49 protein-coding genes and 2 pseudogenes (2 of these 51 only partly in view) are annotated in these 57,006 nt (G+C 75.6%); 27 read left to right on the forward strand and 24 right to left on the reverse strand.

From position 1 onward, the window contains the following. A protein-coding gene (locus tag H7K62_RS16320) for an FdhF/YdeP family oxidoreductase (RefSeq protein WP_222437733.1) crosses the window boundary here: on the forward strand, positions 1–75 show its 3' portion. It extends 2,265 nt beyond the left edge of the window; only the last 75 of its 2,340 coding nucleotides appear in the window; its start codon lies beyond the left edge, outside the window; its stop codon occupies positions 73–75. Positions 76–283: 208 nt separating this feature from the next. Continuing rightward, positions 284–1,957, forward strand: a complete 1,674-nt coding sequence (locus H7K62_RS16325; RefSeq protein ID WP_186720277.1) for a protein kinase domain-containing protein — start codon at positions 284–286, stop codon at positions 1,955–1,957. A gap of 14 nt (positions 1,958–1,971) precedes the next feature. Here the strand turns inward: H7K62_RS16325 and cydC are convergent, their stop codons facing one another. From cydC to H7K62_RS16340, 3 genes are read right to left on the reverse strand one after another with little or no spacing between them, the layout of a single operon-like run. Then, positions 1,972–5,640: a thiol reductant ABC exporter subunit CydC gene (gene cydC / locus H7K62_RS16330; RefSeq protein ID WP_186720279.1), complete on the reverse strand. Its 3,669-nt coding sequence runs from the start codon at positions 5,638–5,640 to the stop codon at positions 1,972–1,974. Positions 5,641–5,667: 27 nt separating this feature from the next. Beyond that, a complete protein-coding gene (gene cydB, locus H7K62_RS16335; RefSeq protein ID WP_186720281.1) occupies positions 5,668–6,702 on the reverse strand; it encodes a cytochrome d ubiquinol oxidase subunit II in 1,035 nt (344 codons plus the stop codon). A gap of 33 nt (positions 6,703–6,735) precedes the next feature. Next, positions 6,736–8,295, reverse strand: a complete 1,560-nt coding sequence (locus tag H7K62_RS16340) for a cytochrome ubiquinol oxidase subunit I (protein WP_186720283.1) — start codon at positions 8,293–8,295, stop codon at positions 6,736–6,738. Positions 8,296–8,451: 156 nt separating this feature from the next. On the opposite strand from H7K62_RS16340, the gene H7K62_RS16345 reads away from it, so the two are divergent. Next, the gene (locus H7K62_RS16345; RefSeq protein WP_186720453.1) at positions 8,452–8,784 is read left to right on the forward strand and encodes a BlaI/MecI/CopY family transcriptional regulator; all 333 of its coding nucleotides are present in this window, start codon (positions 8,452–8,454) and stop codon (positions 8,782–8,784) included. Positions 8,785–8,842: 58 nt separating this feature from the next. Continuing rightward, the gene (locus tag H7K62_RS16350) at positions 8,843–9,808 is read left to right on the forward strand and encodes a M48 family metalloprotease (RefSeq protein WP_186720289.1); all 966 of its coding nucleotides are present in this window, start codon (positions 8,843–8,845) and stop codon (positions 9,806–9,808) included. 853 nt (positions 9,809–10,661) lie between these two features. On the opposite strand, the gene H7K62_RS16355 is transcribed toward H7K62_RS16350, so the two are convergent. From H7K62_RS16355 to H7K62_RS16375, 5 genes are all read right to left on the reverse strand, one after another. Further along, the gene (locus H7K62_RS16355; RefSeq protein ID WP_186720291.1) at positions 10,662–11,357 is read right to left on the reverse strand and encodes a FadR/GntR family transcriptional regulator; all 696 of its coding nucleotides are present in this window, start codon (positions 11,355–11,357) and stop codon (positions 10,662–10,664) included. Between the two features lie 66 nt (positions 11,358–11,423). After that, entirely contained in the window at positions 11,424–12,332 is a 909-nt protein-coding gene (locus H7K62_RS16360) for an NAD(P)-dependent oxidoreductase (protein WP_186720298.1), read from the reverse strand. A gap of 64 nt (positions 12,333–12,396) precedes the next feature. Continuing rightward, entirely contained in the window at positions 12,397–13,827 is a 1,431-nt protein-coding gene (locus H7K62_RS16365) for a four-carbon acid sugar kinase family protein (protein WP_186720300.1), read from the reverse strand. A gap of 92 nt (positions 13,828–13,919) precedes the next feature. Further along, positions 13,920–15,095 (reverse strand): N-acetylglucosamine-6-phosphate deacetylase, encoded by a 1,176-nt coding sequence (locus H7K62_RS16370; protein ID WP_186720307.1) that lies wholly within the window; start codon positions 15,093–15,095, stop codon positions 13,920–13,922. A 17-nt stretch (positions 15,096–15,112) separates the two neighbouring features. Further along, positions 15,113–16,177 (reverse strand): SIS domain-containing protein, encoded by a 1,065-nt coding sequence (locus H7K62_RS16375; protein ID WP_370591817.1) that lies wholly within the window; start codon positions 16,175–16,177, stop codon positions 15,113–15,115. A gap of 100 nt (positions 16,178–16,277) precedes the next feature. Between H7K62_RS16375 and H7K62_RS16380 the strand changes: the two genes are divergently transcribed. Next, complete coding sequence (locus H7K62_RS16380) at positions 16,278–17,024, forward strand: GntR family transcriptional regulator (protein WP_186720311.1); 747 nt, start codon at positions 16,278–16,280, stop codon at positions 17,022–17,024. 10 nt (positions 17,025–17,034) lie between these two features. On the opposite strand, the gene H7K62_RS16385 is transcribed toward H7K62_RS16380, so the two are convergent. Further along, positions 17,035–17,580 carry a GNAT family N-acetyltransferase gene (locus H7K62_RS16385; protein WP_186720313.1) on the reverse strand — a complete coding sequence of 182 codons (546 nt, stop codon included), beginning with the start codon at positions 17,578–17,580 and terminating at the stop codon, positions 17,035–17,037. A gap of 508 nt (positions 17,581–18,088) precedes the next feature. Here H7K62_RS16385 and H7K62_RS16390 point away from each other — a divergent pair. Beyond that, positions 18,089–18,421, forward strand: coding sequence for a hypothetical protein (locus tag H7K62_RS16390; RefSeq protein WP_186720315.1), 333 nt, complete (start codon positions 18,089–18,091; stop codon positions 18,419–18,421). A 58-nt stretch (positions 18,422–18,479) separates the two neighbouring features. Here the strand turns inward: H7K62_RS16390 and H7K62_RS16395 are convergent, their stop codons facing one another. Further along, entirely contained in the window at positions 18,480–20,540 is a 2,061-nt protein-coding gene (locus H7K62_RS16395) for an HNH endonuclease signature motif containing protein (RefSeq protein ID WP_186720317.1), read from the reverse strand. 200 nt (positions 20,541–20,740) lie between these two features. Beyond that, positions 20,741–21,736, reverse strand: coding sequence for a phosphotransferase enzyme family protein (locus tag H7K62_RS16400; protein ID WP_370591818.1), 996 nt, complete (start codon positions 21,734–21,736; stop codon positions 20,741–20,743). Positions 21,737–21,798: 62 nt separating this feature from the next. Between H7K62_RS16400 and H7K62_RS16405 the strand changes: the two genes are divergently transcribed. The 5 genes from H7K62_RS16405 (at position 21,799) to H7K62_RS16425 (ending at position 24,594) form a co-directional block, all read left to right on the forward strand. Continuing rightward, on the forward strand, positions 21,799–22,377 hold the full coding sequence (locus tag H7K62_RS16405) for a hypothetical protein (RefSeq protein WP_186720319.1): 579 nt from the start codon (positions 21,799–21,801) through the stop codon (positions 22,375–22,377). A 10-nt stretch (positions 22,378–22,387) separates the two neighbouring features. Then, positions 22,388–22,828 carry a PH domain-containing protein gene (locus tag H7K62_RS24155; RefSeq protein ID WP_186720321.1) on the forward strand — a complete coding sequence of 147 codons (441 nt, stop codon included), beginning with the start codon at positions 22,388–22,390 and terminating at the stop codon, positions 22,826–22,828. After that, positions 22,825–23,394 (forward strand): hypothetical protein, encoded by a 570-nt coding sequence (locus H7K62_RS16415; protein ID WP_186720323.1) that lies wholly within the window; start codon positions 22,825–22,827, stop codon positions 23,392–23,394. Before H7K62_RS24155 ends, H7K62_RS16415 begins: the two co-directional genes overlap by 4 nt. Positions 23,395–23,488: 94 nt before the next feature. Then, a complete protein-coding gene (locus tag H7K62_RS16420; RefSeq protein WP_186720325.1) occupies positions 23,489–24,013 on the forward strand; it encodes a GNAT family N-acetyltransferase in 525 nt (174 codons plus the stop codon). Between the two features lie 35 nt (positions 24,014–24,048). Then, positions 24,049–24,594: a GNAT family N-acetyltransferase gene (locus H7K62_RS16425; RefSeq protein ID WP_222437734.1), complete on the forward strand. Its 546-nt coding sequence runs from the start codon at positions 24,049–24,051 to the stop codon at positions 24,592–24,594. Between the two features lie 15 nt (positions 24,595–24,609). On the opposite strand, the gene H7K62_RS16430 is transcribed toward H7K62_RS16425, so the two are convergent. Next, positions 24,610–25,038, reverse strand: a complete 429-nt coding sequence (locus tag H7K62_RS16430; RefSeq protein WP_222437735.1) for a VOC family protein — start codon at positions 25,036–25,038, stop codon at positions 24,610–24,612. A gap of 330 nt (positions 25,039–25,368) precedes the next feature. On the opposite strand from H7K62_RS16430, the gene H7K62_RS16435 reads away from it, so the two are divergent. Then, on the forward strand, positions 25,369–25,872 hold the full coding sequence (locus tag H7K62_RS16435; RefSeq protein WP_186720327.1) for an FBP domain-containing protein: 504 nt from the start codon (positions 25,369–25,371) through the stop codon (positions 25,870–25,872). Between the two features lie 168 nt (positions 25,873–26,040). Beyond that, positions 26,041–27,072 carry a spore photoproduct lyase family protein gene (locus H7K62_RS16440; RefSeq protein ID WP_370591824.1) on the forward strand — a complete coding sequence of 344 codons (1,032 nt, stop codon included), beginning with the start codon at positions 26,041–26,043 and terminating at the stop codon, positions 27,070–27,072. Positions 27,073–27,097: 25 nt separating this feature from the next. Here H7K62_RS16440 and H7K62_RS16445 read toward each other — a convergent pair whose 3' ends face one another. Then, positions 27,098–28,798, reverse strand: coding sequence for an NAD-dependent malic enzyme (locus H7K62_RS16445; protein ID WP_222437736.1), 1,701 nt, complete (start codon positions 28,796–28,798; stop codon positions 27,098–27,100). Positions 28,799–28,970: 172 nt separating this feature from the next. Here H7K62_RS16445 and H7K62_RS16450 point away from each other — a divergent pair, with 172 nt between their 5' ends. Next, a complete protein-coding gene (locus H7K62_RS16450; RefSeq protein WP_370591825.1) occupies positions 28,971–30,419 on the forward strand; it encodes an MFS transporter in 1,449 nt (482 codons plus the stop codon). Further along, complete coding sequence (locus H7K62_RS16455) at positions 30,416–30,868, forward strand: MarR family winged helix-turn-helix transcriptional regulator (protein WP_186720332.1); 453 nt, start codon at positions 30,416–30,418, stop codon at positions 30,866–30,868. The genes H7K62_RS16450 and H7K62_RS16455 overlap by 4 nt, the downstream gene beginning before the upstream one ends. Before the next feature lie 63 nt (positions 30,869–30,931). Here H7K62_RS16455 and H7K62_RS16460 read toward each other — a convergent pair whose 3' ends face one another. Both H7K62_RS16460 and H7K62_RS16465 read right to left on the reverse strand, forming a co-directional pair. Further along, on the reverse strand, positions 30,932–32,308 hold the full coding sequence (locus H7K62_RS16460) for a purine-cytosine permease family protein (protein ID WP_186720340.1): 1,377 nt from the start codon (positions 32,306–32,308) through the stop codon (positions 30,932–30,934). Then, positions 32,305–32,805 carry a nucleoside deaminase gene (locus H7K62_RS16465; RefSeq protein WP_186720342.1) on the reverse strand — a complete coding sequence of 167 codons (501 nt, stop codon included), beginning with the start codon at positions 32,803–32,805 and terminating at the stop codon, positions 32,305–32,307. Before H7K62_RS16465 ends, H7K62_RS16460 begins: the two co-directional genes overlap by 4 nt. A gap of 99 nt (positions 32,806–32,904) precedes the next feature. Between H7K62_RS16465 and H7K62_RS24160 the strand changes: the two are divergent. Together H7K62_RS24160 and H7K62_RS24165 are read left to right on the forward strand one after the other, a co-directional pair. Beyond that, positions 32,905–33,273: pseudogene (locus H7K62_RS24160) on the forward strand (PucR family transcriptional regulator ligand-binding domain-containing protein); the annotation flags it as partial. A 203-nt stretch (positions 33,274–33,476) separates the two neighbouring features. Next, positions 33,477–34,451, forward strand: a complete 975-nt coding sequence (locus tag H7K62_RS24165; protein WP_370591819.1) for a PucR family transcriptional regulator — start codon at positions 33,477–33,479, stop codon at positions 34,449–34,451. A gap of 82 nt (positions 34,452–34,533) precedes the next feature. On the opposite strand, the gene H7K62_RS16480 is transcribed toward H7K62_RS24165, so the two are convergent. Together H7K62_RS16480 and add are read right to left on the reverse strand one after the other, a co-directional pair. Next, entirely contained in the window at positions 34,534–35,904 is a 1,371-nt protein-coding gene (locus H7K62_RS16480; protein ID WP_186720353.1) for an NtaA/DmoA family FMN-dependent monooxygenase, read from the reverse strand. Between the two features lie 11 nt (positions 35,905–35,915). Next, on the reverse strand, positions 35,916–36,995 hold the full coding sequence (add, locus tag H7K62_RS16485) for an adenosine deaminase (protein ID WP_370591820.1): 1,080 nt from the start codon (positions 36,993–36,995) through the stop codon (positions 35,916–35,918). Positions 36,996–37,309: 314 nt separating this feature from the next. Between add and H7K62_RS16490 the strand changes: the two genes are divergently transcribed. Continuing rightward, positions 37,310–40,321: an FAD-binding and (Fe-S)-binding domain-containing protein gene (locus H7K62_RS16490; RefSeq protein WP_370591821.1), complete on the forward strand. Its 3,012-nt coding sequence runs from the start codon at positions 37,310–37,312 to the stop codon at positions 40,319–40,321. 212 nt (positions 40,322–40,533) lie between these two features. Here H7K62_RS16490 and H7K62_RS16495 read toward each other — a convergent pair whose 3' ends face one another. From H7K62_RS16495 to H7K62_RS16510, 4 genes are read right to left on the reverse strand one after another with little or no spacing between them, the layout of a single operon-like run. Then, positions 40,534–41,490: an anti-sigma factor gene (locus tag H7K62_RS16495; RefSeq protein WP_186720354.1), complete on the reverse strand. Its 957-nt coding sequence runs from the start codon at positions 41,488–41,490 to the stop codon at positions 40,534–40,536. Then, positions 41,477–42,082, reverse strand: a complete 606-nt coding sequence (locus H7K62_RS16500; protein WP_186720356.1) for an RNA polymerase sigma factor — start codon at positions 42,080–42,082, stop codon at positions 41,477–41,479. Before H7K62_RS16500 ends, H7K62_RS16495 begins: the two co-directional genes overlap by 14 nt. 50 nt (positions 42,083–42,132) lie before the next feature. Next, positions 42,133–42,906 (reverse strand): class F sortase, encoded by a 774-nt coding sequence (locus H7K62_RS24170; RefSeq protein WP_222437739.1) that lies wholly within the window; start codon positions 42,904–42,906, stop codon positions 42,133–42,135. Further along, positions 42,903–43,754 carry a DUF4397 domain-containing protein gene (locus H7K62_RS16510; protein WP_186720358.1) on the reverse strand — a complete coding sequence of 284 codons (852 nt, stop codon included), beginning with the start codon at positions 43,752–43,754 and terminating at the stop codon, positions 42,903–42,905. The genes H7K62_RS24170 and H7K62_RS16510 overlap by 4 nt, the downstream gene beginning before the upstream one ends. A gap of 141 nt (positions 43,755–43,895) precedes the next feature. Here H7K62_RS16510 and H7K62_RS16515 point away from each other — a divergent pair. The 8 genes and pseudogenes from H7K62_RS16515 to H7K62_RS16550 form a co-directional block, all read left to right on the forward strand. Further along, a pseudogene (locus H7K62_RS16515) lies at positions 43,896–44,399 on the forward strand (GNAT family N-acetyltransferase); the annotation flags it as partial. A 103-nt stretch (positions 44,400–44,502) separates the two neighbouring features. Then, positions 44,503–45,396, forward strand: a complete 894-nt coding sequence (locus H7K62_RS16520; protein ID WP_186720362.1) for an alpha/beta fold hydrolase — start codon at positions 44,503–44,505, stop codon at positions 45,394–45,396. Between the two features lie 133 nt (positions 45,397–45,529). Further along, a complete protein-coding gene (locus tag H7K62_RS16525) occupies positions 45,530–46,540 on the forward strand; it encodes a diacylglycerol/lipid kinase family protein (protein WP_186720364.1) in 1,011 nt (336 codons plus the stop codon). Positions 46,541–46,641: 101 nt separating this feature from the next. Continuing rightward, a complete protein-coding gene (locus H7K62_RS16530) occupies positions 46,642–47,523 on the forward strand; it encodes an NAD-dependent epimerase/dehydratase family protein (RefSeq protein WP_186720365.1) in 882 nt (293 codons plus the stop codon). A 209-nt stretch (positions 47,524–47,732) separates the two neighbouring features. Continuing rightward, on the forward strand, positions 47,733–49,259 hold the full coding sequence (locus H7K62_RS16535; protein WP_186720367.1) for a protein adenylyltransferase SelO: 1,527 nt from the start codon (positions 47,733–47,735) through the stop codon (positions 49,257–49,259). Between the two features lie 164 nt (positions 49,260–49,423). Next, positions 49,424–50,110 carry an LON peptidase substrate-binding domain-containing protein gene (locus H7K62_RS16540; RefSeq protein WP_186720369.1) on the forward strand — a complete coding sequence of 229 codons (687 nt, stop codon included), beginning with the start codon at positions 49,424–49,426 and terminating at the stop codon, positions 50,108–50,110. A 10-nt stretch (positions 50,111–50,120) separates the two neighbouring features. Further along, the gene (ybaK, locus tag H7K62_RS16545; RefSeq protein WP_186720379.1) at positions 50,121–50,621 is read left to right on the forward strand and encodes a Cys-tRNA(Pro) deacylase; all 501 of its coding nucleotides are present in this window, start codon (positions 50,121–50,123) and stop codon (positions 50,619–50,621) included. A 15-nt stretch (positions 50,622–50,636) separates the two neighbouring features. After that, positions 50,637–51,818 carry a methyltransferase domain-containing protein gene (locus H7K62_RS16550; RefSeq protein WP_186720381.1) on the forward strand — a complete coding sequence of 394 codons (1,182 nt, stop codon included), beginning with the start codon at positions 50,637–50,639 and terminating at the stop codon, positions 51,816–51,818. A gap of 48 nt (positions 51,819–51,866) precedes the next feature. Here the strand turns inward: H7K62_RS16550 and H7K62_RS16555 are convergent, their stop codons facing one another. The 3 genes from H7K62_RS16555 to H7K62_RS16565 form a co-directional block, all read right to left on the reverse strand. After that, complete coding sequence (locus tag H7K62_RS16555; protein WP_186720383.1) at positions 51,867–52,412, reverse strand: hypothetical protein; 546 nt, start codon at positions 52,410–52,412, stop codon at positions 51,867–51,869. Further along, on the reverse strand, positions 52,409–55,954 hold the full coding sequence (gene dnaE, locus H7K62_RS16560) for a DNA polymerase III subunit alpha (RefSeq protein ID WP_186720385.1): 3,546 nt from the start codon (positions 55,952–55,954) through the stop codon (positions 52,409–52,411). The genes H7K62_RS16555 and dnaE overlap by 4 nt, the downstream gene beginning before the upstream one ends. 240 nt (positions 55,955–56,194) lie before the next feature. Beyond that, on the reverse strand, positions 56,195–56,791 hold the full coding sequence (locus tag H7K62_RS16565) for a hypothetical protein (RefSeq protein ID WP_186720387.1): 597 nt from the start codon (positions 56,789–56,791) through the stop codon (positions 56,195–56,197). An 86-nt stretch (positions 56,792–56,877) separates the two neighbouring features. Here H7K62_RS16565 and H7K62_RS16570 point away from each other — a divergent pair, with 86 nt between their 5' ends. After that, positions 56,878–57,006, forward strand: the start of a protein-coding gene (locus H7K62_RS16570) for a hypothetical protein (protein ID WP_186720389.1). It continues 351 nt past the right edge of the window; the window shows 129 of its 480 coding nt (coding positions 1–129); it begins with the start codon at positions 56,878–56,880; the stop codon falls past the right edge of the window.

Genomic DNA, 57,006 nt, shown 5'->3' on the forward strand with positions numbered 1-57,006 from the left:
GACTCGCAGGCGGACCAGAGCGGCACCCCGACGTCGAAGGGCGTGGTCATCACCCTGCGCAGGGCCACCTCCTGACCGGCTGCTCGACCAGCTGCTCGACCGGCTGCTGACCGGCGCCGGGTCGGCCGGGGGTCCGGCCGGGGTCCTTCGAGTGGGCACTGCGGCCCGCGGTGCGAGACGCTCGCCACCGGCACCAGGTGACGGTGGCGGGTGCTCCCGCCACCGGTGACGGCTGGGGAGCCCCAGGGACCGTCGAGGTGCGAGGGAGTCGGACGTGGTGGCCGTGAGCCAGTCCCCGCGCGTGCTCGCAGACCGGTACGAGCTGGCCGAGCTGCTGGGGCGGGGTGGCATGGCGGAGGTCCACGCCGCCCTCGACCGGCGCCTCGGCCGCCGGGTCGCCGTGAAGCTGCTCCGCTCGGAGCTGGGGCGCGACCCCTCGTTCCAGGCGCGCTTCCGCCGCGAGGCGCAGTCCACGGCGCTGGTGGACCACCCCGCGGTCGTCACCGTGTACGACAGCGGCGAGGACGTGCGGACCGAGTCCGGCGGTGCGCAGGTCCGCACGCCCTACATCGTCATGGAGCTCGTGGCGGGCCGCACGGTGCGCGAGCTGCTCGACGAGGCCGCCGCCTCCGGGGAGTCCGGGCTGGGCGCCGAGCGCGCCGTGGAGATCACCGCCGGGGTGCTCACCGCGCTGCAGGCCGCCCACGACGCCGGGATCGTCCACCGGGACGTCAAGCCCGCCAACGTCATGGTCACGCCCACCGGCGGCATCAAGGTCATGGACTTCGGCATCGCCCGGGCCGTGGCCGACTCCTCGCTGACCCTCACGCACGGCAGCGCCGTCGTCGGCACCGCGCAGTACCTCTCCCCCGAGCAGGCGCGCGGCGAGGCGGTCGACGCCCGCACCGACCTGTACTCCGTCGGCTGCCTGCTGCACGAGCTGCTCACCGGGCGGCCGCCGTTCACCGGGGAGTCCGCCCTCGCGGTGGTCTACCAGCACGTCGGGGAGCTGCCGGCGCCGCCCAGCCGGTACGACAGCACCATCAGCGACCAGCTGGACCGGGTGGTGCTCACGGCGCTGTCCAAGCAGCGCGACGACCGGCAGCCCGACGCCCTGGCGTTCCGCGACGACCTGCTCGCGGCGCTGGCAGGCACGGCTCCCAGCAGACGGGCCGCCCGTGCCCCCCTCGCCGGCGGCCGCGCCGGTGGCGTTCCGGCGCTACCACCCGGACCGCGGCGCGGCCGGCGCCGGGCGGCGGCGCTCGCCGGGGCGGTGCTCGTCGTCGGCCTGGCCCTGGGCGGCTGGTCTCCCGACCGGGCGGCTCCCGGGGCGACGACCACCGGCCGGGGCGTCGAGCCCCGCACGCCCGTGCTGCTGACCACCGCCGGCGGGTCGTCGGACGCAGTGGAGACCACCTCCAGCACCGTCGCCCCGGCTGCGCCGTCGGCGAGCGCCGCGCAGACCTCCCGCGGCGCGGGCAGCAGCGCGGTGCCGGCCGTCACCACGGGTCGCACGGCGGCGGCCGACGACGACGGCGGGACCCCCGCCGGCGACGACGGGACCGTTGCCGGCTCCGCCGCCTCCCCCGCGTCGGTGGCGACCGGGGCCGCAGCGGGCGCGGGGTCGTCCGCGCCGACGGACCCGGGGGTGGGATCGGACCAGGACAGCACCCCGTCAGATCCGTCCCCGACGGGCAGTGGTGGGGGCGGCGACGCGGGGCGCGGCGGGCCCGGCTCCGGGCAGAGCCAGTCACCGGCGCCGGCGCAGCAGCCGGCACCCAGCGCGGCACCGGCGCAGGGTGCTGGACAGGGCGCAGGTCAGGGCTCAGACCAGGGTGCGGGTCAGGGTCCCTCCGCGGGGCGGGCCACCGGTCCCGGCCGCAGCGGCGAGGCGCCCGGACAGGCCACGAGCCAGGGGAAGGGCCCGAGCCAGGGGCAGGGCCGGCAGCACGGCTGACCGCGGAGGGGCCCTCAGGTCGTGCCGACGGCTCGGCCACCCCGCGCCGGCGTCGCCGGCGCGGTGAGCGCGGCACCGAGGTCGAGGACGGCGTCGCAGCGGTCCACGCCCTCGGGCCGGTGCGTGAGCAGCAGCACGCTCGGCCGCTGACCGCCCTCGTCGTCGTCGTGCTCGTCTCCGAGCAGGTCGGCGACCAGCGCCTGGGCGGTGGGCTCGTCGAGGCCCTCGGTGGGCTCGTCGAGGACGAGGACGTCGGGCCGGGGCAGCAGCGCCCGGGCGGCCGCGAGCCGGCGCCGCTCGCCGCCGCTGACGGTGGAGCCGCCGTCACCGAGCCAGGTGTCCAGGCCGTCGGGCAGCCGGGCGAACCAGTCGCCGAGGCGCACGCGCCGCAGGACGGCCACGAGCTCGGCGTCGTCGGCGTCAGGGGCCGCGAGCGCGAGGTTGGCGCGCAGCGTGGTGGCGAACAGGTGCTCGGTGGCCTCGCTCACCAGCCCGATGCGGCGGCGGACAGCGGCCGGGTCGAGCGCGCGCACGTCCACGCCGCCCAGGGTCACCGTGCCGGCGCGCGGGTCGAGCAGTCGGACCACCACCGCGCCCAGCGTCGACTTGCCCGACCCGGACGGCCCGAGCACCGCGACGCGCTGCCCGGGCGGGAGGTCGAGGTCGAGCCCGGTGAGGGCGGGCGGGCGCTGCGGGTCCCAGCCCGCGACGAGCCCGCGGACGACGAGCGCGGACCGGGCGGGCACGTCGGCGCTGCGCCCGGTCCGCTCGTCCACCGACGGCGCCTGCTCGGCCACGGCCGCCAGCCGCCGCTCGGCCGCCCGGGAGCGCTCGCGTGCGACCGCGGCGTCGACCAGGCCCAGCACCGGCTCGCCGAGCGCCAGCACCACGAGGACGACGACGGCCGCGCCCTCCGCGCCCAGCGCCCCGGCCGTCACCGACGCCAGCGCGCCGGCGGCTGCCGCGACCACCGCGAGACCGGAGCCCAGGTGCGCGAGCGCCGTGGCGGTGCCGGCGCCGCCCGCTGCGCGGACCTCGGCGGCGGCCAGGTCGCGGCCGCGGGCGCGGGGCACGGCCAGCGCGGTCCGCGCTCCTCCGGCGGTGGCTCGGGCGGCCAGCTCGTCGACGGCGTCGACGGTCTCCACGGCGGCGTCGGCGAGGGCCGCCCGCTCCGCGGCGAGGGCGGCGTCGGTGCGCCGGGCGGCGCGGGCGCCCAGCGCGGGAGCGGCCAGGGCGGCGACGGCGAACCCCGCGGCGGCGCCCAGCGAGGCCAGCGGGTCGAGCACGGCCAGCACGCCGAGGACGACGACGACCGCCGCCAGCGCCGCGGCCGCGGGGAGCCGGCCGCGCAGGAGCCCGTCGAGTCGGGCGTCGACGTCCCCCACGAGGCGGGTGAGCAGGTCGCCGCGGCGCAGCGGCCCCGGTCCGGGGACGCGCGGGACGAGGTCGGCCAGCACCTGCGAGCGCCAGCGGGCCAGGCGGCGCAGGGCGACCTCGTGGGAGGCGAGGCGCTCAAGGTAGCGCAGCAGCGGGCGGGCGACGGCGCTGCCGCGCACGGTGACGACGGCGGCGGACAGGGTGAGCACGGGCGGCAGGGTCGAGGCGCGCACGAGCAGCCAGGTGGCGGCGGCGGTGAGGGCCGCGCCCGCGAGCCAGGAGGCGGAGCCCAGCGCGACGGCGGTACCGGGCCGGCGCCCGGCCGCCCGGAGCGTCCGCCCCCACCAGCCCGGCCTCTCCGCCTCCCCACCGTGATCATGGGCGTTCTGCGCAGACCCCCCGTGATCATGGGCGTTCTGCACATCCGTGTGCACGACGCCCATGATCACGGACGGGGTGGTGGACGGGGTGGTGGACGGGGTGGTCGTGGACGCGGTGGTGGGGGCGGGCGGCACCACGGCGACGGTCCTGTGCACCGCGGCCAGCAGCGCCGGGCGGTGCGCGGCCACGAGCACGGCGCTGCCGGCGTCCGCGGCGGCGCGCAGCGCGGTCACCACGCGGGCCTCCGCGGCGGTGTCGAGGTGGGCGGTCGGCTCGTCGAGCAGGAGCACCGCCGGACGGCGCCCCGCCGCGCGCAGCACCCGCGCCAGGGCCAGGCGCTGCCGCTGCCCGGTGGACAGGCCCGCCGCGCGCTCGCCGACCGGCGTGCCCAGGCCGGCGGGCAGCGCCTCCACCTCGGCGCGCAGCCCGACCAGCTCGAGGGCGTCCAGCAGCTCGGCGTCGGCGGGGAGGCCCGAGCCTCGCCCGGGCCCGTCGTCGTCCTCGTCCTCGTCGTCGTCGGCCAGCTGCGCGGCCAGCTCCTCGTCGAGCAGGAGGGCGTCGCGGACGGTGCGGGCGTGGGGCAGCAGCGGGTCCTGCGTGAGCAGCAGCACCCGGCCGGTCACGCTGACCGACCCCGCGGCGAGCGGCTGCACGCCGGCGAGCGCCCGCAGGAGGGTGGTCTTGCCGGCGCCGGAGGGACCCCGCAGCGCGACCAGCTCGCCACCGCGCACGGACACCGCGTCGAGGGAGAGCGCGTCGACGGACCGGCCGGCATGCCGCACGCGCAGGTCGGAGCCACTCACGGAGGGTGCCTGCTCGCTGACTCCACGGACGGGAGTCCCATGATCACGGTCGGGGTCCGGGGCGGTGAGGACGGCGTCCACCTCGGCGATGACGGCGGCGGCGTCGGCGGAGGCGTGGAAGCGGGCCCCCACCTCGCGCAGCGGCCGGTACGCCTCGGGCGCGAGCAGGATCGCCAGCAGGGCGGGCGCCAGCGCCATCGACCCGTCGGCCACGCGCAGGCCGGCCTCCACCGCCACCAGCCCCACCGAGAGGGTGCCGACCAGGTCGAGCGCGGTGGAGGACAAGAACGCCACCCGCAGCACCCGCAGCGTCGCCTCGCGGTGGCGCTCGGTGGTCGCGGCGACCTCCCCGACCTGCCGCTGCGCCCGGCCGTGCACCCGCAGCAGGGCCAGACCGCGCACCACGTCGAGGAAGTGCCCCGCCAGCCGGGCGCCCTCCTCCACGCGCTCCGCAGCGCGCCGCTGCGTGGCCCAGCCGATGAGGATCGCGAAGACCGGCACCAGCGGCAGCGTCACCAGCACGAGCAGCGCCGAGCGCCAGTCGACGGCCAGCAGCACGAGCACCACCACGGGCGGCAGCAGCGCGCCGACCACCAGCGAGGGCAGGTACCCGGAGAACCACGGCCGGAGCGCGTCGAGCCCGGCCGCTCCCCCGCCGCCGCTGCCGCCGGGACCGCTGGTCGCGGCGACCAGGGCGCGCAGGCGCCCGGCGCCGTGGGACGCCACCCAGGCGGGGCCGCGGCGCAGCGCCGCCTCGAGCACCGCCGTGCGCAGCTCGTCCACGGCGGCGGAGCCGGCCCGGGCGGACAGCACCGACTCCGCGCGGGCCAGCAGCGCCCGGGCGAGGAACGCCCCGGCGAGCACTGCCAGCTGCACGCCCGTCCCGGGCAGCCAGGCGGGCAGGCCGTACCCGGCCGGTGACGGCGGGGCCCCGTCGCGCGCGGCCACCGCGAGGCTGACGACGACGCCGGCGGCCGTGGCCGCCACCAGCAGCGTGACCAGCACCTGCGCCGCCCCGACGAGCACGAGGCCGGCGACGGGGCGGCGGGCGGCGCGCGCGTGGCGCAGCAGCCGCGGGTCGACGGGGCCGCGGCTGGCGCGCGCGGGGTGACTAGCGCCCATGATCACGGAGGGTGGCGGCGGCCAGGGTCAGGCGGTGGCGACCCGCTCGCTGGCGACGCGGCGGCGGAACACCCAGTACGACCACACCTGGTAGACCACCACACCCGGCACCGCCACCGCACCGAAGGCCGTGACCAGCCCCAGCGCCGCGGGCGTCGCCGCGGCGGACTCCCTGGTCAGGGACCAGGCCGGGTCGAGCGTGCTCGGCAGCACCACGTCACCGTTCGCCAGCAGGACCGCGACGACGACACCGGCCACGAGCAGCGACGCCAGCGCGAACGCCACGCCCTCGCGGCGCAGCCGCACCGCAGCGGCCACCACCACGGCGCCGGCCGCCACCGCCGCACCGGTCACCACGAGCCCGACGTCGAGCGGCTCGGTGCCGGCCAGGCCGGCGACGGCCACGACGGCGCCCAGCGCCGCCACGGCCGTCGCGGCGAGCGCGGCGACGCGGTGCGCGCGGACCCGCACCGGACCGGTGGTCCGCAGGGCGAGGAAGCAGGCGCCCAGGAGCAGCGAGAAGACGAGGGCGGCCACCGCTCCCAGGGCCGCCTCGGCGGTGAGCAGGGGGGCGACGGTGCGCGACAGGCCGGCGACCAGCCCCGGCCGGGCCAGGACCGACCCGTCGGCGCCGAGGGCCAGGCCGCGCACGAACACCGACAGCAGCGCGCCCCACAGCGCCACCACGCCGGCCGAGCAGAGCGCCAGCACCACCTCGCAGCGGCGCCGCCAGCGCGGGTCGGCGTGCTTGCCGCGGAACTCCAGGGCCACGCCGCGCCCGGCCAGGAGCAGCAGCACCCCGACCATCGGCAGGTACGTGCCGGACAGCAGGGCGGTGTACCAGGCGGGGAACGCGGCGTAGGTGACGCCGACCGCCGCGACCAGCCACACCTCGTTGCCGTCCCAGAACGGGCCGATGGTCTTCAGGGCGGCGCCGCGCTCGTGCTCGTCGCGGCCCACGAGGGGCGCGAGCACGCCGACGCCGAAGTCGAACCCCTCGAGGGTGAAGAACAGCACCCAGCACAGCACGACGACGGCGAACCAGACGGTCACGAGGTCCACGGCTCAGCAGCTCCTGTCCGGCAGGTGGTCGGGTCAGTACGTGGGGACGGCTGCGCGCTGCGCCGCCGCAGGGGCGGGCTGGGGCGCGCGCTCGTCGTCGTCGTCGCCAGCGGAGGGGGCGGCGGCGACGGGCCGGGACGGCGGCTCGGCCAGGTCCCGGGAGACGAGGTGCCTGACCAGCCGCAGCCAGACGACGGCGAGGACGCCGTAGACGGCGGTGAAGGCGGCCAGGCTGAGCCACGCCTCACCGGCGGTCAGCCCCGGGGAGACCCCGTCCTTGGTGAGCGTGAGGCCGAACGCGAGCCAGGGCTGGCGGGCGGTCTCGGTGAAGACCCACCCGGCGGTGCCGGCGGCGGCGGGCAGCAGCGGCAGCGTGGGCAGCATGCGCAGCGAGATCTGCACGAGCGGGCGGGGGAAGAGGCGCTGGCTCATGAACGGCAGGGCGCTGGCCTTCGGCTCGCGGGGGTCGAGGCCCTTGCGGGTGAGCCAGAGGTAGACGCCGGCGACGAGCGCCGCCAGCAGCCCGATGGTGATCATGGCGCGGAAGGACCAGTAGGCCACGGGGATGACGGGGGCGTAGTCGCCCGGGCCGTAGGTCTGGGAGTACTGGGCCTGCAGGTCGTTGATGCCCCGGACGGTGGAGTGGAAGTCTCCCGTGGCCAGGAACGACAGCAGGTAGGGCAGGTCGAGGCTGAAGACCGGGCGCGATCCGTCGAGGCTGCCGATGGTGAGCAGGCTGAACGGCGCGCCGGTGGTGGTGGTGTAGAGCGCCTCGGCGGCGGCCATCTTCATGGGCTGCACCGACGTCATGACCTTGCCGAGGGTGTCGCCGGTGAGGGCGGTGGCCAGGCCGCCGGCCACGGTGGTCCAGGCGCCGAGGCGGGCGATGCCGGCGAAGGCGCGCTGGTCGGGGTCCGCCGAGCGCACGCGCGCACCCGGCCGGGGCGTCCAGGAGGCGGTCCAGCGGCGGTACGAGCCGACCGAGAGCAGCAGCGCGCCGCCGAGCATGGCCGCGCCCGCGATGGTGTGCGGGAACGTCGCAAGCAGCACGGGGTTGGTCATGAGCTCGGCGAAGCTGCTCAGGTGCGCGCGGCCCGTGGCCGGGTCGAGCGCGTAGGCCACGGGGTGCTGCATGAAGGAGTTGGCGCCGAGGATGACGTAGGCGCTGACCAGGGTGCCGACGGCGACCACCCAGATGGTCGCGAGGTGCACCGGGCGCGGCAGGCGGTCCCAGCCGAAGAACCACAGGCCCAGGAAGGTGGCCTCGAGGAAGAAGGCGAGCATGCCCTCGATGGCCAGGGTGGGACCGAAGACGTCGCCGTAGAAGCGCGCGAAGGCGGACCATCCCATCCCGAACTGGAACTCCTGCACCAGGCCGGTGACGACGCCGACGGCGAAGGTGACCAGCAGCAGCTTGCCCGTGAAGAGCGTGGAGCGGCGCAGCCGCTGGGCGCGCTCGGGGTCCCTGGTGAGCACCGAGGCGGTCTGCAGGCCGGCGGTGAGGCCGGCCAGGCTGATCGACAGCGGCACGAAGAGGTAGTGGTAGATCGTCACGACGGCGAACTGGAGGCGGGTGATGTCCACGACGTCCACGGATCAATACTACGGCGCGTAGTACTCACTTCCGTAGTACGTCAGCTGTCGTACTCGTCACACGGTGCGGTTACCATCGACGGCGTGGCAGCAGCAGGGACGGCGGGAGCCGGCAAGGTCGGCGGACCCGTGGGCGGCGCGCTCGAGCGCGACGTCATGGCCAGGCTGTGGGCCTCGGACGCGCCGCTGACGGTCCGCCAGGTCCACGAGGAGCTGCGCACCAGCGGTGACGACCTCGCCTACACGACCGTCATGACCGTGCTCGACCGGCTGGCCAAGAAGGGCGTGGTCCGCCAGGAGCGCGACGGCCGCGCCTTCCGCTACTCCCCCGTGCAGACCCGCGAGGAGCTCACCGCCGCCCTCATGCTCGAGGCGCTCGGCTCCGCCCCGGACCCGTCCGCGCGCGACGCGGCGCTGGTGCACTTCGTGGGCCGAGTGGGCCCGCAGGGCGTCGCGGCGCTCCGGGCCGCCCTCGACGCCGCCGGCTGACCGAGCGCCGACGGCCGCGCGGCCCCCGGCCGAGCCCGGCACTGGCAGGCTCGCAGCCATGACCGCCTTCGCACTGGGCCTGCTGGGCCTAGTGCTGTCCCTCGTGGTGCCCGCGCCGCTGGCGCGCGCCCGCTGGGCGGCGGCCACCCCCCGGGCGTCGGTGGTGCTGTGGCAGGCGGTGGTGGCGGCCTCGGTGCTGAGCGCCGTCGCCGTCGTCCTCATCGCGCCCGAGGAGATCAGCGGGGCGCTCAGCGCCGGCCCGACCGCCGCCGCGTGGGGGCTGTCCGCCGCGCTGGCGGTGGCGCTGCTCATCGTCACGCGCCTGGTGGTGAGCCTGGTCGGGGTGATGCGGCGGTCGGCGGCGCGGCGCGCCCGGCACCGCGCGCTGCTGGACCTCCTCGACGACGCCGAGCGCAGCGCCGCCCTGGCCAGCGACCTCACCGCTGACCAGCGCCAGCTGCGCGTGCTCGGCGCTCCCCTGCCCCTGGCCTACGGGCTGCCGGGCCGCAGCCCCCGCGTGGTGGTGACCGACGGTGCGCTGCGGCTGCTGGACACCGAGCAGCTGCGCGCGGTGCTGGCGCACGAGCAGGCCCACCTGGACGCCCGGCACGACGTGGTGCTGGAGTCGTTCGCGGCGTTCCACCGGGCCGTGCCGCGACCGCTGCGCAACGACCGCGCGCTCGGCGCGGTGGAGCTGCTGCTGGAGGCCGCCGCGGACGACGCCGCCCGCCGCCGCTGCGGGGGCGCGGGACCGCTGCGCTCGGCGCTGGAGCTGCTGGGCGGCGCCGTCGACCCGGGCGTCGGCGCGCTGGCTGCCGCGGACACCGAGGCCCACCGCGCCCCCGACGACGACGCGCTCGCCGCCCAGCGCGCCCTCCGGCTGGCCCGGCTCGCCGCGGCGCCCACCGCGCGGTGGCGCTCCGTCGGCGTCTGCGCGCTCGCCGCCGGGGTGCTCGTGCTGCCGCCGGTGGTGCTCGTGGCCCCCTGGCTCACCGACGCCCTGTCGAGGCTCCCGCTCCCCTGACCGTGATCATGGGCGTTGCGCGCACACCCCACCGTGATCATGGGCGTTCTGCGCACAGCGAGAGGTGGCTCCCGGGATGCGCACGTCTGCACCGTGCCAGGACGAGGCCGCAGGGTCTGGACCTGTCTGGGCGGATCCGGACTCGAGGTCCTGACGGTGCGCGGAGTCCTGGCGATGGGCCGGCGGGGCGGTGAGGCGGTGGGGCCGTGGGGCGGTGGGGCCGCGGGGCCGTGGGGCGGTGGGGCCGTCGGGCTTCGCCGCCCCGCGGCGCTCCCCACCACCGCGCCTGCCCACCGCAACTGACCGCGGTCAGCTCCGGGGGTGACCGCGGTCAGTTGCGGCGGGCTGTTCCTGGGCCGGGACGTCCGCAGGTGACCGCGGTCAGTCGCGGGAGCGCCCGGGGCGCTGACGCCGTCGCTCGAAGGGCGGGACGGCCAGCCGGGACAGCGATGGCCGGCCGGCCGGGGCGGTCCGGGCTGGTGGGGCGGTCCGGCTCTGCCGCCCCGCGGCGCTCCCCAACACTGCGACTCACCACCGCGACTGACCGCGGTCAGTTTCGGAGGGCTGTTCCTGGGCCGGAACGTCCGCAGGTGACCGCGGTCAGTCGCCGCTGTGCCCTCGTCCTGGGCCGCGACATCCGCAGGTGACCGCGGTCAGTCGCGGGAGCGCCCGGGGCGCTGACGCCGTCGCTCAGAGGGCGGAGGCGGCCAGCTCAACCGGCCAGCTCAACCGGCCAGCGACGACCGCCAGCCGACGCTGCCAGCGGCGACAGCCAGCCGACCCTGCCAGCGGCGACAGCCAGCCGGGACATCGACGGCCGGCCGGCCGGGGCGATCAGGGCCGGGTGCGGCGGTCAGCGGAGCACGTAGCGCTGCAGGTCGCGCAGCGTCTGGTCCATGTGCGACTCCATGGCGGCCCGCGACGCTGCGGCGTCGCCGTCGCGCAGCGCGTCGAGCACGCCGGCGTGCTCGGCGATGGCGTGGACCTGCACCGGCTCGTGCTGCGAGGTCTCGTGGCGGCGCGCGCGCAGCACGGCGGACAGCGGCCCGAGCAGCACCGCCACGAACGGGTTGCCGGAGGCGTGGAGCACCACGTCGTGGAAGGCGATGTCCGCCGCCACGAACGCCTCGACGTCGCCCCCGTCGTGGGCGGTGCGCATGGCGGCGAGGTGCCGCTCCAGCTCGGCGAGGTCGTGGTCGGTGCGGTGGGCGGCCGCGAGCTCGGCGGCCCCCGTCTCCACCATCCGCCGCAGCTGCAGCAGGTGCAGCGGGGCGTCGGCGCCGCCGGAGCGGTCGTGCACGTGGGCGACGGCGCGGATCGAGCTCCACTGGGCCGTCGGCCGCACGCGCGTGCCGCGCCCGCGCTCGACCTCGACCACGCCCTGCGCCTGGAGCACCTTCAGCGCCTCGCGCAGCGTGAGGCGGCTGACCTCGTTCTCCTCGGCCAGCTCCGCCTCGGGCGGCAGCAGCTCACCCGGCGGCGTGCGCCCGTCAGCGACGCGCTCCAGGAGCGCGGCCACCACGACGTCGACCAGGGACTCGCGCGCCAACCGGGACCTCCGTGCGTGGTGGGTGAGCCCGCCACAGTAACGACGACGACGAGCGCCCCACGGCCGTCAGGAGCGGCGGCGCGGGGAGAGCACGCGGATGACGGAGGAGTCGTCGGCCTCGCCGAGGCCCGCGGCCTCCCCCAGCAGGAACAGCTGCTCAGCAGCCGCCGCCACGGGCGCGGCCAGGTGCGCCCGGCGGGCGGCGTCCCCGACGATGCCGAGGTCCTTGACGAAGATGTCGAGGCGGCTGCGCACCTCGGCGCCGTCGGGGTCGTGCGCCAGCAGCATCCGCGGTCCGCGGTCGCCCAGCATGAACGAGGCCGCCGCCCCCGCGCCGAGCGCCTCGAGCGCGCGCTCACGGTCCAGCCCGAGCGCCTCGGCGAGGGCCAGGGCCTCCGCCGCGGCGGCGATGTGCACGCCGCAGAGCAGCTGGTTGACGGTCTTGAGGGCCTGGCCGTCGCCGGCGGCGTCCCCCACCACGGTGAGCGTGGAGGCCAGCAGGTCCAGCACGGGTGCCGCCGTGGCGCGGGCCCGCGGGGTGCCGCCGACCACCACGAGCAGGTCACCGGCGCCCGCGCGGGCGGGCCCGCCGGACAGGGGCGCGTCGACCAGGTCGGCGCCGCGCTCGGCCAGGCGCGCGGCCAGCTCCGCGATGCCGTCGGTGCCCACCGTGCTGGTCAGGACGACGGCGCAGCCGGGCTCGAGGTGGCCGGCGATGCCGTCGTCGTCGGCCGTGCCGAAGAGGAGGGCGTCGAGCTGGGCGGCGTCGCGCACGGCCACGAGCACCACGGCGGCCCCGCGGACCGCGTCGGCGGCGGAGCCGGCCGTCCGGACGCCGGCCTGCGCGGCCAGCTCGAGCCGCGCGGGTGCGGGGTCGTAGCCGCGCACGGGCAGGGCCGTGGCCAGGCGGGTGGCCATGGGCAGCCCCATGGCGCCCAGGCCGAGCACCGCTGTGGTGGGGGTGCTGCTGCTCATCGTCGGGTCCTCCGGAGTGGTCAGCGGCCGTGGTCGCAGGCGGGGGCGAACGGGTGGGGGTCGGTCAGGGCGCGGCGGACAGGGTGCGGACCACGGCGAGCAGCGACCCGTCGTCACCGACGTTCCCCGCGAAGACCACGTACGGGACGCCGGCGGCGGGCCCCTCCACGGGCTCCCACAGCGAGACGATGCCCGGCAGCAGCGGCCCGCGGACCACGGCGCGGCGGATGCCGAGCCCGTACCGGGCGACGTCGCTGGAGGTGATGCCGCCCTTGGCCACCACGAAGCGCGGCGCGGTCCGCGCGACCACACCCCGCACCACCTCGACCACGGCGCGCGAGACCGCGACGGCGATGTCGAGGCTGGCGGCCGCGTCGGCGCCGGTGGTGAGGACCCGCGAGGTGCTGAACACGGCGTCGCCCTCGCGCAGCGCCGCCACCAGCCGCTCCACCACCGCGCCGAGGTGGGCGTCGCGGCGGCCGTCGTCGAGCACGGCGGCCACGTCCACCTCGACGGTGTCGGCGAGCGGGTGGCCCTCGCGCAGCCGCTGCAGCTGGCGGGTGGTCAGCCCCACGTGGGACCCGACGACGACGAGCCCGCCGCGGGCGTCCCCGAGCGGGACCTCCGCGCGGCTCAGGGGCTCGCGGGGCTCCATGCCCACGCGGGCCCGCACGAACGGCGGTCCCACGCGGTGGAGGAACCGGCGTCCCTCCCCCGCGAGGAGCTCCTCGGCGAGGGCCAGGACGCGCAGGTCGTCCTCGCAGGCGGCGTCGACCACCACGACGCGCCCGTCCCGGGCCTCGCGCAGGACGGCCGCGGCGGCCTCGGGGCCCCGGCGCAGGTCGGCGAGGGTGAGCGCGAGCACGTCGGCGGCCACGACGGGCGTGGCGCTCCCGACGGCAGCGCTCTTCTCCGCCACCCAGTCGCGCAGGTCCGAGGAGCGGTACCCGAAGGTGGCGTCACGGGCGAACTCCGTCTCGCCCACCGGGGTGCAGGTGCCGCCGGTGCACCAGTAGTGGACGGCGTCGACGGTGATGCGGCCGGCGTCGGGGAACGCGGGGACGACGAGCACCGCGTCGGGCACGGGCTCCCCGAGCTCGCGCAGGGTCGCGGTGATGACGTCGGTCTCGAGGGGGAAGTGGCCGCGCAGCGTGCTGTCGCTGCGGGAGACGAAGCCGACGTCCACCCCGAGCGCGCGGGCGGCGGCCACCCCGGCGGTGACGACCTCGCGGTCGGTGCGGGCGGCGTCGTCGGGGCCGAGGGCCCGGGTGTTGGTGAGGACGTACACGCAGGGCGCGCCCTGCCGCAGGCCCCAGGCGAGGTCGTCCTCGGTCCAGCGGGTGAGCACGGGGACCCCGTGGACGGACTGGGTGCCCGTGGGGTCGTCGTCGAGGACCACGAGCACGCGACCCGAGGCCGCGACCCGCTCGGCGACGTCAGCGGCCGCGACCGGGTGGACCGGGTGCTCAGCGGTGAGCTCGTCGGCGGTGACCATCCTGGAGCGACCCCCTCGTCATCAGATGTCAGACATCCAACGCCAGGACTCGCCGTCGCGCAACCCCCGAGGCCCCACCCCCGTGGCGGGCGTCAGGGGTGGACGGACTCCACGTGCAGGTCGGCGTCCAGCAGCACGGCCCCGCCGGTGGCCCCGGGCTCGAGGTGGCCGCGGTCGGCGCGCCCCAGCAGCGCCGCCGGCGTGGACGTGACCGCGGCCAGCGCGTCCTCGAACGGCAGGCCGGCGTCCACCGCGCACCGCAGCGCCGCGTCGAGGGTGAGCGTGCTGCCGGCGATCGCTCCCGCCCCAGCAGCGCCGGTCCCGTCGTCGTCGGTGACCAGCCGGGCCACCCCGTCCACCACGGACACGGCCAGCCCGCCCAGCTCGTAGCGCCCGTCGGCGCAGCCGGCGGCAGCCATGGCGTCGGTGACCAGCACCCAGCGCCCGCGTCCGGCGGACCGCGCGGCGTGGGCCAGCACGAGCGGGTGCAGGTGCACGCCGTCGGCGATGAGCTCCACCACCACGCGCTGGTCCTCCAGCAGCGCGACCACGGGGCCGGGGTCGCGGTGGTGCACCGCAGGCATGGCGTTGAACAGGTGGGTGGCCACGCGCGCACCCTCGTCGACGGCGGCCCGCGCCCCCGCCGCGTCCGCGTCGGTGTGACCGACCGCCACCAGCACCCCGGCTGCGCTCAGCCGCCGCACGGCGTCCAGCCCTCCCGGCAGCTCGGGGGCCACCGTGGCCATGACCACCGCGCCGGTCGCGACCAGCGCCTCGACGTCGTCGTCGACCGGAGCCCGCAGCAGCGCCGGCGCGTGCGCACCGGCGCGGGCCGGGCTCAGCCACGGCCCCTCGAGGTGCACGCCGGCCAGCTCCCCGCTGCGCACGAGGGGTCCCAGCGCTGTCGCCACCGCCACCAGCTCGGCCACCGGCCGGGTGACCAGCGACGCCACGAGCGTGGTGGTGCCGTGCTCGCGGTGGGTGCGCGCGACGGTCCGCGCGGCCGCCGCCTCGCGCTCGGGGTCGCCGTGCCCGTCGCCGAAGGCCGCCCCTCCCCCGCCGTGGCAGTGCACGTCCACGAACCCGGGCACCACCCGGTGACCGCGCTCCTCGTGCTCGGCGGGCGGCGCCGGCTGGAACCCGGCTCCCACGGCCGTGACCCGGCCGCCCGCCAGGTGGACCCAGCCGTCGGTGATGACGCGCCGCCCGGTGTGGACCTCGCCGCGCAGCAGCACGGACGCCGCAGCCGCCGTCGTCGCCGTCGTCATCGGTCGCCCCGGGAGGGTCAGCGGGTCTCGGTGACCTTGCGCAGGCCGCGCGGGGAGTCGGGGTCCAGGCCGCGGGCGAGCGCCATGTGCGCGGCCAAGCGCTGCAGGGGCACGATCTGCACCACCGGCGCGAGGTCCTCGGGCATGCCCGACGGCAGGGCGAGCCGCACGGTCGCGTGCGGCGCGAGACCGCTCGGCGCGACGGCGCACACGTCGGCGCCGCGCTCGTGCAGGGCGTCGAGCACCGGGCTCAGCGCCTCGCCCCCCGGTCCCTCGGGGACGACGACGACGACGGGGCGGTCGGCGTCGACCATGGCCAGGGGCCCGTGCATGAGGTCGGCGGCGGAGAACGCCATCGCCGACAGGTAGGAGGTCTCCATGAGCTTCAGCGCCGCCTCGCGGGCGGTGGGGTAGCTGAAGCCGCGGCCGGTGAGGACGAGCCGGTCCACGAAGCGGTAGCGCGCGGCCACGGCGTCGACGTCGCTCGAGTCCACCGCCTGCGACAGCAGGGCCGGCAGCGCCGCCGCCGGCTCCAGCGACGCGCCCCGCCAGGCCTGCACGAGCAGCCAGAGGGTGAGCAGCTGCGCGGTGTAGCTCTTGGTGGCGGCGACGGCCAGCTCCGGGCCAGCGAGCACGTCGAGGTGGAGCTCGGCGGCCTGGGCCAGCGGGGAGGCGGCGTTGTTGGTGACCGCCAGCGTCATTGCACCGGCGCGGCGGGCGGCGGCGGTCGACTCCACGAGGTCGGGCGAGCCGCCGGACTGGCTGACGGAGATCCACAGCACGCCGCGCAGGTCCGGCTGGGCGCCGTAGACGGTGAGCGTGGAGGTGGAGGTCAGCCCCGCGGGCAGGCCGAGCTGCACCTCCACGAGGTACTTGGCGTACAGCGCGGCGTGGTCGCTGGTGCCGCGGGCGGTGAGCAGCACCATCCGGGGGGCGGCCTCGCGCACGGCCCGGGCGACCCGCTGCAGCTCCCCACCGGCAGCGCTCGCACCGGTCACCAGGCGCTCCGCGACGGCGGGCTGCTCGGCGATCTCGGCGAGGACCAGGCGTCCGCGCTCGCTCGTCGGGGGGTGCTGCGTCACAGGGGGCCTCCGGGGTGCGCTTGACGCGGGGCGTCGCTCCCGCCATCGTCGGGTCAACTGGACCGTACCAGTGCAGACCAGTGGCGTGGAGGGGCAGAGCATGGCTGACCGCGTGGTCGAGGGGCCCGTGCCCAAGCGCGAGCAGCTCATCGCCATCCTGCGCCGCACCGCCGTGGAGGACCTGGCGCCCGACCAGCCCGTCCCCTCCGAGCGCGAGCTGGTGGACCGCCACGGCGTGAGCCGGCAGACCGTGCGTGAGGCGATCGGCCAGCTCGTCCACGAGGGCGTGCTCCACCGGGTGCACGGCAAGGGCACCTTCGTGGCGGCGCGCCAGGTGCAGACGCACCTGCACCTGGCGTCCTTCACGCAGGACATGCGCCGTCGCGGCCTGGCGCCGTCCACCCGGGTGCTGCACGCGGAGGCCGCCGACCCGCCGGCCGGGGTGGCCACCGCGCTGCGCCTCGCGACCTCCCGCAGCGAGGCCGCCGCGAGCGTCTGGCGCGTGGAGCGGCTGCGGCTGGCCGACGGCGTGCCCATGGCGCTGGAGGAGAGCTGGTTCCCCGTGCGCCTGGTGCCCGGCCTGCTCGACCACGACCTCGCCGGCTCGCTCTACACCCTCCTGGGCCGGGAGTACGGCCTGGTGCCGTCCACCGGAGACCAGGTGCTCACCGCCGAGGCCGCCACGCGCGCGCAGGCGGAGCTGCTCCGCACCGCCCCGGGGGCGCCGCTGCTCGTCTTCACCAGGACGACGAGCGCCGGCGACGTGGTCGTGGAGCACACCACCTCGCGCTACCGGGCCGACAGGTACAGCGTCCGGACGACCCTGGACCGCGCGACCGAGCGCTGACCAGCGGCGCTCACGCCGTCGGGGAGGTCGGCCGCGTCCACCGGCGCAGGACCACCGGCCGGCCGTGCTGCTCCCCCGCCACCTCCTCGCCGCGGATGAAGCCGGCGCGCTGCGCCACCCGCTCGCTGGCGACGTTCCCGTCGATGGTCATGAGCGCGACCGACGGGTGCCCCAGCTCCCCGGCGCAGCCCACCAGGGCGAGCACCGACGCGGTCGCTGCTCCCCGCCCGCGCCCGCGGGGAAGCAGCGCGTAGAAGACCTCCGGTTCCGGCTCGCGGAGCGCTCCCAGGCCGCACCAGCCGAGCACCGCACCGTCAGCGTCGCGGACCACGTAGCGCTGGACGGACCCTCCGGCGGTCCGCGCCAGCTGGCGGTGGAGCCGCGCGCGCGCCGCCGCCTCGTCGAGACCGGCGGGGACGTAGGTCCACGCCACCACGTCCGGCACGGCGGACAGCGCCAGCTCGACGGACCAGTCGTCCTCGGTCAGCGCCGCCAGGAGGAACGGGGCCGCTGCCAGCTGAGCAGGAGGACGACGACGAGGGGCAGCACCGGCCATCCCCGCACTGTGCCGACCCGGCCCACCCGCGAGGAAGACCACCGCCGCGAGGCACAGCCCGTTCCCAGCGGTCTCGCCGTCGTCGTCGAGGACCGGGCCGCCGGTGTTGGGGACCGGTGACGGACTGGTCGTGGGCGCGAAGGTCCGATCGACTGTCGCACCGCGCGCTGCGACTCCGTTTCCTCCCGCGCACGTGACTTCCCGAGCGCCAGGGGCAGCCGGACCGCGCCCACGGCCCTCAGACCGCGCTGGCGTCGCCGCGTGCTGGTGGTCCCGTCACCCGTGGCCGCTCCCGGTGGTCGTGGTGCCCTCGACGGAGAAGACGCTCGAGGCGCCGATGCCGTGGCACCCGCCGCTGCCCGAGCGGCCCTGTCTGCGGTCCCCACGGCGGTCAGCGGTGGCGGAGAGCGCCTCGGCTCGGCGCGGGAGGTGGCGTCGGCCAGGGGCGCGCTGCGCCTCGGCTGCGGCGCCGCTCGCGCTGCGCGACCGCTGGTCCCACGCTCGTCGGATGGACGACGACGAGCGGGTGGCGACCACCGCGTTCCTCCCCGGCGGTCACGTCGGCACCTGCCCGTCGTGCGGGGGCACGGCCGTGCAGGCCGCTCGCTACCCGCGAGCCCTCTGCGCGGTCTGCACGCGGTCCGCCACGTGCGAGGCCCACGGGCTGCCGGCCGCGCTCGGCGGGGACAGCGGCTCGCCGCTCGGCGGCTGGGTGCCGGGTCACCTCGCGCCCGGAGGCTGGGACCCGTGCACCGGGGACGGCGCCGTGGTGGTGCGGGGCCAGCGCTGCCTGCTGGTCGAGGCGCGGTTCGGGGGCGCGGTGGTGCAGCCCGCGGAGTGAGGCGGGCAGCGCACAGCTGAGCGCGGCCGGGCACGCAGGCGCGCTCAGCCCCGCGGGGTCAGCAGTCGCAGGTGCTGCGGGCTGAGGGGATGTCCGGGGGTGGCCCCGCATCGTGCTCACCCGGCTCGCCCGACTCATCCGGCTGGGGTGCCCCAGCTCCAGGTCGGGGTCCTGGTCCGGGTTCAGGTGGCGGTCCAGGTGGTGGTCCCTGATGGCCGAAGGCGCCGGGGTCGGTGAGCAGCAGCAGCTGCTCGGTGCGCCGCGCGGTGGTGTGCTCCAACACCCGACGGGGGTTGAGCAGCCACCGCTGCAACGGGTCGACACTGACCGGCGGACGCACCTGCGGGGCACCGCCCACCATCCGCACCTGCCACACACCGAGGGTCACCAGCACGTGGTGACGCCCGCACAACAACACCCCCTGGTCCACATCAGTAGGACCCCCGTGCCCCCAGGCGTGGGTGTGGTGGGCCTCCCACCACCCCGGCGGGGAGGTGCACCCCGGGATCACACACCCGCCATCACGAGCCAGCATCGCCCGGCGCTGGGCCGGGGAGAACAACCGCACGCTGCGTCCCAGCGCCAGCACCGCAGCACTGCCGCCCTGACAGGACAGGGTCACCGTGTGCAGCAGCGCCGTGCACGCCAGGTGCTGCAGCGCGGTGGTGCCCAGTCCCCGCCGGGTGGTCTCACAGCTGGCTTGCCCGGCCCCGGGCACACCGGTGAGCTGGTCGGTGGTGGCGGTGACGATGAGGCGCGCCGCCTCCCCACCGCGGGCCTGGTCCCCGGCCCGGGCCAAGCGGGCCAGCAGTCCCAGGGCGTCGGCGCGGCGCTGGGGCGCGGTGCGCTGATCACGCACCGCCACCCCCGCCCGGCCGCCGGCCGGTTGCCCGGCCGGCTGGGCATCGCCTCCGGTGGCGCCCTCACGGTCGCCGAACCCCGGCAGGGGCTGGCCGGCGGGCTGGCCGGCGGGCTGATCGGCCAGGGGGGCGTGCACGGTGGGGTCGGGCTTGGCGTAGTGGTCGATGGCGGCTTTGAGCTCAGCGCCGGTGAGCGCGTCCAGGCGGGCGCGCACGTCCACCACCCCATCGGCGTGCACGGTGAAGTGCAGGTAGCGCTTGTCCACGGCGTCGGGGTCGAAGCCCCGCTCGGGCCGGTCGGGGTCGATCGTGCGGGCCACCACCTCACACGCGATGACGGCCTGGGGGTGGCTCAGCCCGGGCAGGGCGCTGGCCAGCAGCGCATCGGCCAGCGCGCCGTGGGCGCGGCGCAGCCGCGCGGGCAGGGCGGCCAGGGTGCGCCGGGCCAGGGCGGCGATGTCGGTGGAGACCTGCCCGGCGGCGTGGGCTGCCCCGAGGCGTCCCAGTCCCTCCCCGGAGTGGGTGTGCGCTGGGCTCATCGCGGCTGCAGCGGCCACCTCCGCGTCCAGGTCCACCCCCAGCCCCACACCCTCATCCACACCCTCATCCACACCGCCATCGACACCCTCGTCCACAGCGTCAGCACTGCCGTCGCCGTCGTCGGTGGTGCTGGCCGCGCTGGCGTCGTGGCTGGTGGTGGCCGCGCTGAGGTCGGTGCCGACCGGGATCGGCAGCGGGGCCGGGGGTGTGGTCAGTGCCGTGGCCAGGCCTGCTTCGGTGCTGGCGCGGCGGGGGTCGGCACCGGTGTGGGTCAGCAGCAGGTCCACCACCGAGGTGGCTCCCAGGGTCTGCAGGTCTGCGGGGGTGAAGGAGGCGGTCAGGCGCAGCAGCGCCGCCTCCAGCACGTCGCGGGCGCGGGCGCCTTGGCGCAGTGCCTCCACCCGCTGGTGGGGGCTGAGGGAGGCGAGGTAGCAGGCGGCGGCTGCGGCCTGGTCAGCCCCAGCGCGGGTGGTGGTCAGGGCCTGCGCCAGCGGACCAGCCAGCGGCAGCGGCACTTCACCGGCAGACGTGCCATCGTCGTCCTGGGGAGCGCAGGGGTCGGCGCCGAGGGCGCCGGGGGCCAGTGGCTCGGCGACCCAGTCGGTGCTGCTCCCCTCGGTGCTGCTCACCTCAGGGCTGCTCGCCTCGGGGCTGCTCACCTCCGGACTGCCACCGGTGGAGTCGCCCTCGTGGGGCGTCTCGGCGGCCGTCCAGGTCATGTGGATCACGCTAGGGGTCGGCACCGACAGTCGAACGGGCGTGCATCGAGCCTGCACAGGGGCATGATTCGCGCAAGTCGAGGTTCACTCCCCTGCGCCCGTCTGACGCTCGGTAGTGAGTCGACCACCACCAAGGGGGCCATCCGCGCAGGCTCGTGGAGGTGGTCACGCCCTGCAGCCACCGAGCGTCTCGCCGGGCGTCAGCGGATCGCAGCCGCCCACCCCGCGGGGTCGTCGGGTCCCGGGACGGCGACGACGGCGTGCCAGAGCAGCAGCGCCTCGAACCAGCGGCGCTCCAGGTCCCCGAGAGGCCGCACCGCGGCGTAGCCCTCCACCAGCGCTCGCTGCGCCGTCGGCGCCGTGGGCGCCCAGCCCGTGAAGCGCGTGCCGAGGTAGGTGCAGGCCTGGGCCAGGTCGTCCGCGCGGTGCCGCACGGACGTCTCGTCGAGGTCGAGCACGGCCGCCACCTGCGAGCCCCTCATGAGCACGTTCGCGGCGCGCAGGTCGCCGTGCACCAGCTGCGGGGTGTCGTCGTCCAGGTCGGGCAGGTCGGCCACCAGCCCCGCCAATCGGCGCGACGCCTCAGGGACGAGCCCGCGGTCGTGCTCCGCCAGCCACCGGAGCAGGTGCGGGCGCACCGGGGCCGGGGCGCCCCGGTCGGGACGGTCCGCCAGCGCCGCCACCAGCTCCCGCGGAGCGTGCGCGAGCGCGGCGTGCAGGTGCGCCAGACAGGCGCCCACCGCACGCACGGCGTCCAGGTCGGTGACGTCGAGCCAGTCGCCCTCGACCTGCGGCAGCACGCTCACCGACAGCGGCCCGAGCAGACCGTCGACGACGACGCGGGCCCGTCCGTCCAGCGCCGGGACCGGCTCCGCCACCGGCACGCCCCGCTCGGCGAGCAGGCGGAGCAGCTGCGCGAGGGCGTCGAGCCGACCGAAGCGCGACCGGTCGCAGGAGAGCTTGACCACGAGGTCACCGCGACCGCCGCGACCGCCGTCGGTCGTGGCCCAGGCGATGGCGTTGCGGTCGCTGATGACCACCCGCGGGACGGCCGTCACCGTCAGGTCCCACGTGGCGGCGAGCGTCGTCGTCGTCCAGCGGGTCAGGGCGGTCAGGTCGGCGAAGCCGAACCGCTCCCGCAGCGCCGTCGGCGCGTCGACCGGCTCCCAGAGCATGGACAGGCCAGCGGGCAGCACCCCCCGAACGCTAGACGGCCACCGGGTTGCCCGTGATCGCAGAGTGCCTAGGGTCACCAGTTGTGGATCAGGGGCGCGAGACGGGTGCCGCGGTGCTGTCAGCGCTGGCCGACCAGCTGCACCGCGGCGAGAGGCTGCTGTGGACGGGAGAGCCCGACCCGTCGGTGCTCTTCACCGGGTCGGACGTGTTCCTCGTGCCGTTCAGCCTGCTCTGGTGCGGCTTCACCACCTTCTGGATCCACGGCGTGGTGAGCAGCGGAGCGCCGGCGGCGGTGGTGGCCTTCGGCGGCGTCTTCGCCGTCATCGGCCTCTACGTGCTGGTGGGCAGGTTCGTCGTCAAGCGGTGGACCAAGGAGCGCACCCGGTACGCCGTCACCGACCAGCGGGCCCTGGTCATCACCGGGAGCTCCAGCGTCTCCGACGCCGACCTGCGGCGGGCTTCGGTGTCGGTCCGCTACGGACGCGGGAGGCGGCACGTCACCGTGACCGTCGGCCCAGGAGGCGGCTGGTCGCCCGCGGCGGTGTACGCCAACACCGGCATGGACGTCTTCGGCATGCGGGGGCCCCAGCAGTTCGGGCTGTACGACGTCGCCGACGTCGAGGGTCTGACCCGCGCCCTCAAGACCGCCCGCGAGCGCTGAGGGAGCAGCGGTGGCGGAGGGCAGCACCGCAGCGGCGTGGGACGACGTGCTGCGCGAGCACGCCGCCCGACAGCGCCCCGCCTCCAGGGCGGGGTACGTCGCGTGGCTGGTGCTCGTGGTGCTGCTGGTGGTCTTCTCCGTCCTCCACCAGCGGTGGGTCGGCGCGCTGGGCCTGGGCCTCAGCGCGTTCGGCCTCGTCCTGGACCGCCGGCGACGACTGGTCCAGCGGCCGACCACCACGGCCAGCGGCGATGGCCTCCTGATCTGCGCCGTGGACCGGGACCGCTACATCACCTGGGACCAGGTGCTGGAGGTCTACCCGCGCGCGGCGTGGGCGAGCTGGCCGACGGTCCGCACGCGGGACGGCTCCACGGTCGCCCTGCCGGGGGTGGACGACCGCGCGGCGGCGCGCCTGGAGCAGTTCGCCGCGCACCTCGGGGTGGGCCGGTGAGCCCTGGCCCCGTCCCGGGGGTGGACCTGCGCGACGGCGAGGTGCTCCTGTGGACGGGAAGGCCCGACCCGTCAGTGCTGTTCACGCGAGCCGACGCCTTCCTCGTGCCGTTCAGCGTCTACGCGTTCGTCACCTCGGCGCTGTTCACCACCTGGGCGACGACCGGGGCTCTCCAGACGCCGCAGGCCCCACCCGGCCTCGTCGGCCTCTACGCCCTCTTCACCCTCGGCAGCGCCTACCTCCTGGTGGGGAGGTTCGTCGTGAAGCGGCGGACCAAGCGACGCACGCACTACGCCGTCACCGACCAGCGGGCCATCATCGTGACGGGGACGTCGGGGGTGTCCTTCGCAGACCTGACACGTCCCTCGATCGCGCTGCGCTTCGCGCGGGACCGGCAGCACGTCACCATCGTGGTCGGCACGGTCAGGTCGCCCGTGGTCGCCTCCGCCTACGGGAACACGGGTCTGGAGCTCCTGGGCTGGCGAACCAGCCCGCCCTTCGCGTTCTACGACGTCGCCGACGTCGCCGGCCTCACCAGCGCTCTGCGCACGGCGGCCCAGCGTTAAGCGTGATGCCACCTCCGGCACAGCAGGCTCCGAGGCGAGCCACCTACCGTCTCGTGCAGAGCCTCAGCCGCCCCCCTCGGCTGAGGCTCTTCTCATGCCTGCTGCAGGTGCTCCCGCCCCGCTGACCGTCCGCCGCGCCACCTCCACCGACCGCGTCGTGCTCGAGCACCTGTGGGCGCTGTTCTGCCACGACCTGTCCCCCGTCACCGACGAGCTCCCGGACAGCTCCGGGCGGTTCCGCCACGAGCGGCTCGACAGAGCCCTGGAGGACGACGCGGGGTGGGCCGCCTCTCTCGTGCTGCGCGGCCCCTCACCGGTCGGCCTCGTCGTCGTCCGCAGTCTCGACGCGGACGAGCGCAGGCTGAACAGCTTCTTCGTCGTCGCCGCGGCGCGTCGTCACGGACACGGACTGGCCGCCGCACTGGCGGTGGTGCGGGCGCACCCGGGACCGTGGGCCGTGGCGTTCCAGGACGTGAACGCCGCCGCGCGGGCCTTCTGGCCGCGCGTGGCGTCCGCGTGCTCCGATGACACCTGGACGCTGGAGCACCTGCCGGTCCGCGGGCGACCGGACCTCGCGCCCGACACGTGGATCAGGTTCACCAGCCGATCTGCCGGCTGAGCCGCCAGGACGAGACCGACGAGCAGACTGCAGGGGTGGACCACGAGCTGAGCACGCCCGAGGGGCTGCTCCTGAGGCCCTGGCAGGACGACGACGCAGAGGTCGTCCACGAGGCCTTCAGCAACCCGGACATGAGTCGTCAGGTGGCAGTTCCCATCACCGACCTCGGGACCGCGCGGGCGTGGGTCGCGCGGACCACCACCGGCTGGTCGACCGGTAGGGGGTTCTCGTGGGCGGTCACCCGCGCGGACGGTGCCGTGGTCGGGAGCGTGTCCGTGTCGAGCATCGACCGCCGGCACGAGGAGGGGTGGGTGTCGTACTGGACGCTGCCCGCTGCACGAGGACGCGGCGTGGCTGCGGCGGCGACCCGGGCCGCAGCGTGGTGGGCCTTCACGGAGGGAGGCCTGCACCGCCTGGAGCTCGGGCACCGCGCGAACAACCCCGCGTCGTGCCGGGTGGCCCTGGCTGCGGGGTTCGTCGTCGAGGGCGTGGAGCGGGCCAAGCTCCTCTACGACGGTGTGCGCTTCGACGTGGAGCGCCACGCGCGGCTCGCCACCGACCCCTGGCCGTCGCCGGCGTGAGCCGGTGCCCGTCCGTCAGCGGGGCAGACCGGGCAGGTCGGGGTTGTGGGCGACCTCCCACGCGTGGCCGTCCGGGTCGAGGAAGTACCCGTCGAGCCCGTCGAAGAACGGGCTCCGCTCCGCGGGCTTGCTGATGGTCGCGCCAGCGGCGCGCGCCGCCTCCAGGACGGCGAGGACGTCGTCGTCGGAGTCGCAGTTGATGGCGTACGTGGCGCCGCGGAACACCCCGGGCCGCGGTGCCTCCCCTGGCGCGGCCAGCCGCGCGTCCTCCGCCAGCGAACCCTGGTCGAACAGCGCGAGCATCGACCCCGCGTTGTCGAAGAAGCTGATGCTCGGCTGCGACTCGGGCCGTCGACGCCACCCGAGCGCCTCGTAGAAGGCGGTGGAGCGGGCGAGGTCGGTCACGCCGAGGGTGACGATGGAGATCCGGGACGGCACGGTCATGCCGGCACCGTGGCACGGGGGTCCGACAGCGGGAAGGCCGGCGGAACTCCGTGGCGCCAGGGCCGCCGAGGTGGTTACCGTAGGCACGTGAGCACTGCGACGGTCCGCTCCTGCGGGCGCCCGGAGGTGGTCGGCGGGCTCTCCGCCGGCACGAGGTGACCGCCGCTCCCGGCCCCCTGCGGGTCGCCGGGCAGCGGCGCAGCGACAGCACACCCACCCGTCCGCGGGACGACCCTCGTCGTCGTCCTCCGGGTGCCCTGCCGCCTGCGCCTCCCCCAGGACCACCGCCCGCCGCCGGTACCGCGACGGGCCCTCACGGACAGGCCCCCGATGCTCCCCCTCGACGTGCGCACCCTGCGCTCCTGCCTGGTCAACGCCTCCCGCAAGGAAGCCGCCGACCTCACCCCGCCCGACCTCGCCGCCCTCGACTGGGACCACCTCGACCTGCTGGGGTGGCGCGACCCGAAGCTCCCCCGCCGCGCGTACGTGGTGGTTCCCGGCCACCAGGACGACGACGGCGGCCTCCCGCGCGGCGTGCTGCTGCGCCAGGCCGAGGCCGTCCCGCGGCGGCGGGCGCAGTGCGCGTGGTGCCAGGACGTCACGCTGCCGAACGACGTGGTCTTCTACGCCGCCCGCCTCGCCGGCGCCGAGGGGCGGCAGGGCGCCACGGTGGGCACGCTGCTCTGCCGCGACTTCGAGTGCTCGCGCAACGTGCAGGTGCTGCCACCGCTGGCGTACGAGGGGTTCGACAGGGAGGCGGCTCGCCAGCAGCGGATCGCGGTGCTGGAGGAGAGGTCGCGCGCGTTCCTGGCGGCGGTGCTCAGCGAGGGATGAGGGTCATCGGGCGGGTGTCGGTGGTGGCGCCGATGCTGGGGCGGTGTTCCTCTTCTTCAGCAACCGGGCGGGATGCCTGGGGTCGCTGGTCATCAGCCTCGTGGTGACGCTGCTGCTCGTGGCTGCCTTCACGCTGCTGTGACGCGTCGCCTGCTCGACGTCCGCACGGTGTTCGCCGAGCCGGCCGCCCTCGCCCTGCCGCGTGGCCGCGAGGTGGTGGAGCGGTGGCCGGACGCGGAGGTGGTGGAAGTCGCGTCCGCCCTGCGAATCCCGGCCGTCCACGGTGACGACGCCAGCGTGGACCGGTGGGTGCGCACCAAGACCGAGGTGCTCGCCCTCGGGGTGCGCAAGAGCCTGACCGCCCGCAAGAACGACAGGTCGGCCAACTGGATCGCCCCGTCGCTGTCCAACGGCTGCGCCATGGCGTGCGCCTACTGCTACGTGCCCCGGCACAAGGGGTACGCCAACCCCATCACCGTGTACGCCAACAGCGACGACGTGGTCGGGTACCTGCAGCGCCACGTGGCCCGGCAGGGCGTCAAGCCGGGGCCGGACCAGTGCGACCCGTCCGCGTGGGTCTACGACATCGGCGAGAACTCCGACGCCTCGGTCGACGCGCTGGTGTCGGACAACGTGCGCGACCTCGTCCGCGCCTTCGCCGACCTGCCCACCGCCAAGGCGAGCTTCGCCACCAAGCACGTCAACCGCGACCTGCTCACCTACGACCCCCGCGGCCGCACCCGGGTGCGCTTCTCGGTGATGCCGGAGCGGATGGCGAGGCTCGTGGACGTCCGCACCGACCCGGTCCGCGAGCGCATCGCGGCCGTGGACGACTTCGTGGACGCCGGGTACGAGGTGCACCTCAACCTCTCCCCGGTCATCGTGCACGAGGGCTGGCTGCAGGAGTGGTCGGAGCTGCTGGCGCAGCTGGACGACGCGCTGTCGGCGCGCGCCAAGGCCCAGTGCGCGGCGGAGGTCATCTTCCTCACCCACAACGCCGGGCTGCACGAGGTGAACCTCGGCTGGCACCCGAAGGGCGAGGAGGCGCTGTGGCGCCCCGACGTCCAGGAGGCGAAGCGCTCGCACAACGGCATGGAGAACGTCCGCTACCGGGCGCGGTGGAAGGCGGTGTGGGTGCAGCGCCTGCTGGACCTCATCGCCGAGCGCACGCCCTGGCTGACCGTCAGGTACGCCTTCTGACCGCCCTCCGCAGGGTCAGGTCCGGTCAGCGGTAGGCGGGGGTCCAGCGCGCAGCGCGCACAGCGGCGGCCAGCTGCTCGTCGGTGGCCTGCGGCGCGGCGCCGTCGGCCACGGCCTGGCGGGCGACCGCCTCGGCGATGGCCAGCGCTGCGGTCGGCATGTCGGCGACCTCCGGCAGCAGGGCGCCGTCCGGGTCGTGCTTGACCGGTGCCTGCTCCCCCAGCGCCAGCGCCGCCTGCAGGAGCATCGCGTCGGTGACGCGGGTGGCGCGGCTCGCGACCACGCCCAGGCCCACCGCCGGGAAGACGTAGACGTTGTTGCACTGCGCCACGCGCCGCCTGGCGCCGTCCTGCTCGACCGGCGGGAACGGCGAGCCGGTGGCCACCAGGGCGCGGCCGTCGGTCCAGTCGGACAGGTCCTGCGGCTCGGCCTCGGCGTGGGAGGTGGGGTTGGAGAGCGGGAAGACGATGGGGCGCTCCACGTGGGAGGCCATCTCGGTGACCACCTCGCGCGTGAAGATCCCGTGCGCCGAGGACAGGCCGACGAGCGCTGTCGGCCTGGCGTTGCGCACCACGGTGAGCAGGTCGAGCTCGCTGCGGTGCCCGGCGTCGACGCCCCAGCCGGACAGCTGGTCACGGCTCTTGGCGTAGCGGGCCTGCGCGTCGGTGAGCCCGGCCTGCCCCTCCACCAGCAGCCCGCCGACGTCGAGCACGTGCACGGCGGCGACGGCGTCGGCCTCCTCCGCCCCGTCGGCCACCATCGCCTGCACGAGGCGGTCGCAGACGCCGATGCCGGCCGACCCGGCGCCCACCACGACGATGCGCTGGTCGCGCAGCGGGGTGCCGCTCACCGAGGCGGCGCCCGTCATCGCGCCGGCCACCACGGCCGCGGTCCCCTGGATGTCGTCGTTGAAGGTGAGCAGCTGGTCGCGGTAGCGGTCGAGGATCGGCAGCGCGTTCTTGCTGGCGAAGTCCTCCCACTGCAGCAGGACGCCGGGCAGCTCCTCGCGCACCGCGGTGACGAAGGCGTCGACGAACCCCTCGTACTCCGCTCCGGTCACGCGGGGGTGGCGCCAGCCGAGGTAGTACGGGTCGTCGCGGAGCTCGTCGTCGTCGCAGCCGACGTCCAGGACGATCGGCAGCGTCCGTGCCGGGTCGATGCCGCCGATGGCCGTGTAGAGCGACAGCTTGCCGATGGGGATGCCCATCCCGCCGACGCCCTGGTCACCCAGCCCGAGGATGCGCTGGCCGTCGGTGACGACGATGACGTCGACCTCGGCCCGCGGGCGGTTGCGCAGCACCTCGCGCAGGCGGTGGCGGTCGGGGTAGGAGACGAACAGCCCGCGCGGACGGCGGTAGATCTGGCTGAAGCGCTGGCACGCCGCACCGACCGTGGGCGTGTAGACCAGCGGCAGCGCCTCCTCGACGTGGCGCGAGAGCACTTCGTAGAAGAGGACCTCGTTGGTGTCCTGCAGCTGGCGCAGGGTGATGTGCTGCGCCAGCTGGCGGGAGGTGGCCGAGGTGCCCTCGACGGCCTCCACGGACCGCCAGGCGCGGGCCGCCTGCTGCTCGAGCGTCTCCACCTGCGGTGGCAGCAGGCCGCGCAGGCCGTGGGCGTCGCGCTCGGCCTCGGTGAAGGCGGTTCCGCGGTTGAGCAGCGGGTCCTGCAGCAGCTGCAGGCCGTCCACCGCCGGCGCCGTCGTCCCGGTGCTGGCTCCATCTCCCACGGGTGTCTCCCAGATCGCCGATCGGTCGCCGGTCGCGATCATCCCCGACTGGCCCGCGAGCGCACCCCGAGACGTGGACACGAGGAACTCGAGTCCGGCCGCGCCGGGCGGCGCGACGACGGGAGCTTTGTTGTAGTGACACAATTATCGTGTGACCACAACGAATTCCCGTGTGCTCGACACCGGCGGACGACGACGGTGGGGCGTGCTCGCGATCTGCTGCTCCAGCCTGCTCCTGGTCTCGATGGACAACACGATCGTCAACGTCGCGCTCCCAGCGATCCGCACCAGCTTCGACGCCTCGCTGGCCGGGCTGCAGTGGACCGTCGACGCCTACGTGCTGGTGCTGGCCAGCCTGCTCATGCTCGCCGGGTCGACCGGTGACCGGATCGGGCGCAAGCGCACCTTCCTCATCGGCCTGACGGTGTTCACGCTGGCCTCGGCGGGGTGCAGCCTGGCTCCCTCCCTGGGCTGGCTGATCGCCGCCCGGATGCTGCAGGCCGTCGGTGGGTCGATGCTCAACCCCGTCGCCATGTCGATCATCACCAACGTCTTCACGGACGCCAGGGAGCGCGCGCAGGCCATCGGCGTGTGGGGAGCCGTCGTCGGCCTCTCCCTGGCCCTGGGTCCGATCGTCGGCGGTGCGCTCACCGAGTCGGTGGGGTGGCGCGCCATCTTTCTCGTCAACGTGCCGCTGGGCGCGGCGGCGCTGCTCCTGGCCTCCCGGTACGTGCCCGACTCCCGGGCCGCGAGGCCCCGCCGGGTCGACCCGGTGGGCCAGGTGCTCGTCGCCGTCACGCTGGTGGCGCTCGTGGACGCGATCATCACCGCACCCGAGCAGGGCTGGGGGTCGCTGCGGGTGCTCTGCTCGCTCGCGGTCGCCGCCGCCGCGCTGGCGGCGCTCCTGGTCTACGAGCCGCGATGCTCTGAGCCGCTCATCGACCTGAGGTTCTTCCGCAGCGCGCCGTTCTCCGGTGCCACCGTGACGGCGGTGATCGCCTTCTCGGCGTTCAGCCTCTTCCTCTTCGTCAACACCCTGTACCTGCAGGACGTCCGGGGGTTCTCCGCCCTCGAGGCGGGCCTGGCCACCCTGCCGCTGGCCGTGGCGTCGATGGCCTGCTCGCCGCTGTCCGGCCGCATCGTCAGCCGGTCGGGTCCCCGAGGCGTGCTCGTCGTCTCGGGGATCGCCCTCGCCGCAGCCGGTCTGCTGCTGACCGGGCTGACAGGGCGCACGCCGCTGCTGCTCCTCCTCGGCGCCTACACCGTCTTCGGCATCGGGTTCGGGCTCGTCAACGCGCCCATCACCAACGCCGCCGTCTCGGGCATGCCGCTCGCGCAGGCGGGGGTCGCCGCTGCGGTGGCGTCGACCAGCCGCCAGGTCGGGCAGTCCCTCGGCGTCGCGGTCGGCGGGGCGGTCATCGGCAGCGCCGTCGTCGGCACCGCGGCCGCGGGCAGCGCGCTGGGGCCGACGACGCCCTTCGCCCCGGCCGCGTGGTGGCTCGTCGTCGGGTGCGGTCTCGCGGTCACCGCGCTCGGCCTCGTCACCAGCGGGAGGTGGGCACAGGCGAGCGCCGAGCGCGTGCGCGCCGCCCTCGACCCGGTCGCGGAGGTCCGCGCATGACGCACCCCGCCGACGCGGCGACGGCGACGGCGGTCTGGCGCACCATGACCGACCTCGTGGTGTCGCAGGACCGCAGGGAGCGGGCAGCAGCAGCGGTGGGACTGTCGTTCCTGCGGCTGCGGGCGCTGCGCCGCGTCGCGGAGCACCCGCTGACGCTGCGCGAGCTGGCCGCCGCAGCGGGCGTCGACGCTCCCTACGCCACCGTCGTGGTGGACGACCTCGCCGCCAGGGGCTACGTCACCCGAGAGCCCCACCCCACCGACCGCCGAGCGCGGCTCGTCACCATCACCGACAGCGGCCTTGCGGCGGCCCGCCGGGGCGAGGCGATCCTGCGCACCCCGCCGCCCGAGCTCGCGGCCCTGCCGGAGGCGGACCTGCTGACTCTGCAGCGGATCCTCGCCAGGGTCGTGGCCGAGGGACCGGAGGAGGGCCCTGCGCCCCGGTCGTGAGCGCGGGCGGTCGACCACCTCGGGGTGGTCGACCGCCCACGACGACGACCGGGGGTCTGGACCTCAGGCGGCCGGGAGCGGGCGGCGCGGGAGCACCAGGTAGAGCGCCCCGGCGAGGACGAAGCCGACCAGCGCCGTGAGGTCGCCCAGCTGAGGCAGCGCGGTGGCGACCGGACCGGCGTAGGCCTCCTGGTTGGCGAACAGGAGCACGGAGACCACCGTGCCGACGGACAGGGCCACCACGCCCGAGGCGTTCTTCCACCCCCGGTCGTGGAGGACGGGGGACGCGTCCTGGCCGCGCCGCACCCACTGGTCGACGAGCACCACGGCCAGCCACGGCGCGATCCAGTACGCGATCACCAGCAGGAACGACTCGTAGGCGTGACCGGCGTCGGCGAGACCCGCCCACGCCAGGAAGAACCCGACCACCCCGAACGCCAGCGGCACCACGGCGCGGTGGCGGGCCAGGGACGTGAAGCCCATGGCGAGGAACGACATCGAGCCCGAGTAGACGTTGAGGATGTTCGCGCAGATCGCCCCGAGAGCGATGGCCAGGAGCGTGACCTGCGCGACCGCCCCCGGCAGGTGCGAGGTGAACGCCTCCGTGGGGTTGTCGCTCGTCGCGCCCGGGATCGAGACCGAGGCCGCGCCCGCGAGCATGAGCACGGTCGTGGAGACGAACAGGCCCACCGCGGCGGCCCAGCCGGCCGCGCGGCCCGCGCCCAGCGGCAGGTAGCGCGTGTAGTCGGTGGCGTAGGGGTTCCAGCCGGCGCTGTAGCCCCAGGCCGTCGCCGTCGCGAGGACGAAGCCGCCCAGCCCGCCCGGCGTCGCGGCAGGGGCGGAGTAGTCGGCCGCTGCGAAGGTCATGACGGCGACGACGGCGAACACGACCGCCAGCACGACGACGGCGTACCGCTCGAAGAGGTGCACCAGGTCGTGGCCGAGGGCGGCGACGCCGATCTGCACGAGCACCACCCCGACCAGGCAGACCACCGGCGCCAGGCCCGTCAGCGCCGCCAGGGCGAACGCCGCGGAGACGCTGTTGACCGCGAACCACCCGAAGCCCGCCATCACCGACATGAGGGTGGCGGGGACGATGTTGCCGCGGTACCCGAAGGCGATCCGGCCGAGCACCATCTGCGGCACGCCCACGGCCGGCCCGCGCGCCGACAGCACGCCGTGGGACAGGGCCGCGAGCGCGTTGCCCAGGACGATCGCGGCGGCGGCCTGCCAGAAGGTCAGGCCGAAGGCGAGGGTCGACAGGACCCCCACGAAGATCGTGGCGAACTCGAGGTTGGGGGCGCTCCACGTCCACGCGAGGTGGAGCGGGCGTCCGCGCCGCTCCGCGAGGGGGATGGTCTCCGTGGAGCGCTTCTCGAGCGCCTCCGTGGTGGCGGCCGGTGGGCGGGTGGGCGTGTCGGTGGCGGGCGCAGCGGTCACGGGAGGTCCTCTCCGATGTCTTCGAACCACACGTCGGGGCGCTCGGAGATGAAGCGCTGCATGAGCTCCTTGCAGCGCTCGTCGTCGAGCACGGTCACCGAGACCCCGTGCTCGGCCAGCCAGTCGTGGCCGCCGGTGAAGGTGGTGCTCTCCCCCACCACCACGTGGCCGATGCCGAACTGGCGGACCAGGCCGCTGCAGTACCAGCACGGGGAGAGCGTGGTGACCATGACCGTGTCGCGGTAGCCGGCGCGGCGACCGGCGTTGCGGAAGGCGTCGGTCTCGGCGTGGACCGAGGGGTCGTCGTCCTGGACGCGGCGGTTGTGGCCGGCGCCCAGCAGCTGTCCGCCGAGGGTGAAGAGGGCGGCGCCGATGGGCACGCCGCCCTCGGCTGCGCCCTTGCGGGCCTGGGCGACGGCGACGTCGAGGAGGGCGACGACGTCGAAGGGGAGCCCCGCGGGGCCCGCGAGGGCTGACGGGGCGGCGGTGGTGCTCATGGCGGTCACCCCACCAGAGCCCCCACGCCTGGCGTCATGGTCAAGGCGTCAGCCATGGCCCGGTCGATCTGCGACGCTGCGTACGCTCGTCGGGTGTCCATGACCCTGCGCAGCGCGTTGGAGCACCCGGTGGTCAGGGCCGCGGCGCCCGAGCTGCTCACCCCCGGGGTGGACCTCGACGTGCCGGTGCGGTGGGTGCACTCCAGCGAGATCTACGAGATCGGCCCGCTGCTCACGGGCGGGGAGCTGCTGCTGACCACGGGCCTGGGGGTCGCCGGGGCCGACGCGGGCGCCCGCAGGCACTACGTGCGCGACCTCGCCGCCCGCGGCCTGGCCGCGCTCGCCGTCGAGGTGGGGCGTTCCCTGCCCGCGCTCCCGGTGGAGATGGCCGACGAGGCCGCCCGACGAGGCCTGCCGCTGGTGGTGCTGCGGGAGGTCGTGCCCTTCATCCGCATCTCCGAGGTGCTCAACACCCTCATCGTCGACGGCAGCACCACCCGACTGCGCTTCACCGAGCGGGTCACCGCAGCCGTCGAGGGCGCGCAGGCCGAGGAGCGCGGGCTCGCGGGCCTGCTCGCCGCGGTGGGCCTGCTGCTAGACCGCCCGCTGGTGCTGGTCTCGGCGGGAGGAGCGCTCGTCTCCGCCTCGGGGACCACCGACGACCGCACGGCGTGGCAGGTGGTCGACGCACCGACGGCGCAGCAGGGGACGTGGTGGTGCGGGGCCGCCGGTGGGGTGCCGTCGTGGCGGGCGCTGCTGCAGCGGCGACAGGTGCCTCGGACGACGACGTCGACGTCGCCCTCCACCGCCTGGCGCCCGCCCTGGGGCTCGAGCTGCTGCACGGTCGGGGCGCCCCCAGCCGCCCCGACCAGCTCGCCGCGCGCCTGCTCGCCGATCTCGTGGAGGGGGAGTCGCCGGACACCGACGTCCTCGTGCGAGCCGGCGCCGCCGGGTTCCACCCGGGCGTGGGAGACGTCGTCGTCGGCGTGGCCGCGGACGCCCCGGAGAGCCGGTCCGGCCTGTCGCTGCTGCAGGCCGCGGCCCGCACCACCGGCGGCACGGTGCTGCGGGGACGCGTCGGGGCGGAGGTCCTCGGGCTGTTCGCCCTCGACCGGCCCGACCCGGTGCGCGTGGTCGCGGACGCGGTGAGCGCCGCCTGGCGCCGGGCCGGAGAGCCACCCGTGCGCGCCGCAGCGGGCGACGCGGTGACCGCCGACCGCGGCGCGGCGGGGTGGCGGTGGACGCTGTCCCGAGCCCGGGCGGCGTCCTCGCTGCTCAGCAGCACCCCTCCCCCGCCGGACACGGCCGGCCCCGTGACCACGGCGCGCGCCTGGGCGCTGGAGCTGCTGCTCCACGACGCCGGCGCGCCGCTGGCCGACCTCGCCGACTCCACGCTGCAGGGCCTGCGCCGCTGGGACGCCCGGCACGGCAGCGACCTGGTGCGCACCGTCGAGACGCACCTGCGGCTCGGAGGCTCCCCGTCGCGGACCGCGGAGGAGCTGCAGGTCGGGCGGCAGGCCGTCTACCAGCGCCTGGCGCGCATCGAGGAGCTGCTGGGGCACCGCCTGGACGCTCCCGAGGCCCACGCCGCCCTGCTCGTCGCGGCGGCGGCCGCGCGGCTGTCCCGGTCGAGTCCCAGCCGCTGACCCCCTGCTCACCCCCCACCGTGATCATGGACGTCCGAAGCGCTTTCCGGCCGTGATCATGGATCTCCCGAGCATGCCGCCCTCAGCGGCCGCCGTGGGACTCCCCACGACGGCCGGGGTGCCTCGCCGGGAGCCGGGGCGACGCCGAACCGGTGACCATCTCGCGCAGCGTTCCCCGGCGCGGCTGCTCGGGCAGCAGCCCTCGCGCGCGCAGCAGCGGCATGACGTCGGCGATGAAGTCCCGGTAGGACTCGGTGCCACCGAAGGTCAGCTCCACGAGGAACCCGTCGACGTCCGTCGCCTCGACGATGGCCTCGATCTCGTCCGCCACCTGCGCCGTAGTGCCGGTCACCTTGAACCCGCCCATCGTCTCCCGCAGACCGTCGAGCACGTCGCCGACGGTCGTGCCCGGGTCGGCGTGCTGCGCCAGCACGCTCCGGCCCACTTCCGTGGAGACCTCCGCGAGCGTGGCGCCCGGGTCCAGCCGCGTGAGATCCACCCCCGACCAGCCGAGGAACAGCGCCGCCATCGCCTCGCGCGAGGGGGCGGCGGTCAGCTCGGCGCGCAGCTGCCGCGCCTGCTCCTCGGTCTCACCGACGATGACTGACAGCCCGTTGACCACCCTCACCGCGTCGCGGGGTCGCCCGTGGGCCTCGGCCCTGTCACGCAGGTCGACGACGAGCAGCGCCAGGGCGTCCGTGGAGCGCTCCTGCGTGAAGACGCACTCGGCGTAGGTCGCCGCGAAGTCCTTGCCCGCCCGGGACGCCCCGGCCTGGAACAGCGTGGGCGTGCGCTGCGGCGACGGCGAGACCGGGTAGTAGCCGTCCAGGCTGAAGAACGGGCCGCGATGGGTCAGCCGGTGCACCTTGGCCGGGTCGTTGAAGACGCCGGAGGCGCGGTCCATCGGCTGCGCGTCGTCGTCCCAGCCCCGCTCCCACAGGGTCAGGCACAGGGAGACGAAGTCGTCGGCGCGCGCGTACCGCACGTCGTGGGCCGTGACCGCGGGCTCGCCGAGCAGGCGCACGAGCGCGTCCTGCATGTCGGAGGTGACGATGTTCCACCCGACCCGGCCGCCCGTGAGGTGGTCGAGGGTGGAGAAGCGCCGTGCCAGCAGGTACGGGCGCTCCGCCGTCGTCGACGACGTCACCACGAAGCCGAGCCTGTCGACGGTGGCCGCCAGCCCCGACAGCAGCAGCGGTGCGTCGTGCACGGGGAACTGGACCGCCTCGCGCACCACCACCTCGGGCACGTCGCCGTCAGCGGTCATCGGGTAGGCGAAGGCCTCGGCGAAGAAGAGGAAGTCGAAGCCGCCGGCGTCGAGCTGGCGGGCCAGCTCCTGCCAGTGCGCCAGCCCGGCGTACCCCTCCGGCTGGGCCAGCGGGTGGCGCCAGGAGTTGGCCAGGAACGTCGGCGCCACCACCTCGAACGCCCCGAGCACCAGCTGCTTGGTCACGCCCGCTCCCCCTACGCCTGCACCTGCGCCTGCGCACGGAGCGCCTCGACGCCTGCCACCACGCGGGCGCGCAGGGCCGCCTTGTCCGTGTCGTCGAGCCAGCAGCCCTCGACGGCGTTGAGCGTGAAGCCGGCGAGCTCGTCCAGGCCGTAGCCGAGGGCGGCGGCGACGGCGCGGTGGTCTTGGGTGGGGTCGGTGCCGAACATCGGCGGGTCATCGGAGTCGATCGTCACGCACAGCCCCGCGTCGACCATCTCCTTGATGCGGCGGTGCGAGCCGTCGCCCGACCCGGAGTACCTGCCGATGTCGGAGCTGACAGGTGTGCAGGTGAAGGGGATGCGCTCCTCGGCGCAGCGGGCGGTGAGCGCCGGGTCGTCGACCACGTGGTAGCCGTGGTCGATGCGCTCCGCGCCGAGCAGGTCGAGGATCGTCTCCACGTGGTGCGGCGGTCCGCTCTCGGAGTGCGCGGTGCGGCGCAGACCCGCCTCGCCGGCCAGGCGGAACGCCTTCCAGAACCGCTCCGGCGGGCCGATGGTCTCGTCGTAGTCGAGGCCGATGCCCAGCACTTCCTCGCGGCGGTCGGCGATGACCTGCTCGACCAGCTCGACCCCAGCGGCGGCGGTGTCGTTGCGGTTGACGGCGACGACGAGGTTCGCGCGGATCCCGGCGTCGGCCTCCGCGTCGCGCATCCCGGCGATGACGCCGTCGAGGATCGTCCGGTACGGCACGCCGGGGTGCCCGGGAGGGCTCAGCATGATCTCGCGGTAGAGCACGCCGTGGTCAGCGCCACCGGTGGTCAGCGACTCGTAGGTCACGCGGTGGAAGTCGTCGACGTCGCGGATGACCGCCCCCACCACGTCCAGCACGCGCAGGAACTCGCCGAGGTCCTCGTAGCTGGAGTGGTCGTAGAGGTCCGCAGCCGTGCGCCCGCCGTCGAGGACCACGCCGTGCTTGCAGGCCAGCTCCACGACGGTGGCGGCCCGCACGGACCCGATGAGGTGGGTGTGCAGGGACACCTTGGGCAGGCCCCTGACGATCCGCTCGAGCTCCGGCGAGGTGGTGGTGTCCGGCAGCAGCGCCTCATCGCTCACCCGGCGGACTGTGGCACCGCCGCGTTTCGCCCTCGTTTCCCCACCCCGCGACCGTGATCATGGGAGTAGCCAACAGGCACCTGCGTGTTCATGGACGTCGCACGCCCGGCACCGTCAGGACGACCCGTTCTGCCAGGCCGTGGAGGCCGGATGCAGCCTTGAGCGCCTGACGGTGCGCCCCGGCCTGACACTGCTCCGGACCACAGGTGCGCAACTCCCATGATCACGAGGGGTTGTGCGCACGACGCCCATGATCACGGTGGGGGTGGTCACAGCGGGGTCGAAGCACAGGTGGCGCCGGGGAGAATGACCCCGTGACGACCCAGCTCGACAGGCCCGCCGGCGGCTCCCCCAGCGCCGGTGCGGCCCAGGTGGCCACCCCGGACCTGCTGCGCGCCCTGCGCTCCGCCCTCGGCGTGCGCGGCGACGGCGCCACCGACGCCCTCGGCGTCGTCGACGCCTCGACGCGCCGCCGCGCGGAGTACACCTCCGACGCGTCCAACTACCGCGTGGTGCCGCAGGTCGTGGTCTTCCCCCGCACCGCGGACGAGCTGGCGGCCGTCGTCGACGTCTCCCGCGCCCAGTCGGTGCCGCTGACCCTGCGCGGCGCCGGCACGTCCGTGGCGGGCAACGCGTGCGGGCCCGGCATCGTCGTCGACACGTCGGTGCACCTCCACCGCGTCCTCGAGCTCGACCCGACCTCCCAGACCGCGCTGGTGGAGCCCGGCATCGTGCTCGACGCGCTGCAGGGCCACGCCCGCCAGCACGGCCTGCGGTTCGGGCCCGACCCGAGCACCCACGCCCGCTGCACGATCGGCGGGATGATCGGCAACGACGCCTGCGGCTCTCACGCCCTCGCGTACGGCCGCACCAGCGCCAACGTCCTCGAGCTGGACGTCGTCGACGGCCTCGGTCGCCGCTGGTCCACCACCTCACCCCCGCCCGAGCTGGTCAGCGCCCTGACCGGTGTCGCCGACCGCCACCTCGCCACCCTGCGCACGAAGTTCGCCACCTTCGGCCGGCAGGTCTCCGGGTACGCCCTGGAGACGCTGCTGCCCGAGCACGGCGGCCCGCTCGGCCACAGCGGGCGCGGTGATGCGACCGGCTCCAACCTCGCCCGCCTGCTGTCCGGCAGCGAGGGCACCCTCGCAGTCCTGACGAGCGCGAAGGTCCGGCTGGTCCGGGAGTCTCCGGCGACGGCGTTCGTCGTCCTCGGCTACCCCGACATGGCCACCGCCGCAGACCACACCCCCGCGCTGCTGGAGCACGGGCCCCTGGCCGTCGAGGGGCTCGACCGGCGCCTGGTGGAGGTGGTCCGCGCGCGCGGCGGCGACGTCGACGGGCTGCCCGACGGCAACGGCTGGCTCTTCGTGGAGGTCGGCGGGGAGAGCGACGCCGAGGCCCTCGCCGGCGCCACCGCGCTCGTGGCGGCCTCCGGCACCCGTGAGCACGTCATCATCCCCACCCGCGCGCAGGCGCGGGCGCTGTGGCGCATCCGCGAGGACGGCGCCGGGTACGCCGGCCGATCGCCGTCGGGCACTCCCGCGTGGCCGGGCTGGGAGGACGCCGCCGTGCCGCCCGCGCGCCTGGGCACCTACCTGCGCGACCTGCAGGCGCTCATGAGCAGCCACGGCGTCGACGGGCACGCCTACGGCCACTTCGGCGACGGCTGCATCCACATGCGCCTCGACCTGCCGCTGTCCGAGCCCGGCGGGGTGGACAGGTCCGGGGAGTTCCTGCGCGCTGCCGCGCGCCTGGTCGCGGCGCACGGCGGGTCGCTGTCCGGCGAGCACGGCGACGGCCGCGCCCGGTCGGCCCTGCTCCCCCTCATGTACGACGACGACGCGCTGCGCGCCTTCGAGGAGGTCAAGGCCGCGTTCGACCCGGCCGAGCTGCTGAACCCCGGCGTGCTGGTCCGTCCCGCTGCGCTGGAGGCGGACCTGCGCGTGCCGGCCGCACGCGTCGCCGTCGAGATCTCCCCGACCCGCCCCCTGTCGCTGAGCTACCCCGCCGACGGCGGCGACCTGACCGCGGCGGTGCACCGGTGCGTGGGCGTCGGGAAGTGCCGCGCGGAGCCGGCCAGCGGCTCGGGCGGCGTCATGTGCCCGAGCTACATCGCGACGCGCGACGAGAAGGACTCCACCCGCGGCCGCGCCCGCCTGCTGCAGGAGATGGCCAACGGCACGCTCGTCACCGACGGCTGGCGCTCGGAGGAGGTCCGGGAGTCGCTCGACCTGTGCCTGTCGTGCAAGGGCTGCTCGGTCGACTGCCCCGCCGGCGTGGACATGGCCACCTACAAGGCGGAGTTCCTCGACCACCACTACCGCGGCCGGCGCCGCCCGCTGAACCACTACGCCCTCGGCTGGCTGCCGCGCTGGACGCGCCTCGTGGCGCTGGGGCAGCCCGTGCTCCCGGCGCTGGTCAACGCCGCGGCGAAGGTGGCCCCCCTGCGCCGCGCGGGCATGAAGGCGGTGGGCATCGACCCGGCGATGGCCGTGCCGACCTTCGCCCGCCAGACCTTCCGCTCCTGGTTCTCCCGCCGCACCCCCGTCCGTGATCATGGGCGCTACGAACAGTCGACCACGACCGACGTGGTCCTCTGGGTCGACACCTTCACCGACGGCTTCGACCCGCAGGTCGGCGTCGCGGCGGTCAGGCTGCTCGAGCACCTGGGCTTCCGGGTGCACCTGCCCACCGCCAAGGTCTGCTGCGGCCTGACGTGGGTGTCCACCGGGCAGCTCGACGGCGCCAAGCGCCAGCTCGCCGCGACCCTCGACGCTCTCGAGGGCCCGCACGGCGAGCTGACCGACATGCCGGTCGTCGGGCTGGAGCCGAGCTGCACCGCGCTGCTGCGCGAGGACGCGGCCCGCCTGCTCCCCGACGACCCGCGCGCCGCCGCCCTGCACTCCCGGGTGCGGACGGTGGCCGAGCTCATCGCGGAGCACCGCCCGGACTGGACGCCGCCGCAGCTCAAGACCGAGGCCGTGGTGCAGCCGCACTGCCACCAGCACGCCGTCATGGGCTTCACCGCCGACGCGGCGCTGCTCGCGCGGGCGGGCGTGGACGCCACCCAGCTCGGCGGGTGCTGCGGGCTGGCCGGCAACTTCGGAGCTGAGGCGGGCCACCGCGACGTGTCGGTGGCCGTGGCCGAGCAGCAGCTGCTGCCCGCGCTGCGGAAGGCCGGTGACGGCGTGCCGGTGGTCGCGGACGGGTTCAGCTGCCGCACGCAGACGGACGCGCTGGCGGGTCGCCGCCCGAAGCACCTCGTGGAGCTGCTCGCCGAAGCCCTACCGACCGCCGGGACGGACACGCCCGCCGCGCACTGACGGCGGGCCGCCGCGCCTCCAACGCCGCCCCCTCCTCGACCGCCCCCTCCTCGACCGCCCCCTCCTCGACGACGATCATGCGCCTGCGCGCCACATCCCCCGCCGGGTAGCGCCCCACATGACGCGCAGGCGCATGATCGTCGCGGGTGGTGACGCGCAGGCGCATGATCGTCGCGAGAGGGCGGGGCGCTGGCGCCTGGGGGCCGGAGGGCTCAGGCGGAGACGGTGGACGCCGGCGCGTCGCTGGTGAGCGCGCCGCGCAGCTCGCTGACCCCGGAGTGGCCGACCTGGCCGTCGAGCGGCTCGGTGGACACGTCGACCTCGCTGAACCGCGCCAGGTCCACGCCGTCGGGCAGCACGTAGCCGCCCTGCGGGCTGTGGCCCTCGGTGAGCGCGCCCAGGGAGACCAGCCCGCCGGTCGAGGTGTCGAGCAGCCACACCTCGTACGCGGCGCCCTGCACGGTGGGCAGCCCGGACGTCGTGACCAGCACGCGCCGGCCCCGACCGTCGTCGCGGGTGACCACCACCTGCGCCGTGCCCGTCCACGCGCCCTGGTCGGCGGTGAGCGGCCGCAGCGCGGCGGTGGACACCACCGGGCCCGCCGTCGGGTCCGCCGCGCCGCCGGAGTCCCGGGCGCGGGAGGCGACGAGCGCCCCCGACGCCGCCCCGACCACCAGCGCCAGCCCGGCGGCGCCCAGGAGCACGGGCGTCGACCAGCGCTGCCGCGACCGCTGCACCGGCAGCCCCGCGACCACCGTCGACGACGACGACGGCGACGACGACGTCCGACCCGCCCCCGCCGGGCGCGCGGTCACCGGCTCCCCCACCGGGTCCACCCCGGGGACGGTGCGCGCCCCGGCGGAGCCGGCCCGCGCCGGGGTGCCCGCGTCGTCGTCGAGGGAGCGCAGCACCGCCGCCGGGTCCGGCGCGGAGCGCACGCCGGTGGCCGCCGCGATGCCCTCCCACACCGACGGCGGGGGCAGGCGGCGCGCCGGTCCGTCAGCGGACGGCGCCACCGCGGCGCTCAGCGCCGCGAGCTCCTCCGTGCACGCCGCGCAGGCCGCCACGTGGGAGCGCACGTCCTCGAGGCGGTCGTCGTCGGGCGCGACGGCCAGCATCGCCAGCTCCCCCGTGCCGGGGTGTGCGGCCGTCGGGTCAGGCGGTGCCACCGGCACCTCCCAGACGTCCGCGCAGCCGCACCAGGGTGCGGCGCAGGTGGCTCTTGACGGTGCCGAGCGGGAGGCCGGTGCGCTCGGAGATCTGGGCGTGGGTGAGGTCCTCCCAGTAGGCGAGCTCGACGATGCGGCGCTGCGGCTGGTCCAGCTTCTCCACCTCCTCGCGGACGTCGACGTGCTCGACGCTGCGGTCCGCACCCTCCACCACGGCGCCCGGGCCCAGCGCGGCGGGCTGTGCGCCCCCGGGGTCGGTCGGGTCCCAGGGCTGCTCGCGGTGGGCGGCGCGGCGGCGCAGGGCGTCGGTGATCCGGTGGCGGGCGATGCCCACCAGCCACCCGGCGAGCGGGCCTCGCGCCGGGTCGTAGCGGTCGCGGTCGCGCCAGGCGCTGATGAACACCTGCTGGGTGACGTCGTCGGCGTCGACGGGTCCCACGGCGCGCACCGCGAGCCCGTGCACCAGCGCGCCCCACCGCTCGTAGGCGCGGGCCAGGGCGTCCTCGTGGCCCGCGGCGAAGTCCCGCTCGACGGCTCGGTCGAGGGCGGCGCGCGCCCCCGGCGCGCCGTCCGCGGTCTCGACCGGCTCCACCCTCGAACGCTAGGCGGATCTCGTGCCGGGAGCGCGCTGAGCGCCGGCCGTCACGAGACCCGGTCCGCGACCACCACCACGTTGTCCGCGTAGCGGTGCGAGGCCCTGTCGAACTCCCCGCCGCAGCTGATGAGCACCAGGCGCGGCGCGCCGGTGCCGGTGAACAGCTCCGCCGAGGGCAGGTCCGCCTTGGCGACCTGCGCCGTGGCGCCCACGCGGTAGCGGTGGTCGGCGCCGGAGGCGTCGGTGACCACCACGTCCTGGCCCGCCCGGGCCTCCCGCAGCCGGAACAGCGCGCCGGGCCCGGCCGGGGTGTCGACGTGGCCGACCAGCACCACGGACCCGTCCGCGTCCCCGGGCGCGGCGCCGGGCGCCCACCAGCCCGTGCGGGCGCCGTCCTCGGGGACGACGACGGAGCCGTCCTCGCCCGCCCCCACGGGGTCGACGGGCGCGTCGACCCCGAGCGAGGGCACCCGCACCCGCACGGGCGCGGGCGCAGCGGCCACCACGGCGGGAGCCGGGGCGGAGGCGACCAGGCGCGGCAGCGCCGGCGCAGCCGTGCCAGCGCTGTGCGAGCCCTCCGAAGAGGAGGACGACGACGACGGCGCAGCCGCGGCGGGCGCCGGCGCGCTCGTCGTCGTCGTGACCACGGTGGCGGGCAGCGCACCGGGCAGGGGTGCGGCCCGGCTGCTCGCCCCGGTGAGCAGCCAGGCCGCGGGGGCGGTGGCGGCGAGGGCCAGGCCGCCCACCGCCACCGCCGTCAGGACGCGCCCGGCCCGGCCGCCGCGGTCGGGCCGCTGCTCGCGGCCGGGCCCGGCGTTCACGCCGCGCGGTCGCCGGCGGTGCGGCGTGACCGCACCGCCGCGGCCCCCACACCGGCCACCACGGCCGCGCCGAGCGCACCCGCGGACGTCGCCACCAGCCACCCGGGCACGCCGCCCTGGTCGAGGAGGCCGCCGGTGCCCGCGGCGACACCACCGGGGGCGCCGCCGAGGTCCTCGATGCGCTGCAGCGCCAGCTGCACGCCACCGGCGGTGGGGTTGCCCCACGCGTAGACGATCGTGCTGGTGCCGGCGGGCAGCGACAGGTCGGTCGGGCCCGCGACGGCGCTGCTGGTGCCGGTGGCCACGACGTCGGCGCTGACCGTGCCGGCGGGCACCTCGGCGCTGGCCTCGTCCGGGTTGGACAGGTCCTGCACCAGCGGCTGCCCGCCGGCCCGGACGTCCACCGCGGGCGCCGCCGCGACGTGGCGCACGGTGACGCGGGCGTCACCGGCGGGCACCGCGGAGGTGTCGTTGACGAACGGGGTGAGCTTCGGCTGGCCCTGCGCGTCGAGGTGGGCGACCAGCGTGATGTTGGCGCCGGCGGGCACCTCGACGTCGTTCGCGCTGATGGCGGGCGTGCCGGTGGAGGGCTGGCCGGCCTGGAAGACGGCGAGGTCGTAGCTGCCGGCGGGCAGCTGCTGCGGGTCGGTGAGCGTGCCCGGGGTGAAGTCGGGGATGAGCTCGGAGCCGTTGGCGTAGACGTCGACCGTCAGGCCGGGCACGGCGTGGAGCACGCTGACGGTCGCCGTGCCGCCAGCGCTGCCGGCCGCGGAGGCGGCGGCCGCGGGGACGAGGACGAGGGCGGCGGCGGCGGTGGCGACGGCGGCGGTGCAGGTGGTGGTGCGCACGAGGGTCCTCCGGGGTCCTGGCGCCGCCCGTCGCGACGCTCTGCCCGTACTGCGCACGAGGCGCCGCCCACGGATGCACCACCCCTGAACAATGCGTGTGGCGCTCGTCACACCACAGGACGAGGTGGGTAGCGTGCCGCGATGATCTCCGTCCGGCTGGTCACCGAGGACGACGTCCCCGCCCTCGTCGAGCTGCTGCTCCGCAGCCGGGAGCACCTCGCGCCGTGGGAGCCGCTGCGGGACGGCTCCTTCTTCACCGAGGCGTCGCAGCGCGCGAGCGTCGCGGCGCTCCTGGAGCGGCACACCGCCGGCACGCACGTCCCTCTCGTCATCGTCGACGACGGCGAGGTGGTCGGCCGGATCACCGTGAACGACGTCGTGCGCGGTGCCTTCCAGTCGGCGTCGATCGGCTACTGGGTGGGCACCGGCCACACCGGACGAGGCGTGGCGACGGCGGCGGTGGCGGCGGTGGTCCGGCTGGCCTTCGGCGAGCTGGGCCTGCACCGGCTGCAGGCCGACACGCTGCTGCACAACACCGCCTCCCAGGCGGTGCTGGCCCGCAACGGCTTCGTCCGCATCGGGACGGCGCCCCGCTACCTCGAGATCGCCGGTCGCTGGCAGGACCACCACCTGCACCAGCTGCTCCACGAGCCGCCCGAGCCGCCCGAGCCGCCCGCGGTGGTGGTGCCGAGCGGGGGCGCCGCGATGATGGCCCCGCTCGACGGACCACCGACGAAGGAGTCGCCCGATGACCGCTCGCACCGGCCGCACCACCTCCCCCGCTGACGGCCTGCAGCTGGCCACCACCACCTGGGACGAGGTGCCGGGGGCGCCGCGCGGCGTCGTCCAGCTGGTCCACGGCCTCGCCGAGCACACGAGCCGCTACGACAGGTTCGCGCGGGCGCTCAACGCCGCCGGGTACGTCGTGTCCGGGGCCGACACCCGCGGCCACGGCGGCTCGGTCTCGGCGGGCGTGCCGCTGGGCGGCTTCGGCGCCCCGGGCGCGGAGGGCTTCTTCGCCGACACCGCCGCGTACGGCGACCAGCTGGCGCGCCAGCACCGCGGCCTGCCCCTGTTCGCGTTCGCCCACTCCCTGGGGTCGATGTGCCTGCAGAACGTGCTGGTGGCCGGCCCGGTGCCGTACGCCGGGGTGGTGCTGTCGGGGACGACGACGCTGGACGGGCTCGTCGAGGTGGTCCAGGGCCTGGCGGCCGACCCCGACGCCGGCGAGGGGCTGGCCGGGTTCAACGCCGGCTTCGCGCCGCGCACGGGCTTCGAGTGGCTCAGCCGCGACGAGGCCGAGGTGGACGCCTACACGGCCGACCCGCTGTGCGGCTTCGCCACCGAGGACGCCGTCATGGGCGGGGTGCTCGCCACCGCCGGGCGCACGGCCGACCCGGCGGCGCTGGCGCGGATCAGGTCCGACCTGCCGCTGCTGCTGGTCTCCGGCGACCACGACCCGGTGGGCGGGCCGGGCGGCCGGAACGTCACGGCGCTGGCCGAGAGGTACCGGGCAGCGGGCCTGGCCGACGTCGTGCTGCGGCTGTACCCCGGCGCCCGGCACGAGCTGGTCAACGAGACCAACCGCGACGAGGTCACCGCCGACGTCGTCGCCTGGCTGGACGCCCACCTGCCGTCGTGACCCCGGGGAGGGGTCTCCGCGGGGTGCTCCAGCGGGTGCTCCACCGGGCGGGGTGGGCGCGGCGCCGCCAGGATGGTCGGCGCGGACGTCCAGACCGGTGCGGCTGCAGCTGACCACCCCGCGTGAGGACCCCATGAGCACCGCTGACGCCGCCGCGCGCCACGCCACCACCTCGGCCCCGGACGGGCCCCTGCGCTGCGCCGTCGTCGTCAACCCGGCACGCGTGGAGGACCTGGAGCGCCGCCGCGCCGCCGTGGACGCCGCCCTCACCGACGCCGGCTGGGCCGCGGCGGAGTGGATCGAGACCACCCCCGACAGCCCGGGCGTCGAGCAGGCCCGCCAGGCCGCGGCCGACGGCTTCGACGTCGTCTTCGCCTGCGGCGGTGACGGGACGGTCCGCGCGTGCGTGGAGGGCCTCGCCGGCACCTCCACCGCGCTGGCCATCCTGCCCGCCGGCACCGGCAACCTGCTGGCCACCAACCTGGGGGTCCCGGAGGACCCGGCCGCCGGGGTGCGGCTGGTGCTCGAGCGAGGCCGCCGGAGCATCGACGTCGGTGTGGCCGCCCCCACGGACGAGGACGACGACAGCCGGCACCCGTTCAGCAGCGCCTTCGCCGTCATGGCGGGGATGGGCTTCGACGCCGCGATGCTCGACGACGCCGACTCCCGCCTCAAGAGCGCGCTCGGCCCCGTCGCCTACGTGCTGAGCGCGCTGCGGCACCTGGGCGACCGGAGCATGCGGCTGACCATCACCCTCGACGACCGGCCACCGCTGCGGCGCCGCGCGCGCAGCGTGGTGGTCGCCAACGTGGGGCGCCTGCAGGCCGGCGTGCTGCTCGTGGAGCGGGCCAGCCCGGACGACGGCCAGCTGGACGTCGCCGTGCTCGCTCCGCGCAGCCTCCTGCACTGGGTGCGCCTGGCGTGGGGCGTGGTGCGCGGCCACGAGCACGTGCCGCACCTCGAGCTGCACCGCGCCTCGCGCGTGGTGGTCCGCAGCGACCGCGAGCACCCGCGGGAGCTGGACGGTGACGTCATCGACCCCGCGCGGGTGCTGGCGATCACCGTGCGCCACCGGGCGCTGGAGCTGTGCGTGCCGCAGCCCGAGCGCAGCCCCGACCTGTCCGAGGGGTCCGAGCGGCTCTGACGCCGCCGACCAGCCGCCGGCGGGCCGGCGACAGGCCGACGACAGGGTGCGCACAGCCCCTCGGTGGTGCAGGGCGCAGGAGCACCGGGCACTGTTGGGCCGTGCACATCGCAGTGACCGGAGGCTCCGGCAAGCTCGGACGGGTGGTGGTGGCCGACCTCGTCGCCCACGGCCACACCGTCGTCAACCTCGACCAGGCGCCGCCGCCCGGCGGCCCCGCCGCCCTGCCGGAGGGCGCCCGCTTCCTCAAGACCGACCTCACCGACCACGGCCAGGTGCTCGAGGCGCTGCTCGGCGTGGACGAGCACCACCGCCACGGCGTGGACGCCCTGGTCCACCTCGGCGCGATCCCCGCGCCGGGCCTCGCCACGGACGCGGTGACGTTCCAGAACAACATCATGAGCACGTACAGCGCGTTCGCCGCCGCGCGCGCCGCGGGCGTCCGCAACGTGGTGTGGGCCTCCTCGGAGACGGTGCTCGGGCTGCCGTTCCAGGAGGAGCCGCCGCCGTACGCCCCGGTGGACGAGGAGTACCACCCGCGGCCCAACTCCAGCTACTCCCTGAGCAAGGCGCTCGGGGAGGAGATGGCGGTGCAGTTCTGCCGCTGGGACCCCGAGGCGAAGATCATCGGGCTGCGGTTCTCCAACGTCATGTACCCCGACCAGTACGCCGAGTTCCCCGACTACGACGCCGACCCCGGCACCCGCGTGTGGAACCTGTGGGGCTACATCGACGCCCGCGACGGCGCCCAGGCCGTGCGCAAGGCGCTGGAGCTGCAGGCCACCGGCGCGGACGTGTTCGTCATCGCCAACGCCGACACCGTGATGCAGCGCTCCTCGGCCGAGCTCATGGAGCAGGTGTTCCCCGACGTCGAGGTCCGCGGCGAGCTGGGTGAGCACCAGACGCTGCTGAGCATCGAGAAGGCCCGCCGCGTGCTCGGCTACGAGCCGGAGCACTCCTGGCGGAGCTCCTTCACCGCCTGACCCGCCCCACCCTCCCCACCGTGATCATGGACGTCGTGCACAACACAGTCCGTGATCATGGGCGCTGTGCGCACCGCGCTGTCAGGCCCTGGGGCGCTGTCAGGTCCTCGAGGCCGGATCCGGCCTCGAGGACCTGACGGTGGGCCCCGGCCCGGGACTGCCGAGCCGCGCAGGGAAGGCAGCAGCCGCAGCGGTCGTTGGCCAGGGGGATGAGCGCTCCAGCGACCACGCCCTCCGCCCCCGCACCCGCCGGCGGTGAGCCGCGCCTGGCGCACGCCTTCGCCGACGCGCTGCCCGAGCTGGCCGTCCCGTGGCAGGCCGCCCCCGCGCCGGCGCCGCGACTGCTCGTCCTCGACGACGCCCTCGCCGTCGACCTGGGCCTCGACCCGACCTGGTTGCGCTCCCCCGAGGGCGTGCACTTCCTCACGGGCGGGCTCGTCCCCGACGGGGCAACACCCGTGGCGCAGGTCTACGCCGGCCACCAGTTCGGCGGGTACTCCCCGCGCCTCGGCGACGGCCGCGCGCTGCTCCTCGGTGAGCTCACCACCCCCGCCGGCGAGGTGCGTGACCTGCACCTCAAGGGCTCCGGGCGCACGCCGCTGTCCCGCGGCGGCGACGGCCTGGCCGCCGTCGGCCCGATGCTGCGCGAGCACGTCATCAGCTCCGCGATGCACGCCCTCGGCGTGCCGACCACGCAGGCGCTCGCCGTCGTCGCCACCGGCCGCGACGTCCAGCGCGAGGTGGTGCTGCCCGGCGCGGTGCTCGCGCGCACGGCGTCCAGCCACCTGCGCGTCGGCTCGTTCCAGTACGCCCGCGCCACCGGCGACACGGCCCTGCTGCGACGCCTGGCCGACGTCGCGATCGCCCGCCACCACCCGCAGGCCGCGCAGGCCGGGTCGCCGGCCGACCAGGCGAAGGCCCTGCTCGACGCCGTCATCGCCGCCCAGGCCGACCTCGTGGCGCAGTGGGTGCTGCTCGGCTTCGTCCACGGCGTCATGAACACCGACAACACGACCATCTCCGGGGAGACCATCGACTACGGCCCGTGCGCCTTCGTCGACGCCTACGACCCCGCGGCCTCCTTCTCCTCCATCGACCACCAGGGCCGCTACGCCTACGGCGCCCAGCCGGGCGTGCTCGAGTGGAACCTCGCCCGCTTCGCCGAAGCGCTCCTGCCCCTCCTCGTGGAAGAGCAGGACGACGACGAGGGCAGCAGCGACCGAGCCGTGGCGATCGCCACGGAGTCCCTCGGCGCGTACCGGCCGCGGTTCGCCGCGGCCTGGCGCGCCGGCACGCGCCGCAAGCTGGGCCTGGCCGCGGTGGCGGGGCACGACGACGAGGTCGACGGCATGGTCACCGACCTGCTGCGCCTCGCGCAGACCGACCACGTCGACCACACCGGTCTGCACCGGCGCCTGGCCGACGCGGCACGAGCCGGCAGCAGCGCCCCCGCCCGGGACCTCTTCCTGGACCGCGAGGGGTTCGACGCCTGGGCCGCCCGCTGGCTGCCGCTGGCCCCCGACGCCGCGGCGATGGACGCGGTCAACCCGGTCTACGTCCCGCGCAACCACCTCGTGGAGGAGGCGCTGGCGGCCGCGACCGGCGGGGACCTCGCGCCGCTGGAGCGCCTCGTCGACGTCGTGACCCACCCGTACGTCGAGCGCCCCGGGTGGGAGCGCTACGCCGAGCCCGCCCCCGACGCCTTCGGCCCCTACACGACCTTCTGCGGCACCTGACCCCCTCACACCCTCCGTGATCATGGACTTCCCGTGCACTTTCCGCCGTGGCCGCCGACCTGTGACGCAGACCTCGTTCGGGAAGTCCATGATCACGGCTGGAAAGTGCTTCGGAGGCCCATGATCACGGCGGGGTGTCAGGGACGGCTGCTTAGGCTGTGGTGGTGAGCGAGCGGCTGCCCCTGTTCCCGCTGCGCACCGTGCTGGTGCCCGGGCTCGTGCTGCCCCTGACGATCTTCGAGCCGCGCTACGTCGCGCTCGTCGAGCACCTGCTGTCCCTCCCCGAGGAGCAGCGCGCGTTCGGCGTGGTCGCCCTGCGCCACGGCCGTGACGCGGGCTCGCGCCCCGGAGCGGTCGACCTCCACGAGGTCGGCTGCACCGCCGTGGTCCGCGACGTGTCCGAGCCCGACGGTCCCGGGGACGGCCGCTACGAGCTCATCACCTCCGGCGCGGTGCGCTTCCGGCTCGACGGCGTCGACGAGGGCGCCGGCACCCCGTACCTCACCGGCCTGGTCAGCCCCGTGCCCGAGCGGGCCGGCGCCGACCAGGACCGCCTCGCCGACCTCGCCACCTCCACGGCGGCCGCGTGGACCGCCTACCGCGAGCAGCTGGGCATCGCCACCACCGGCGTGCCGGGTGGCGTCCCGGAGGACCCGGCCGTGCTGAGCTACCTCGTCATGGCCGGGATGGTCCTCGACCTGCCCGAGCGGCAGCGCCTGCTGGAGCTGCCCGACACGGCCACCCGCCTGCGCGAGGAGCGAGCGATCCTGCGGCGCGAGCAGGTGCTCATCTCCGAGCTGCGCTCGCTGCCCGCGCAGGACCTCCTCGACGACCCGCCGGTCTACAACTGAGGGCGCGCTGATGGGGAAGAAGCCCGCCGCCGGCGGCACGCCCGCCACCACCGCCCTGACGCGCGCCGGGGTCCCGCACACCGTGCACCCGTACGAGCACGACGCCGCCGTCTCCGCCGAGGTCGGCTACGGCCTGGAGGCCGCGCACGCCCTCGGCATCGACCCGGCGCGCGTCTACAAGACGCTCGTGGTGGAGGTCGACGGCGCGCTCGGCGTCGCCGTGCTCCCGGTCAGCGCCAAGCTCGACCTCAAGGCGGTCGGCGCGGCGCTGGGCGGCAAGCGCGCCGCCATGGCCGACCCGGTCGCCGCCGAGCGCACCACCGGGTACGTGCGAGGCGGCATCAGCCCGCTCGGGCAGCGCAAGCAGCTGCCCACCGTCATCGACAGCTCAGCCGTCGAGCACCCCAGCATCCTCGTCAGCGGCGGTCGCCGCGGCCTCGACGTGGAGCTCGCCCCCGCCGACCTCGTCTCCCTGACGGGCGCCACCGTGGCGTCCGTCGCCGCCTCCTGAGCGACCCGCCGTCCCGTGCAGTGCGACTACTACGACGCCGGTGCCTGCCGCTCGTGCACCCTCATGGGCGTCCCGGAGGACGTCCAGGTCGCCGACGCGCAGGAGCGCGTCGAGGCGCTGCTGCCCACCGTCCCGACCTGGCTCACCCCTGCCACCGGCCCGGCGAGCCGCTTCCGCAACCGCGCCAAGATGGTCGTCGCCGGCACCGCCGAGGCCCCGACGCTGGGCATCCTCGACGCAGCCGGCCGCGGCGTCGACCTCGTGCGGTGCGGTCTGTACCCGGCGTCCATCACGGACGCCCTGGAGCCGCTGCGCGCCTTCGTCACCCGCGCCGCGCTGGTCCCCTACGACGTCCCCGCCCGCCGCGGTGAGCTGAAGCACGTCCACGTCACGACCAACGACGCCGGCGAGCTCATGGTCCGGTTCGTGCTGCGCTCCACGGAGTCCCTGCCGCGGATCCGCAAGCACCTCCCCTGGCTCCTGGAGCAGGTCCCGAGCATCCGCGTCGTCTCCGCCAACCTCCTGCCCCAGCACGCCGCCCTGCTCGAGGGCGACGTCGAGGTCCCCCTCACCCCCGCCGAGCGCCTGCCCGTCCAGCAGGGCGGCGTCACGCTGCTCGCCCGCCCGCAGGGCTTCCTGCAGACCAACACCGACGTGGCGGGGCAGCTGTACACCCAGGTCGCGGCCTGGGTGGACGACCTCGACGACGACGAGCGCCGCGACGGCGGCGCCGCTGCGCTGCGCGTGTGGGACCTGTACTGCGGCGCCGGCGGCTTCGCCCTGCACGTGGCGGCCGGGGCCGCGTCCACCGGCACCGGGGACCGCGAGGTGGTCGGCGTCGAGACCAGCGAGCAGGCCGTCGCCGCCGCCCGCGACGCCGCGGCCACCGCGGGCCTGGCCGGCACGACCGTCGTCCACGCCGACGCCACCGCGTGGGCGCGGGAGCAGCCCGAGGCCGCCGCGCCCGACGTCGTCGTCGTCAACCCGCCGCGGCGGGGGCTGGGCGAGCAGCTGTGCGCGTGGCTCGACGCCGCTCCCCCGCGGACCCGGCACCTGCTCTACTCCAGCTGCAACCCCGCCTCGCTGGCGACGGACCTGGAGGCGCTGCCCGGGTGGGAGCCGGTGCGGGGGCGGCTGTTCGCGATGTTCCCGCAGACCACCCACGCCGAGGTGCTGGTCCAGCTCCGCCGCCGCTGACCCCCTCGAGGTGGCCGTCTCCCCATGATCACGACCGACTCGCCGTGATCATGGGGAGTCGGCCACCTCCTCGGCCTCGTCAGCCGCGGCGTCGCGCGGGGTGCGGGCGCCGCTCCAGGCCGCGGACAGGTGGCCCATCGTCATCACCAGGGCCGCCACCGCCGGCCACACCAGCAGCACCCCGGTGCTGTGGCTGCGCAGCGGGCTCACCAGCCCGCGCGCCGGGTCGGCTCCGGCGGCCACCTGCGCCGCCACCGACGGCGGGCCCAGCCACGCCCCCACCTGCGAGGCGAGCACCGCGCCGAACAGGCAGCCGGCGATCACGGCCAGGCTGCGACGGGAGGGCGCGTCCCCGGGGCGCACCGCGGCGACCACGCCGCAGAGGAGCCCCGCCGCCGCGCCGAGCACCACGAGCCAGCCGTCCTGGGAGGCGGTGAGCCCGGGATCGGCGGCGCCCAGCACCGAGCCGCCCTGCAGCAGCACCACCGGCCCCGTCGGCGCGACGAGCCACCACACCACCCCGACCACCGCCCCCAGCAGCACCGGCCCCACCACGGGAACCAGCGGCCGCAGCGCGCGCAGCCGGGGCGTCACACGAGGCAGCTGGGCCCCAGCAGCGCCTTGAGGTCGCCGAACAGCGACGGCGACGGGGTCACCCGCAGCGCGTCGTCGAGGCAGACCAGCACCTGCTTGTCGGTGGTGAGCAGCTTGAGGTGCACGAGCGTCTGGCCGCGGTGGTCCTGCAGCACCCCGCGCAGGCGGTCGGCGACGGGCTCGGTGCACCGCTGCTCGGGCAGCGTGATGACCACCGGGCCGTCAGCGGCCACCGAGGTGTCGGGCACGGACAGGTCCTGCGCGTGCAGCGAGGGCACGTCGTCGCGGCGCGACAGCCGGCCGCGGACGACGACGACGGCGTCCGGCGCCAGCAGGTGCGCGAACTGCTCGTAGCTGCTGGGGAAGAACAGCACCTCCACCGCGCCGCCGAGGTCCTCGACGGTGGCGATGGCCCACTGCTTGCCCTGCTTGGTCATCTTGCGCTGCAGGCCCGTGATGAGCCCGGCGATGGTGACCATCGAGCCGTCCTGGCGGGACTCGTCGGTGAGGAGCGTGGCCACCGAGCAGTCCGCGGCGGAGCTCAGCACGTGCTCGAGGCCGAAGAGCGGGTGGTCGGAGACGTAGAGGCCGAGCATCTCGCGCTCGCGCGCCAGCAGCTCCTTCTTGTCCCACTCGGGCAGGTCCGGCACGGCGACGCTGAGGGCGGAGCCCTGGCCGACGCCGTCCTCGTCGTCGTCGCCCATGAGACCGCCGAAGAGGTCGTACTGGCCCTTCTCCTCCTGGCGCTTGAGGCCCACCACCGAGTCGACGGCGTCCTCGTGCACCGACAGCAGCGCCCGGCGCTTGGCGCCCAGGGAGTCGAAGGCGCCGGCCTTGATGAGGGACTCCACCGTGCGCTTGTTGCAGACGACGGCGGGGACCTTGGCGAGGAAGTCGCCGAAGCTGGTGAAGGCGCCCTTCTCCTCGCGGGCCTTCTCGATGGCGTCGACGACGTTCTCGCCGACGTTGCGGATGGCCGCCAGGCCGAAGCGGATGTCGGAGCCGACCGCGGCGTACGTGGCGATCGACTCGTTGACGTCCGGCGGGAGCACGGTGACGCCCATGCGGCGGCACTCGTTGAGGTAGAGCGCGGACTTGTCCTTGTCGTCGCGCACGGACGTCAGCACCGCGGCCATGTACTCGGCCGGGTAGTGCGCCTTGAGGTAGGCGGTCCAGTAGGACACGACGCCGTAGGCCGCGGAGTGCGCCTTGTTGAACGCGTAGTCGGAGAACGGCAGCAGCACGTCCCACAGGGCCTTGACCGCGGCCTCGGAGAAGCCGCGCTCGTGCATGCCGCCGGAGAACTTCTCGTACTGCTTGTCCAGCTCGGACTTCTTCTTCTTGCCCATCGCCCGCCGCAGCAGGTCCGCCTGGCCGAGGCTGAAGCCCGCCACGGTCTGCGCGATGGACATCACCTGCTCCTGGTAGACGATCAGGCCGTAGGTGGTGCCCAGCACCTCCTTGAGCGGCTCGGCCAGCTCGGGGTGCAGCGGCGTGATCTCCTGCTGGCCGTTCTTGCGCAGGGCGTAGTTGGTGTGGCTCCCCGCACCCATGGGGCCCGGGCGGTAGAGGGCGCCGACGGCGGAGATGTCCTCGAAGTTGTCGGGGCGCATGAGGCGCAGCAGCGAGCGCATGGGCCCGCCGTCGAACTGGAAGACGCCGAGGGTGTCGCCGCGCTGCAGCAGCGCGTACGTCTCGGGGTCGTCGAGCTCGAGCTCCTCGAGCACCACCTTCTCGCCCCGGTTGCGCTCCACGAGGCGGACGGCGTCGTCCATGATCGTGAGGTTGCGCAGGCCGAGGAAGTCCATCTTGATCAGGCCGAGGGACTCGCAGCTCGGGTAGTCGAACTGCGTGATGACCTGGCCGTCCTGCTCGCGGCGCATGATCGGGATGAGGTCGATCAGCGGCTCGCTGGACATGATGACGCCGGCGGCGTGCACGCCCCACTGGCGCTTCAGGCCCTCCAGCTGCTTGGCCGTCTCCACCACCTTCTGCACGTCGCCCTCGGCCTCGTACAGCTCGCGGAACTCCTTGCCCTCCGCGTAGCGGTTGTGGGTGGGCTCGAAGATCTGGCTGAGCGGCACGTCCTTGCCCATCACCGCGGCGGGCATCGCCTTGGTGATCCGGTCGCCCATGGCGAACGGGTAGCCGAGCACGCGGGAGGCGTCCTTGACGGCCTGCTTGGCCTTGATGGTGCCGTAGGTGACGATCTGCGCGACGCGGCTCTCGCCGTACTTCTCCGTCACGTACTTGATGACCTCGCCGCGCCGGCGCTCGTCGAAGTCGATGTCGAAGTCGGGCATGGAGACGCGGTCGGGGTTGAGGAACCGCTCGAAGATCAGGCCGTGGCGCTGCGGGTCCAGGTCGGTGATCTCCAGGGCGTACGCGGCAATCGAGCCCGCACCCGAGCCGCGGCCCGGGCCCACGCGGATGCCGTTGCGCTTGGCCCAGCGGATGAAGTCGGCGACGACGAGGAAGTACCCCGAGAAGCCCATCTTCGTGATGACGCCGATCTCGTACTCGGCCACGCGGCGGCTCTCGTCAGGGACGGCGCCCTTGAACCGCATGAGCAGGCCGCGCTCGACCTCCTTGACGAACCAGGAGTCCTCGCTCTCCCCCTCCGGCACGGGGTAGCGCGGCATGTACGTGCCGACGCCCTCGGAGAACTCCACCGAGCACCGCTCGGCGATGGCGAGGGTGTTGTCGCAGGCCTCGGGCAGCTCGCGCCACAGGTGGCGCATGTCGGCGGGGGTCTTGAGGTAGAACTCCTCCGCGTCGAACTTGAAGCGGTTCGGGTCCGCCAGCGTGGAGCCGGACTGCACGCACAGCAGCGCTGCGTGGCCCTCGTGGTGCTCGGGGCGCGTGTAGTGCAGGTCGTTGGTGGCGACCAACGGGATCCCGAGGGCCTTGGCGAGGCGGACCAGGTCCTTCTGGATGCGGCGCTCGATCTCGAGCCCGTGGTCCATGACCTCGCAGTAGAAGTTCTCCGCGCCGAAGATGTCGCGGAACTCCGCTGCCGCGGCCACGGCGGCGTCGTACTGGCCCAGACGCAGGCGGGTCTGCACCTCACCGGACGGGCAGCCCGTCGTCGCGATGATGCCCTTGCCGTAGGTGGTGAGCAGCTCGCGGTCCATGCGGGGCTTGAAGTAGTGCCCCTCCAGGCTGGCGAGGCTCGCCATCCGGAAGAGGTTGTGCATGCCCGCGGTGTCCTGCGCCCACATCGTCATGTGGGTGTAGGCGCCGGAGCCGGAGACGTCGTCGCGGCCGGCGCTCGGGTCACCCCACTTCACGCGGGTCTTGTCGCCGCGCGCGGTGCCCGGGGTGAGGTAGGCCTCCAGGCCGATGACGGGGTTGACCCCGTGCTTGCGCCCGGCCTTCCAGAACTCGTACGCCCCGAAGATGTACCCGTGGTCGGTGGTCGCCAGCGCCGGCATGCCCATCTCGGCCGCGGTGGCGAACAGCTCGTCGATCCTCGCGGCACCGTCGAGCATCGAGTACTCGGTGTGGTTGTGCAGGTGGACGAACGAGTCACCAGCGGGCATGGGGCGGGGACCTCCGTGGAGCAGGTGGTGCAGGCGCGGGCGGGGCCTGGGGAAGGAGCCCCACTGTAGGCGCCGGGGACGACGGCGGGGGCGTCCCCCGAGCGCCGGTCGGCGCGCCGTGCGGGGCCCCGCGGGCCGTCGCCGGAAGGCGTGACGCCCGACGGGCAGAACCCCCCGACACGCCGCTCTGGACGCCCTCCAGGGGACTTCTGCCCGTCCGCCGTCACGCGGCTGCTCTGCTCAGACGACCCCGAGCGCCTTGGCGAGCTGTCCGAGCGCGTACGTCCCGACCGTCGCCACCTCCGCCACGAGGAGGTGCAGGAGCGCGTGCCGGACGCTGATCCTCTCCACACCCCCGTCCCCGCTGACGGGTGTGGTCTCCGCCCACTCCCTGACGGCGGCCCCGGCCCGCCTCACCGACGCGTTGCCGGTCCAGTCGGCGATCAGCGAGCCCGAGAGGCCGAAGACACCGATGGTCCGCACCGGCGTCGTGATCTCCAGACCTCGCGGCGTCCCCACCCGGAGCACGCGGTCCGGGGAGAGCACCCAGCTGTGGAAGAGCTCCTCCACCCGGAGCTCGCTGGCGCCCAGGTGGACGCCGGCACTGGCACCGCAGCGCCAGATGAACCACCGGCAGACGCCGATCAGCGCCCCACCCACCACGCAGGACCAGAACCCGTCGCGGGGCGTCGACACGAAGAGGCCAGACTGGAGGAGCCCGAACAGGCCGGTCGCGGCGAGGACGCAGAAGGTCCGGGTCGAGCGCGAGGTGTGGAAGCGCCGGCTGCGGCCCCGCCTCCGCGGCGGTCCTGAGCTGTGCACCACGTCCCCGATCATGCCGACGTTCCACCCCGCGGGGCTGCAACAGCGCTGGCGCGAGAAGCGTCATGATCTCGAGGAGCCGGCGGGACGAGGGGGTCGCTATGAGCGGGGACCGGGTGCTGCGGAGGCCGCGGTGGGCGGTGGCCGTCGTCGTCGCCGGTCTCGTCACCGCAGCGGCCAGCGGCTGCGACCAGGGCATGAGCGGCATGGGCCTGCCGCACCTCTCGGCC

It is taken from the genome of Quadrisphaera sp. RL12-1S, assembly GCF_014270065.1.
In the GTDB taxonomy this organism is placed as follows: domain Bacteria; phylum Actinomycetota; class Actinomycetes; order Actinomycetales; family Quadrisphaeraceae; genus Quadrisphaera.

Excerpts from the sequence above, each read along its gene's own strand:
- H7K62_RS16520 (WP_186720362.1), top strand. The coding sequence starts at position 44,503 with ATGACCGCTCGCACCGGCCGCACCACCTCCCCCGCTGACGGCCTGCAG.
- H7K62_RS16430 (WP_222437735.1), bottom strand. The coding sequence starts at position 25,038 with ATGACCGTGCCGTCCCGGATCTCCATCGTCACCCTCGGCGTGACCGAC.
- H7K62_RS16420 (WP_186720325.1), top strand. The coding sequence starts at position 23,489 with ATGCCTGCTGCAGGTGCTCCCGCCCCGCTGACCGTCCGCCGCGCCACC.
- H7K62_RS16525 (WP_186720364.1), top strand. The coding sequence starts at position 45,530 with ATGAGCACCGCTGACGCCGCCGCGCGCCACGCCACCACCTCGGCCCCG.
- H7K62_RS16435 (WP_186720327.1), top strand. The coding sequence starts at position 25,369 with ATGCTCCCCCTCGACGTGCGCACCCTGCGCTCCTGCCTGGTCAACGCC.
- H7K62_RS16350 (WP_186720289.1), top strand. The coding sequence starts at position 8,843 with ATGACCGCCTTCGCACTGGGCCTGCTGGGCCTAGTGCTGTCCCTCGTG.
- H7K62_RS16385 (WP_186720313.1), bottom strand. The coding sequence starts at position 17,580 with ATGGCCGGTGCTGCCCCTCGTCGTCGTCCTCCTGCTCAGCTGGCAGCG.
- H7K62_RS16370 (WP_186720307.1), bottom strand. The coding sequence starts at position 15,095 with ATGACGACGGCGACGACGGCGGCTGCGGCGTCCGTGCTGCTGCGCGGC.
- H7K62_RS16465 (WP_186720342.1), bottom strand. The coding sequence starts at position 32,805 with ATGAGCACCACCGCCGCCCCGTCAGCCCTCGCGGGCCCCGCGGGGCTC.
- ybaK (WP_186720379.1), top strand. The coding sequence starts at position 50,121 with ATGGGGAAGAAGCCCGCCGCCGGCGGCACGCCCGCCACCACCGCCCTG.
- cydC (WP_186720279.1), bottom strand. The coding sequence starts at position 5,640 with ATGGGCGCTAGTCACCCCGCGCGCGCCAGCCGCGGCCCCGTCGACCCG.
- H7K62_RS16455 (WP_186720332.1), top strand. The coding sequence starts at position 30,416 with ATGACGCACCCCGCCGACGCGGCGACGGCGACGGCGGTCTGGCGCACC.
- H7K62_RS16535 (WP_186720367.1), top strand. The coding sequence starts at position 47,733 with ATGAGCGCTCCAGCGACCACGCCCTCCGCCCCCGCACCCGCCGGCGGT.
- H7K62_RS16365 (WP_186720300.1), bottom strand. The coding sequence starts at position 13,827 with ATGGTCACCGCCGACGAGCTCACCGCTGAGCACCCGGTCCACCCGGTC.
- H7K62_RS16360 (WP_186720298.1), bottom strand. The coding sequence starts at position 12,332 with ATGAGCAGCAGCACCCCCACCACAGCGGTGCTCGGCCTGGGCGCCATG.
- H7K62_RS16345 (WP_186720453.1), top strand. The coding sequence starts at position 8,452 with ATGGCCAGGCTGTGGGCCTCGGACGCGCCGCTGACGGTCCGCCAGGTC.
- dnaE (WP_186720385.1), bottom strand. The coding sequence starts at position 55,954 with ATGCCCGCTGGTGACTCGTTCGTCCACCTGCACAACCACACCGAGTAC.
- H7K62_RS16395 (WP_186720317.1), bottom strand. The coding sequence starts at position 20,540 with ATGACCTGGACGGCCGCCGAGACGCCCCACGAGGGCGACTCCACCGGT.
- H7K62_RS16565 (WP_186720387.1), bottom strand. The coding sequence starts at position 56,791 with ATGATCGGGGACGTGGTGCACAGCTCAGGACCGCCGCGGAGGCGGGGC.
- H7K62_RS16390 (WP_186720315.1), top strand. The coding sequence starts at position 18,089 with ATGGACGACGACGAGCGGGTGGCGACCACCGCGTTCCTCCCCGGCGGT.
- H7K62_RS16380 (WP_186720311.1), top strand. The coding sequence starts at position 16,278 with ATGGCTGACCGCGTGGTCGAGGGGCCCGTGCCCAAGCGCGAGCAGCTC.